The sequence below is a fragment of the Acinetobacter sp. TUM15064 genome, assembly GCF_008980265.1.
Classification (GTDB): domain Bacteria; phylum Pseudomonadota; class Gammaproteobacteria; order Pseudomonadales; family Moraxellaceae; genus Acinetobacter.
Window position 1 is genome coordinate 1 of record NZ_BKFU01000020.1, and the last position, 51,131, is coordinate 51,131.

Consider the following 51,131-nt stretch of genomic DNA (forward strand, 5'->3'; position numbering starts at 1 on the left):
GAGAAATTTATACATGGGTCAAGTTACAAAGCCAAAAAAAGCTAAATTTTAGATTAATTGTTTTTTTTCTAAGCAGATTGATAGGCTTATCTGCATTTTTAGGCAAAAGAGAAGGCGCTGATGTTTGAAAAAGTTGATCTATAAAAAAAGCCCAAGTCATTATGCTTGGGCTTTTTAGAATCTTGGCTCTTCCACCTGGGCTCGAACCAGGGACCTGCGGATTAACAGTCCGTCGCTCTACCGACTGAGCTATGGAAGAATAGTGGCTCTCCAACCTGGGCTCGAACCAGGGACCTGCGGATTAACAGTCCGTCGCTCTACCGACTGAGCTATTGGAGAATCTGATGCGCATTTTAGGGAGGAAAGGGAAATGGGTCAAGTAAATAATATAAAGAAATGAATTGTTTGCTTTATAAATATGCGTTTAGGCATCAAAAACAAAAAACCGCTCAAAAAGAGCGGTTTTTTCAAATAAGACGAATCTTATTTTTCAACGCCAGCAGCTTGACCTGCATATTTCGCGTTTGCATAATCCCAGTTTACAAGGCTTTCAAGGAAAGTTTTGATGTAAACAGGACGTGCATTACGGAAGTCAATGTAGTAAGCATGTTCCCAAACGTCAATGGTTAACACTGCAACTTTACCGTGTGCAAGTGGAGTGTCTGCATTTGAAGTTTTAAGGATAGAAAGGTTGCCATTTACTTCGTCAGCAACTAACCAAGCCCAACCTGAACCAAATTGAGTTGTAGCAGCAGCAGCAAATTCTTCAGCGAATTTTTCGTAAGAACCGAATGCTTCATCAATTTTAGCAGCTAAAGCACCTGTTGCTTTACCACCACCGTTTTTAGCCATACAGTTCCAGTAGAATGTGTGGTTCCAAACTTGCGCTGCATTGTTGAAGATACCTGCTTTAGATGCATCGCTAGCAGAAGCTGTGATGATTTCTTCTAAAGTTTTACCTTCAAGGTCAGTACCCTTGATTAGGTTGTTTAGGTTAACAACGTAAGTATTGTGGTGTTTGTCGTGGTGGAATTCTAAAGTTTCTTTGCTGATGTGCGGAGCAAGATCTTCGTAGCCATATGGAAGTGCAGGTAAAGTAATGGTTGTCATGTTTCATTCCTTGCAAATTTGCTGGGTTTTACTTTAAGTGCATTTATTGTAAATGATTCTAGAGACAATAGGGCAGTCTTTTAATACACAAAATATGCAAAAATTTTCGCAAGGAGACATATCGGATACACAAGATGTAGTTAGAGCCTTTTGCACGAAATATGTGCATTTGAGCAGGCTCTAAGTTACTTTAATGGGTTTACTGATCTGAATAGACTGCGATCAATAACTAATCTTTAGATTGTAGAGCCATATCATAACGACGATTAACTTCATCCCAATCGACCACATTATAAAAGGCATTGATATATTCAGGACGACGGTTCTGATATTTCAGATAATAGGCATGTTCCCATACATCTAAACCGAGAATGGGGGTATGCCCCCACATAATCGGGGAGTCCTGATTTGCACTACTTTCAACAATGAGTTTGTTTGTAGGGGTCACGCTCAGCCATGCCCAGCCACTGCCAAAACGGCTAATCGCTGCTTTGGTAAATGCATCTTTAAACGCATCAAAACCATCGAGTTGCTCATCAATAGCCGTTGCCACAGCTCCTGTAGGTTGTCCACCGCCTTGTGGACTCATGACGGTCCAAAACAGTGAGTGGTTGGCATGACCACCTGCATTATTGATCACCATATTTTTAAGATCAGTAGGAACATCATTCACTTTTGCAACCAGTTCCTCTACTGAAAGTTTCTCCCATTCTGTGCCGGCAATCGCGCCATTAATGTTATTGATATAAGTTTGGTGGTGTTTACTGTGGTGAATTTCCATCGTTTTTGTATCAATATTAGGTTCGAGCGCATCGTATGCATAAGGAAGAGTGGGTAAAGAATATGCCATGTGTTTGATTCCTTTAATCATTCAAAATTGTTTATGGATGTTTTTCAAAGCAGTTTTATTATCTGCTTAAAAGTAAATGAGAATCAATATGTTTATTATTTACAATTTTATGGTATGAATTGAAATAAATTTTATGATTCATATTCGTTTGAATCTTAAGCGTATATGAAACAATGATTTTTTGAGTTGATGCTATGCTCTGATACAAGAATAAAAATATTGAAAATAGTATTTTAAATTAATGGCTTGTTTAAATTATGGTTTGGGCTGATATGGTCAGTAAAAGCTTATGGGAGAGCGGGATGAAAAGAGCTTCATCCCAGTGATTGCTTAAATCAGGTTATTTAATTCGAAATAAACATACTCAACATCAAATTGTGCTGCAAGGGCTTGACCTAATCGTTGCACGCCATAGCGCTCAGTTGCATGGTGTCCGCAAGCAAAATAATGCACATCGAGTTCTTTGGCTTCATAGAAAGTACGTTCACTGACTTCACCTGAAATATAGGCATCACAGCCTTGTTCAGCGGCTTTGACAATAAAATCTTGCGCACCACCAGTACAAAAACCGACTTTTTTGATCATGGTCTTGTCTGCAGGAAGATGGGTCACATCAAACTTTAATTTTTCAGAAATGAATTGTTTAAAGTCTTCCACAGGCATCGGTTGTTTTAAATAACCGATATTGCCAATAGGATGACGTTCAGAGGGGTCAAGCGCTTCAATCTGTTCTAGATCGAGCAAATCAGCAATCGCTGCATTGTTTCCAAGACTTGGATGGCTATCGAGTGGAAGGTGATACGCAACTAAAGAAAGATCATGCTGAATGAGACTCTTAATACGTTTACCGCGCATCCCTGTGATAGGGTAAGCTTCACCTTTCCAAAAATAGCCATGGTGCACTAGTAAGAGGTCCACATTTTCTCGAACCGCAGCATCAATCGCATCTTGTGATGCTGTCACCGCAGCTAAAATTTTACGCACTTCAGCCTTACCCTCAATCTGCAGACCATTGGGTGCATAGTCCTTAAATTCGGGAGATTTTAGGGTTTGGTCACACCATTGGATAATGTCTTTTAATTTTGCCATATCGACTTAAAAACTCATTTAAATTGATTAGATCGGAACTTATTGTTTATTGTAACTAAAGCATGACAAAACTCTTGCTTATTTTTGTGCTAGAGGTTGAATTTCGCTTTACAATAGGCATAAATTACTTAGTCATCAATGAATTAAAACATTTTAGAGGGTGAAATCGTGCGCAGGACTTTTTCCTGGTTACCTTGGGTATTACTCATTTTAGTCATTGCTGGATTTTTTGCGTGGCAGCAGTATCAAAAACCAAAAGCGCCTGTAGCTTCGGACGGTATCAAAATGCCTGCTGAAAAGGTCGAACCTTTAATTAATACGACGCGTACGGGTGGGGTGGTTTCTTATAGTGCTGCGGTGAAAGTGGCTGCGCCAGCAGTGGTGAATATTTTTACTACACAGAAAGTTAAACAACTCGATCATCCTCTACTTAATGATCCTGCATTCCGTGAGTTTTTTGGTAATCAAATTCCAGATCAGTTTAGTCAAAATAAAAATGAAAACAGTTTGGGGTCTGGAGTAATTGTTCGCCCAGATGGTTATATTTTGACAAATAACCATGTGATTGCTCAAGCAGATCAAATTGTGGTCGCACTGAATGATGGCCGCCGTGCAGTGGCAAAGGTGATTGGTACAGATCCTGATACGGATTTGGCTGTGATTAAAATAGAACTATCCGATTTGCCTGTCTTACCATTTAAGTTGAGTGGTAATGAAGTCGGTGATGTTGTATTGGCGATTGGTAATCCCTTTGGTGTGGGTCAAACAGTAACTCAGGGGATTGTGTCGGCAACTGGGCGCTCTGATTTAGGCATTAATACCTATGAAGATTTTATTCAAACCGATGCTGCGATTAACCCAGGTAACTCAGGTGGCGCGCTGATTGATGTTGCAGGGAATTTAATCGGGGTCAATACCGCAATTTTCTCGCAATCTGGTGGTTCTTTAGGCATTGGTTTTGCGATTCCTGCAAAAATTTGTCAACAGGTACTAAATTCTATTCTCAAAGATGGTCGTGTTGTTCGTGGCTGGTTAGGTATTAGCTTACTTCCTGTCGAGCAAGTGAATATTTTAGAGCCGAAAGGGCTAGGTGTGGTTGTAGCGGACGTATTGAAAAATGGCCCAGCTGCAAATGCTGGTTTAAAGAAAGGCGATAAAATTATTAAAGTAAATGAAGAGGTGATTACTTCAACTTCACATTTAATTAACTTTGTTGCGTTACAAGCTCCCAATAGCACCATTCAAATCTCGATTGAGCGTGATGGAAAACCAATGAACGTTGCTGTGGTCGTGGGGGAGAGAAAAGAGCAAAGTCAAGATTCACAGTTTATACCCTTACCTGAATAATACTGTAAACCATAAAACTAGAATGCCTCTGTACTCAGAGGCATTTTTTATGGATGCTATGAATCAATGTAATTAAAGTTGCGGGTGGGTACAGGTTCTGGGCTTAAGAATCATTTGGTTATTTAGAGTTAAGGAATCGAAGACACTTACTGACTTTTTATCTCATTGTGTATGAGTTGTCCTTAAAAAGATCGAGATGCTTTGGATACTTTCTGCAATTTATCATTAGCTCTATTGAATTTAGCTGAAATTTGAACAACTTATCATGATGATGAATCATCTTCGCCATACGGTAAGGCTAAAACTATACTTGAGCATAAACGAATCCCTTTGTGTGTCTTGAGCTACGCTACAGTTTGGTGATATTTAGGTTACATATGCCTTTTCTAAATATATTCTTCATCGAATTCAGTTTGTTAGTACAGCGGATGGTTTCCGTTATAGGCAATTATGGCTCGATTTTTAGATAGAACAGTCTCTGGAGAATTGCTATTTATGAGGTGTTTTATATAAGTGAAGTTGGAGGGTGTTTTGAATCGACAAGCCTGTTTTAGAGATACGATGCGTAAAAAAATAGCGACCGAAGTCGCTATTTTTGTATTTAAAAATTAAGCTTCTTGTTGGATACCTGCAACTAACCAGTCTTGGCTAGAACCCGCAGGTTTTACAAAATGCCAAACTTCAGTAAACGGCTGAGGTAAGCTGTTAAGATCTTCACTTACTGTACCCGTAAAACGTACACTTACTACGTATTGACCATTTTCAGTTGCAGAATCTGCAACCATCGCATTCAGGTTTGAAAATTCAGCTACATCTTGATCTTGATTTGCCATGATATCTTGATACATAGACTGATAAAGATCTGGTGTTAAATAACGCTGAATCTCAGAAATGTTACTTGCTGTATTCATAGATTGAATATGGTTAAAACGTTGACGCGCAATACGTAAGAACGCAGCGGGCTCTGTACCATCAGGAAGCTGACTGCCACTGTTGGTATATGCTGCGCCAAAAGGTGCATTGTTCTGCGGAGCAGCAGTTGAGCCACCTACGGATTGACCAAAGATGTTGGTACTGTCGTTAGATGTACGTGGTGCAGCTTGTTGGCCAAACGGTGATTGATTAGAACCACTGTTTGGCGCATAAGGATTAGCCGCTACTTTTTTTTTTGCGCCCATTTTACGGAAAATGAAGAAAGCAACAGCAGCGGCAAGTAAAATCCAAATCCAACTTGGAATGCCACCTTTTTCTTCCTGTGCTTGCGCTTGAGAAGCAGAATTGTCATCTGCCAATGCATTTGCAGCAACAGCACCAATTGCAGCACCCGCTACACCTGCTGCAACCATACCCCCTACGCCTGGGCCAGATTTAGCTGGAGCCGTTGCAGGCGCAGTAGGTTGTTGAGCTGGAGTTGCTTGACGAGGTTGTTGATAAGACTGAGTTGGTGCAGCTTGACGGCTCATGCCGTGGCTTTTACCACCACCTGCACGTTTAGCTTCTGCAGCTAAAGGTGCAACTAAAAGAGCCGCTGTTAATAAACCAGCAATCAAGCCACGCTGTCGAACTTCCATCAAATTTTCCTACTCTATAAAAAATAAATATTGACTCTACCTTTATGCAGTCTTTTATACTAAATTTCAATAAAAAACGTGTATATTTTAGTTGAGTTCATCACTTAAGCTCATTGCTTCGGTTAAAGCTTCATGTAAGCGTGCAACTGAAATGACGGTAACACCTGCAATATCTTTTTGTGGTGCATTACCACGAGGCAGAATAATGTACTTAAATCCATGTTTAATGGCTTCTTTTAAACGTTCTTGACCATTAGGAACAGGGCGAATTTCACCTGAGAGTCCGACTTCACCAAAAACAGCTAACTGTTGTGGCAAGGCTTTCGCTCGAAGACTAGAGGCACAGGCCAATAAGACGGCTAAATCAGAGCCTGTTTCGGTGATCTTTAACCCTCCAACCACGTTCACGTAAACATCTTGTCCAGATGTTTGCACGCCACCATGACGATGCATGACTGCCAAAAGCATATTTAAACGGTTTTGTTCTAAGCCTAAAGCGACCCGACGTGGTTGACCATGCGCATCATCCACCAAAGCTTGCACTTCGACCAAGAGTGGGCGAGTACCTTCACGGCTAATCATCACGATTGAACCGGGAATCGCCTCATCATAACGGCTTAAAAAAATTGCCGATGGATTCGCTACTTCTCTTAAGCCTTTATCTGTCATGCCAAAAACACCGAGTTCATTGACTGCGCCAAAACGGTTTTTAACAGCACGAATCATTCGGTAACGTGAGTCGGATTGACCTTCAAAATACAACACGCAGTCCACCATATGCTCAAGTACACGGGGCCCTGCCAGTGAACCTTCTTTGGTGACGTGTCCCACAATAAACAGTGCGGTTCCACTATTTTTAGCAAAACGTGTCAGTAAGGCTGCAGATTCACGAATTTGAGATACACCGCCTGGTGCAGATTGGAGTGTCTCGGTATACAGTGTTTGGATCGAATCCAAAATAGCCACAGCAGGGCGTTCATGTGCAAGCACTTCACAAATACGCTCAACACAGGTTTCTGCCATAACTTTGAGTTTATCTGTTGGTAGGTCGAGGCGGCTTGCACGTAAAGCAACTTGAGAGAGTGATTCTTCACCAGTGACATACAAGGCTGCGCTATTGGCTGCCGCCATATGGGTTGCTGTTTGCAGTAAAATGGTCGATTTACCAATACCAGGATCCCCCCCGATTAGGACGACAGAACCTGTAACTAAGCCCCCCCCTAACACCCGATCAAATTCGCCTATCCCTGTTGCTAGGCGTGTTTCATGCGAAACTGAAATTTGGTTTAATGTGGTAATTGCTGCGGCTTGACCTGCATACCCCCCGCCCATTTTAGGTTGTGCGCGATGGCTGATAGCAGGGGCAATACTGACTTCATTTAAGCTGTTCCATTCACCACACTCTGAACATTGGCCTGCCCATTTTGGGTGATCTGCGCCACATTGTTCGCAACGATATACACTTTTTACTTTTGCCATGCTCGATTGGGTGCACTATTTTAAGATTAGACTACTTCACAGCATACAGAGGATTGGATTTGAAATGAATGCTCAAAATCAAAAAGCCACCCGAAGGTGGCTTTGATATACAGACTTGCAAAGGAATTTTCAAAGAGACTTAATACAACTCACCTGATTTTCGTTTTTCGATAAAATCACGTGACTCTTTCACAATGACTGTTGAGAGTAATAGCAAAGCAATTAAGTTTGGAACGGCCATTAAACCATTAAAGGTGTCTGCAAATAACCATACGAGATCAAGAGATGCAACGCAGCCAATGAAAACGGATGCGATGTAAATAATGCGGTACAAGAGGACATACTTTTCGCCCAGTAAATAAGTACAGCATTTTTCACCGTAGTAGCACCAACCTAAAATGGTCGAATAAGCAAAGAACACAATACCAAAAGTCACGATCCAACCACCGACTCCAGGAAGTAACTTATCGAAAACATGGGTTGTTAAAACTGCGCCTGTTTCGCCTCCAAAGCTATTGCCAGCCATGATAAAGCCCATGACCAATACAATCCCCGTAATACTACAAACAATAATAGTGTCAATGAAGGTGCCTGTCATAGAGACCAAACCTTGACGTGCAGGGTGATCTGTTTTTGCAGCAGCGGCGGCAATTGGTGCCGAGCCCATACCTGCTTCATTTGAGAAGACGCCACGTGCAACACCATAACGAATCACCGCACCAATCGCACCACCCGCTACTGCTTCACCAGTAAAGGCATCCCGGAAAATTAGCTCAAGTGCAGGCATAACCAATTCAAGATGGTTAAAGATAATGATCAGACCGCCGAGGACATAGCCGATAGCCATGATGGGAACAATGAAAGAAGCTGCTTTAGAAATAGACTTAATTCCACCCAAAATCACTAAGGCAGAAAATACAGTAATGACGATGCCTGTGATCCATGTTGCAACTCCTGTGCTGTTTTCTATAGCTAGGGCAACGGTGTTGGACTGTACGGAACTACCAATACCAAATGAAGCCAACGTGCCAAAAAGGGCGAAAATTAGTGCCAACCATTTCCATTTTAAGCCACGTTCAATGTAGTACATTGGGCCACCCGACATTTCGCCTTTTTCATTTTTGATGCGGTATTTTACGGCCAGTACACCTTCACCATATTTGGTGGCCATACCGAACAGCGCAGTCATCCACATCCAAAACACAGCCCCTGGACCACCTAAAACACAGGCTGTTGCCACACCTGCAATATTACCTGTACCAATAGTCGCTGATAGCGCGGTCATCAATGACGCAAAATGAGAAATGTCTCCTGCATGTGATTTGGCATCCTCGTGTTTTCCAAAAACTTGTTTAAATGCCAAAGGCAACATGCGAATTTGCCAAAAAAATAAACGTAGGGTGAGAAATATACCTGTCCCAACAATGAGGACCAGCATGTAGGGCCCCCAGACCCAGCCACTGATCATTTCCATAAATGTTTGTAAATTTTCTGTATTCATTTTTCTTTTGATCCTCTATGTTTTAAAACTTGAAATTTCTATAAAAAATTTGAGTTTTATTAAGCAATTGATATGCCATAGTCATGCATCCTGCACGATTTCTTGTCTTTTTTAGTCTTGGTCTATTTGTTGCATGGAATTTATTTTTTGACAAGCATTTTGAGATTTTTTTCTGAACAGCCTTTGGAGCATGATTTATTCCAAGGGAAATATAAGAAAAATTAATTAACTTTTCAAAATATGTTGAAAAAATAGATTAATGCAATTTTGTTTTTATTTTTGTGTTTTTTTCGGGTAATTTTGGCGGTTGGATATATAAGATGACATCAAGAATGAGTTTAGAAAATACAGAATCGACCTCTGAACAAGGCGATTTAAAACGGAGTTTGTCCAATAGGCATTTACAATTAATTGCGATTGGCGGTGCAATTGGTACAGGTCTCTTTATGGGGTCGGGGAAGACCATTAGCCTTGCTGGGCCGTCTATTCTCATCATCTACATGATTATTGGTTTTATGGTGTTTTTGGTCATGCGTGCGCTTGGCGAATTATTGCTATCGAACTTGAAATATAAGTCATTTATTGACTTTTCAACGGATTTGATTGGGCCGTGGGCAGGTTATTTTGTCGGTTGGACATACTGGTTATGTTGGATCACCATTGGTATTGCTGACTTATCAGCCATTATTTATTACCTGCAGTTCTTTAATGGAGGCTTGCCTTTCACTCCGGGTGAAGGGGTGATGATCAGTATTGCCGCCATAGTCTTTATCATGGGTTTAAACCTGGTGACGGTGAAGTTGTTTGGTGAGCTTGAGTTTTGGTTTGCACTGATCAAAATTATTGCAATTGTTGTGCTCATCGCTGTGGGTTTGTGGATGATCTTCACAGGGTTTACCTCAACAGCAGGTCAGGTCGCATCCTTTACGCATCTTTGGTCACATGGTGGAATTTTCCCTACAGGCGTGACAGGCTTCCTTGCTGGTTTCCAAATCGCTATTTTTGCCTTTGTTGGGGTAGAATTGGTAGGTACGACTGCTGCTGAAACCAAAGATCCTGAAAAGAATTTGCCTAAAGCAGTCAACTCGATTCCAATCCGTATCATCATTTTCTATGTGTTGGCTTTAGTGATTGTGATGTCTGTGACGCCATGGAACACAATTGACCCTACAGTTTCGCCCTTTGTGAACTTGTTTAGCCAAGCGGGGATTGCTGCTGCTGCCATCATCATGAATTTGGTGGTGCTGTCTTCTGTGATGTCATCCATGAACAGTGGCGTGTTTTCAACTTCGCGCATGTTGTTTGGTTTGTCACGTGAAGAGCAAGGTCCAAAAGCATTTGGTCATTTAAACAAACGTGCTGTTCCTGCCAATGCACTGTATTTTTCTGCAGTGTGTTTGTTGTTGGGCGCAGCGCTTCAATATTTTGTTCCAAATACAGTTGAAGCCTTTACTTTGGCAACCACACTTTCGACGATTTTGTTTATCTGTGTTTGGATTATGATTATCTGGAGCTACATTGTTTACTATAAAACTCGTCCAGAATTACATGCAAAATCAACCTTTAAACTACCAGGCGGTTTATTTACCTGTTGGTTTGTGATTATTTTCTTCATTGGTGTGATTTATGTGCTGTCTTTAGAAGCCGACACCATGAAAGCTTTAATGGTGAGCCCAATTTGGTTCATTATTTTAATTATTGGTTATTTTGGTTTTTACAAACCGAAAAATAAATAATCACTGTGATTGAGAAAAACACCAGTCTTTAACTGGTGTTTTTTTTTCACACACTATAATCTTTAGCGCTTAGTGGTTTGGTCATGTCTCTTGATCAGGTTATACTTCTTCAAAATATTAAATAGGTGGTCAGATGCGTTCTGTCATTTGCTGCATCAGTGTCTTGGTGATGAGTACTGCATTCATTGGTTGTGGTCAATCTGGTGCATTACATATGCCAAATGATCCAAACTACGACAAACGGGCAAAATATTTGCTTTATAAAGATGCCGCTGAAAAACCAGTTGCACAAAAGGAAGACTCAACATCCGTTAAGCAAGAGTTTGCTGCACCTTTAGTTGAAACCAATCAACCTTAATCCCTTAAACGCTTCATAGAAAGGATACATTCATGAGTTTTACCCGCAATCATGGGGTTTTGCAGGCCGAGCAATGCTCACTGCAACAGCTTGCGCAGCAATTTGGTACGCCACTGTATGTTTATTCAAAGGCCACTTTTGAAAAGCATTACACAGAAATGGATCGTGCTTTTGATTTTATTGATCATCAAATTTGCTTTGCGGTCAAGTCGAACTCAAACATTGCAGTATTGAATGTTCTTGCGAAGCTGGGTGCTGGTTTTGACATTGTGACGGGTGGGGAACTGGCTCGAGTGCTAAAAGCTGGTGGTGATGCTTCTAAAATCGTATTTTCGGGTTTAGGTAAAACTGAAGCAGACGTTCAAAAAGCCTTAGAAGTGGGTATTGCATGCTTCAATGTCGAGTCTTATGCAGAGTTGGATCGGATTCAAAAAGTTGCAGCCAAGCTCGGCAAAAAAGCACCGATTTCACTGCGCGTCAATCCAGATGTAGATGCGAAAACGCATCCTTATATTTCAACAGGCTTGAAAGAAAATAAATTTGGGATTCCGTCTGATGCGGTCTTTGAAACCTATGCCTATGCTGCAACCCTACCGAATTTAGAGATTATTGGGATTGACTGCCATATTGGTTCACAGTTGACTGAGACACAACCTTTTGTTGATGCCTTAGATCGTATGATTTTGATGATCAATCAACTGAAAGCGATGGACATTCAGTTGAAACATATCGACATTGGTGGTGGTTTAGGCGTGACTTATAAAGATGAAGTCCCACCAACTGTGTTTGAATATGCCAATGCAATGAAGCCTGCTTTAGAAAAATTAGGTTTGAAAGTGTATATGGAGCCAGGACGTAGTATTTCTGCAAATGCAGGTGTGTTACTGACCAAAGTTGATTTATTGAAGCCGACTGTGCATCGTAACTTTGCCATTATTGATGCCGCTATGAATGACTTGATTCGTCCTGCGTTGTATGAGGCGTGGATGGATATTCAGCCCGTTACACCTCGTTCGGATGTTGAGGAACAAGCGTGGGATGTGGTTGGGGCGATTTGTGAAACGGGTGACTTCTTAGGTAAAGAGCGCATGCTTGCACTGAAAGAAAATGACCTGCTTGCTGTATTGGGTGCTGGAGCCTATGGTTTTGCCATGAGCTCAAACTATAACAGTCGTGGCAGAGCTGCTGAGGTGATGGTGGATGGTGATCAAGCGCATTTGATTCGTGAGCGTGAAACCATTGAGTCACTTTGGGATAAAGAACGTTTATTGCCTGAAGGATAATGCAGATGTTTTTAGAATTTACCAAAATGCATGGTCTAGGCAATGACTTTATGGTGGTTGACCTCATTAGCCAAAGAGCTTTTTTGGATACGGTAACGATTCAACGTTTGGCTGACCGTCATTTTGGCATCGGGTTTGATCAGCTTTTGATTGTTGAGCCACCTGACTTACCCAATGTTGACTTCAAATATCGTATTTTTAATGCCGATGGTTCTGAAGTTGAACAGTGTGGTAACGGGGTTCGCTGTTTTGCCCGCTTTGTGCATGAGCGTCAATTGACCACGAAAACCAAGATTAAAGTACAAACCAAAGCAGGAATTGTGGAACCTGAACTCGGCCAAAATGGCTGGGTGCGGGTGAACATGGGCTATCCAAAATTTTTGCCGCAGGAAATTCCATTTATTGCGGATGCGCCTGAAGCTTTGTATGACATTGCTTTGGCAAATGATGAACAGCTTACAATTGATGTGGTCAACATGGGTAATCCGCATGCAGTCACTATTGTTCCTGATGTGATTAGAGCTGATGTTGCAAGGATTGGTCCTCAGGTGGAGTCACATGAGCGTTTTCCACAACGTGTCAATGCTGGTTTTATGCAGATTATTGATGAAAAACATGCGCGTTTGCGTGTGTTCGAGCGTGGTGTAGGCGAAACACTTGCATGTGGTACAGGGGCATGCGCCGCTGCAGTTTCTGGTATGCGCCGTGGCTTACTGGCACCATCAGTTGAGATCGAGCTAGCTGGTGGTAAGTTACATATCGAATGGCGTGACGGTGATGTGGTTTGGATGACAGGTCCAACCGCAAATGTCTACGAAGGACGTATTGATCTGAGTTATTACCAAAACTAATTGAGACTCACATAAGAAGCACTGATTCGTCAGTGCTTTTTTTATGCAAAATGAAAGACACATCTAAAAAGCTTAGACAGTGTTACTATGCAAAATATAAGCATTCTTTATTTGACTGAACAATAGAGGCGATTTGTGACCTTTGAGCCCATGCAACTGCTCGCGATGTGGTTAAAACAACGAGAAATACAAAACCAGTCTGCGCATACTTTGCAGGCTTATGAGCGTGATGTGTCTGATTTTTTACTGTTCTGTGAGCAGAAAAAACTTCAACTTAATGATGTTGAAGCAACCGATTTGCGTGAATATGTGGCACAAAAAGTTGAACATCAACAACTTAGTTCTAGCAGTTTACAGCGGATGTTGTCTGCGATTCGTCAATTTATGAAATGGGCTGAGCAAGGGCAATATTTGGCTTTTAATCCTAGCGATGACTTTCAGCTTAAACGTAAACCACGTCCTTTACCGGGCTTGGTCGATATTGAAACCATCAATCAAATTTTGGATCAGGCTTTACCTGAAAAAGAAGTCGAACAGCAAATGTGGTACCGCGACAAAGCATTGCTTGAGTTGCTCTATGCCAGTGGATTACGCCTAGCAGAAGTACAAGGCTTAAGAATTAAAGATATTGATTTCAATCGACAGTTACTACGTATTACAGGTAAAGGGAATAAAACTAGAGTAGTGCCATTTGGTTCTAAAGCCAAAGAGGCAGTGATGAAATGGCTAAGCATTTATCCACTGTGGAATGGGGACTTTGTTCCTGATGCACAAGTTTTTATTACACAAAAGGGCAATCCTTTGGGGATGCGCCAGATTGAAAATCGGGTCAAGTTTCAAGCACAGCGTGCAGGGGTAAATATTGATCTGCATCCGCACTTACTCAGGCACTGTTTTGCCAGTCACATGCTGTCAAATAGTGGTGACTTACGCGCGGTGCAGGAAATGTTAGGGCATAGTAATTTAAGTACTACACAAATTTATACGCATGTTGATTTTGACCGCCTAGCGCAGGTGTATGACCAGACGCATCCCAGAGCACAGCAGAAATCTAAAAATTAGTGCATTGGTTTTTTAAAAATACAGTCACAAAAGTTTGGTAATATTTCGTTGAATGTTTTCAGCCAAAAGTTGATTTAAGTGAGCTAAGAATAAAGTGGATACAAAAAAAGCAGAATATTAATAAAAAATTCGGCATTATTTTTGCTTTGTAATCATTGAAATAAACCCATTTGGTGACTGCGCTTAACTCGAAAAAACACTATTATGAACTTTTGTAGAATAATCATTTAGCAAAAATTAGAGTATAAACTTAAAAATAGGATTGGCTTGTTGTTCCCTGTTCAGAAAAATGGTGACTTTAAGCTTATATTGAAAATGACAAGTGTGAATATAGGTCAGTAGATGATTTCAGATATACAAGCAAAGTATGATCAACTTAGTTCAGCGCAAAAAGATATTTTTGCGGGTTATGGACTACGTCAAGTTAAACACTTTGTTGAAATTAGTTTAGCCAATATTGAGCCAGTACTGCCTGAAAATGCATTTGTTCAAGGGGTTAATGCTGCGGGTAAAGTTCAGGCGTTCAATCCAGAAACTGGACAATATTATCTTTGGATTTCTGACTTACAGTGGCAAGCAACAACTCAGCCATCAAATAGCATTGATTTGAAAGAGGACTTTCTTGAAGTCTGGAAAATTTTTAATCTTGAACAATATGAATTGATTGATTTAAGTCATATTCATCGTGATTTTTTAGAAAGTCAGTTGGCTTAATGCTATAGAGTGTATGCTCAAATAGCGGGCTGTTTTGATCGAGTTTTGGATGATTAAAATAGCCACGATGTTGCATGGCCAGACGTTTCATCATGGCTTCAGAAGCTATGTCCTGAACTGCGGTAAAGGCAACGATTTCATTTAATTTTAAAATAGAAAAAGCAAAAAATAAGCAAGCCTGTGCCGCTTCAGTTGCATAACCTTGATGCCAAAACTTTGGATCAAATCGTCAACTGATTTTAATACAAGGTGAAAAATCAAAGCGTTCAGGTTGAATATGTAAACCTGTATATCCAATAAACTTTCGCTTGTACTTCAATTCAACCGCTCAAAAGCCCAACCATTTTGATTGATGAATTGTTGAAATGTTGGCGCAAGGGCATCGTTTTCTGTTTGCGTGAGCGGACTTGGAAAATAACCTATCACTTGGGCATCGGCATTTAACTTTGCAAACGCATCAAAATCATTTGCATGCCATGATCTTCAGCGTAAACGCTGAGTTTCAATGCTAAAAGGTTTTGACCTGGTCATCAAATTTCATCAAGCGGGAGTTGAAAACTTTGCTTAATAATTTGGCTAGGCAGGTCTGTTTTGACACTGGTAATGCCATTCTTTTTAGTTAAATGTGTCGATTGAAACTTGCGATAGCTTTCTAAATCAGGTACCACGACTTTCAGCATTGCATCGCATTCTCCTAAAATAATGTAGCATTCCATAACTTGAGGGAGTTCTTTCATTGCCTCAATAAAAGTATCAATGGTTTCCGCATCCTGTCCCACCAACCAAATACGTGAAAACAGAATCAATTGCAGACCAATTTTTTGCGGGTCGACCACAGTTGTATAGTTTTGAATGACACCTGCTTCTTCTAAAAGTTTGACACGTCTTAAACACGACGAGGGTGAAAGGCCAATTTCACGGGCTAGGTCATTATTTTGAATACGGCCATTGTCTTGCAAATAGCGAATGATATTTTTATCAATACGATCAAGTTTTATACGCACAGACTTTGGTGATTGTTTCATATCTTAGAATATAATTTGAAAAATACGTTTTATTATAGAATAAATTGAAAGCCAATTTTGTAATATTTCGCACATACTAATTTTCACTTTCTAAAACATGAAAGGGGAAAGGAAATGTCTGTATATGTACTCTTTGCACTCACAGTGCTACCGCTGATTTTTACACCTGGGCCAGATATGTTATTTATTCTGTCTCAAGTCATGGGCAAAGATGCAAAAGCAGGCATGATGGCAACAGTTGGTGTGTGTACAGGCTACTTACTCCATTCCATTTTAGTGGCTTTGGGTATTGCAGCCATTATTGTATCGTTTCCTGTTTTGTTTGAAACTATTCGTTGGTTAGGAATTGGCTATTTATTGTATTTGGCCTTTGGTTTATTAAAGTCAGTGTTTAGTAGCAAAAAACTGCAACTGGAACGTCAAGTGGAACGTACTCCAATCAAAAAAGGCTTTTTTACCGCGCTATTAAACCCTAAGGGAATGTTGATTTACTTTGCAATTTTACCGCAATTTATAGATAAGTCAGGTGATACAGTTAGCCAAGGCCTGATCCTTTCTTTGCTGTTTATTGCTATGATTTTTGTGGTGTACTGTAGTTTGAGCTTTGTTTTTGCAAAAATCACACAGAAGTCTCAAATAGATGCGCGTAAACAAAAATGGATTGATGGCACTTCTGGAAGTTTGTTGGCTTTGGCTGCAACATGGCTCATTGTGAACTAAGCTGAGATCAACAGCATGTCTGAATGACATGCTTTTTTTTAATTGCGCTTTCAATAAAGCGTCATAAATAGCTTATATGATGTGATGTGGAAATGCAGGGAGTATGACTTTAATTTACTCGAAAGCATTTCTATCTTAAATGACAAATTTCAACACCAAGACAAAGATGTGAACAGACAGTCAATAACTCGTAGTTGAAGCAAATTCGCAGAAAAGAAATCAGATCTGCCAATAATACAAATCAAATAAAAACATAATAAAAATCAATCCTTAATATATGTATGATTTTGTGCAAATAAACTGCGTATAAAAAAGTATGAACGCGACGTTCAGCTAAAATTACGCATTTTTACAGCTCTTTGATGAATTGTGACTTGACCGAAATGCCGTACACATTGCAAGATAGGGCACCTAAAAAAATTTAAGTGAAGAGTTAAACTAACTTTTCTCAACATTTACATTTGCTAAAACAGCCGAGGATTACATGAAGGCTCTTGTTGCTGTAAAACGTGTGGTTGATGCCAACGTTAAAGTTCGCGTTAAGCCGGACAACAGTGGTGTTGACTTAACAAACGTTAAAATGTCAATTAACCCATTCTGTGAAATCGCAGTGGAAGAAGCGGTTCGCTTAAAAGAAAAAGGAACTGTTTCAGAAATCGTTGTTGTTTCTATTGGTCCTAAAGAAGCGCAAGAACAGATTCGTTCTGCAATGGCGCTTGGTGCTGACCGTGGTATCTTGGTTGAAGCTGATGACAGCCAACTGGGTGCTTTAGAAATTGCGAAAGTGTTGAAAGGCGTTGTTGACGCTGAACAACCTCAGTTGATTCTTCTTGGTAAGCAAGCAATTGATGATGACTCTAACCAAGTTGGTCAAATGCTTGGCGCACTTCTAGGTGCAGGTCAAGGTACTTTTGCTTCTGAAGTTAAAGTTGATGGCGATAAAGTACAAGTAACGCGTGAAATCGACGGTGGTTTACAAACTGTTGAGCTTGCACTTCCAGCAATCATCACGACTGACTTACGTTTGAACGAGCCACGCTATGCTGCTCTTCCAAACATCATGAAAGCGCGTAAAAAACCGCTTGATACAAAGTCGCCTGCTGATTTTGGTGTTACGACAACAACTAAACTGAAAACAGTTAAAGTTGAAGCACCTGCTGAACGTAAAGCTGGTGTACAAGTGAAGTCTGTAGACGAGCTTGTAGAAAAACTAAAAAATGAAGCGAAAGTGATCTAATACAGAAGGATAAAATCATGAGTATTTTAGTTATCGCTGAGCACGACAACAAAGCACTAAATGGTGCAACTTTAAACGTTGTTGCTGCAGCTCAAAAAATCGGTGGTGATATCACTGTATTAGTTGCAGGTTCTGGCGCACAAGCAGTTGCTGATGCTGCTGCAAAAGTTGCGGGTGTAAGCAAAGTATTACTTGCTGACAATGCAGTTTATGCAAACCAATTGGCTGAAAACGTTGCTGCTTTGGTTGCAGACATTGCGAAAGGCGGTTACAAACACGTATTGGCTGCATCAACTACAACAGGTAAGAATATTCTTCCACGTGTAGCTGCACTTCTTGACGTAAGCATGATCACAGACATCATCGCTGTTGAATCTGCAAACACGTTCAAACGTCCAATCTACGCAGGTAATGCGATTGCAACAGTTCAGTCTGATGAAGCAATCATTGTTGGTACTGTACGTGGTACAGCATTTGACCCTGTCGCTGCTGAAGGTGGTTCTGCTGCGGTTGAAGCTGTAAGTGATGCAAAAGATGCAGCTATCTCTAAGTTTGTTGCTGAAGAGATCGTGAAATCTGAACGCCCAGAATTAACTGCTGCGCGTATCGTGGTTTCAGGTGGTCGTGGTGTGGGTTCAGGTGAGAACTACCATACTGTTCTTGATCCATTGGCTGACAAATTGGGTGCTGCTCAAGGTGCGTCACGTGCTGCGGTTGACGCTGGTTTCGTTCCAAACGACATGCAAGTGGGTCAAACAGGTAAAATCGTTGCACCTGATCTGTATATCGCTGTAGGTATTTCTGGTGCGATTCAGCACTTGGCAGGTATGAAAGATTCTAAAGTGATCGTTGCGATCAACAAAGATGAAGAAGCACCAATCAATGCAGTAGCAGATTACTGGTTGGTAGGTGATTTGAATACCGTTGTTCCTGAGTTAGTTTCTAAAATCTAATCACGAATAACCGTTTCAAAGAAGTGCCCCTGTGTAGGCAGTTAAAATAAAATTTAACTGCATTCACAGGGGCATTTTCTATTTGTCATTTTATGGATTGAGTTGTATTTTTTCAGGTGAAAAGACCTGATGTTCCTCATTTAAGTTTGTCGTTTTAAACCATTGTATTCTGTAAAATGTGATCAAAATTAAGAATTCTTTAAGATTGGTGTGTTAGCTCATTTTTGTATTTGTGATATTATTTGCCATCTATTTTTAAGCTTAACTTATACAAAAACTCTTTTGTTAAGTTGGGGGTCACTGTTTTGCTCATTGATACTCGGGTGTCTTGGCCTGTTCTGATCATCACTCTTTTGTGTTTACTTTTTCCCTTTCTCGCAGACTTTCAGTTTCCACTCATTGGTGGTGCTGTTGTTCGTGCTGTAGAAAATATTCAGGCTATACTCTTGTTGACGTTTGCAGCAATTAGTTATTTCTATATGCAACCGATGAAACTGCCTGAGACTAAAAAATACTTTTGGCTATGGTCTGTGCTGTGGTGGTTACTTTTATTCGGTCGTAGTATTAGTTGGGGGCGTGATTACTTTCCAGATGTGCCTAAAATGTATTTTCGAGGTATCTCGATTATTCTAATCGGCTCTGTTGTGTTTATGTTGTTTGCAAAGCCGTTACGAAAAGAGATTGCGTTTAAAATGAAGCATGTGGCTATTCCAGCATGGGCTATGTTAATGACTCTAATGGGGCTAATTATTTCAGATGGGATTGAGCATAGTCGTATTTATGGTGGGATCTTCTTACATTATGTTGCTTATAAAGACCTCATGGAAGAGCTGTATGAGTTTCCTTTGATTATTGGTCTATTTATGATGGCTTTCAATATTATGCAGCAAGATAAGCAAGTATTAAAATAATAGCTTTTATCAACATGTATGATCTAAAGCCCTCAAAAATGAGGGCTTTTTTACTTTTTATATGATGCCAAAAGACAATAGAGGTAAGCGTGAAAATGAGATCCTATACATGTGTAAAAAATAACCCCTAAATTAAAGAAAATTAACGAGATTAACGACGACTAAGCGACACAAAAATCAGAGTATTTATGCTATAATTTACGGCTATATTTTAGTTTTTAGTTCAGTCTTTTGAATTAATAATTTTGCAAGTTTTACGACATATAAATGCAAGCGGCTTTACGTTTGTAGAATAAGGAGTATGCATGAGCGTATCGGAAATCAGACCGATTGCGATTGAGGATGAACTCAAGAACTCGTATCTTGACTATGCAATGAGCGTGATTGTTTCTCGTGCTTTGCCCGATGTTCGAGATGGTCTAAAGCCTGTTCATCGTCGTGTGCTTTATGCAATGCACGAATTGGGCAATGACTACAACAAAGCTTATAAAAAGTCTGCCCGTGTGGTTGGTGATGTAATCGGTAAATATCACCCGCATGGTGATTCTGCTGTGTATGAAACCATCGTTCGTATGGCTCAAGACTTTAGCTTGCGTTATCAATTAGTTGATGGTCAGGGGAACTTTGGTTCGGTCGATGGTGATAGCGCAGCTGCGATGCGTTATACCGAAGTGCGTATGCGGAAGTTGACTCATGAAATCTTGGCCGATCTTGAAAAAGATACGGTGGATTGGGAAGACAACTACGACGGTTCTGAGCGTATTCCTCAAGTCATGCCGACGCGTATTCCAAATTTATTAATTAATGGGACGACAGGTATTGCTGTGGGTATGGCGACCAATATGGCGCCACACAACATGACTGAAGTGGTGAACGCTTGTTTGGCTTATGCTGAAAACCCAAATATTTCAATCGAAGGGTTGATGGAATATATTTCGGGCCCAGATTTTCCTACAGGTGGCATTATTTACGGTAAAGCGGGTATTGTAGATGCTTACCGTACGGGTAAAGGTCGTTTGCACATTCGTGGTAAATACCATTTTGAGGAAGACCCAAAAACAGGTCGTACCACGATCGTGTTTACCGAGATTCCGTATCAAGTCAACAAAGCGAAAACCATTGAGCGTATTGCTGAACTGGTAAAAGAGAAAAAACTTGAAGGTATTTCAGAGCTACGTGACGAATCTGATAAAGAGGGTATGCGTATTGCCATTGACTTGAAGCGTGGTGAAAACGCTGAGGTTGTGGTGAATAATCTGTTCCAAAATACACAGCTTGAAAACTCATTCAGCATTAACATGGTCTGCCTAGATAATGGTCAGCCAAAGTTAATGAATTTGAAAGACATTGTTGCGGCATTTATTCGTCACCGCCAAGAAGTGGTGACACGTCGTACGATGTATGAGTTACGCAAAGCACGTGAACGTGGTCATATCTTAGAAGGTTTGACTGTTGCACTTGCAAATATTGATGCAATCATCGAAACTATCAAGACATCAGCAAATCCATCTGAAGCACGTGAGCGTTTGCAAGCAGGTGAATGGGCAGCAGGCAATGTAATTGCATTGCTTGAAAAAGCAGGTTCAGTTTCTGTACGTCCAGATGAAATTGAAGGTGAGGATCCAAGTCGTCCGTTTGGTTTGGACGGCCAGATTTATCGTTTGTCACCTGCACAAGTGGGTGCGATTCTTGAACTTCGTTTACACCGTTTAACTGGTTTGGAACAAGACAAGTTACAAGCTGAATATACTGAAATTTTAGGTCAGATTGCTGAACTTACAGCGATTCTCAATGACTTTAATTTATTGATGGGCGTGATTAAAGAAGAGTTAGCTTTAATTTTGCAACAATATGGCGATGCGCGTCGTACCGCAATTGTTGAGTCGCGTATTGACTTCTCTCGTGAAGATTTAATCCCTGAGGAACAAGTCGTATTGACTGTTTCTAAAACAGGTTATGCAAAAACTCAACCGCTGTCAGATTATGCTGCGCAGCGTCGTGGTGGTCGTGGTAAGTCTGCGACATCAATGAAAGAAGATGATTACATTCAACACCTGATTGTGACATCGAACCACGCAACTGTGCTGTGTTTCACCGATGTAGGTAAAGTTTACCGTCTGAAAGTGTTTGAGGTGCCACAAGCGTCACGTGGTTCAAAAGGTCGCCCAATGGTGAACTTACTTCCATTGGATGCAGATGAAACGATTACAGCGATTCTTCCTGTGATTGATGCACCGAAGAAATTTAAAGAGCGCTTAGCTGACTTTAAAAACTTTGTTCGTAGCAATGTGGCGACATTACGTGAAAACAGTGTTTTTGAAGCGCACTATGAAGCACTGAAAGCGTCATTTGATGAATTGGCAGAAGATGCGGATGAACTATCTGATGCACTGCGTAAGCAATTGAAAGAGTTAGGTGTTGAGCTTTCAACATCGGATTTGGACAATGAAACGTTGGTGGAATTTGCTGATCTAGCAGAGAAAATGCGTAAGAATTTCTTTGTATTTATGGCAACGGCATCTGGTACAGTAAAACGTGTTGAACTTGAACAGTTTAGTAATGTTCGTTCAAATGGTTTACGCGCAATAGAGCTCAATGAAGAAGATACTTTAATTGGTGTAGCTATTACCGATGGCGAGCAACAAATCATGTTGTTCTCGAACGAAGGTAAAGCTATCCGTTTTGCTGAAACTGATGTTCGTGCAATGGGGCGTTCTGCTAAAGGTGTCCGTGGTATGCGAGTGACCATTGGTTCTGCTCAAGCGGATGAAGTGGAAGAGTCTGATTCGGAAGAAGATGATTCAGATGCAAACTTTATTAGTCGTATTGTTTCATTAGTGGTTGTGCCTGAAACTGGAGAAGTTTTATGTGCTTCTGCCAATGGCTATGGTAAACGTACACCAGTAGATGATTTCCCAACCAAGAAACGTGGTGGTAAGGGCGTAATCGCCATTAAGACCTCTGAGCGTAATGGCGAGCTTGTGGGTGCAGTAGCGATTGATGAAACCAAAGAATTGATGCTGATTTCTGATGGTGGCACTTTAGTACGTACCCGTGCTTCTGAAGTTGCGCAGACCGGTCGTAACGCTCAAGGTGTTCGTCTCATTCGTTTAGGTGAAAATGAAACCCTGGTAGGTGTTGAGGCGATTGAAGCAGTTGAAGATGAAGAGGAAATTTTAGACGAGTCCTTAGATACTGTTGAAGAAATGGTGGCTGATGACACAAATCTAGAAGTACCTGAGAATTCAAGTGATTTGAATACACCAAATGAAGAATAAGTGAATGAAAATGAAAAGGGCGCTTCGGCGTCCTTTTTTATACAAACAATACAGCGATTGTTGGGAAAGATTATGAAGCTAAAATTATTGATACTAGGCTGTGCATTGGCTTTAACAGCTTGTGATAAATTGGGACAAAAAGCATTAGACTCAATTCCAAATCCGAGTCCTGTACAGGAAAAAGTGGCTCAAGACGCCTATCAAGCTTTTACTCGAGGTGATTTTCCACAGCTCTATACTTATTTTGAGCCAGAGTTACAGCGTGAATTTAAAACTCATGAAAAAGACATGCGTAAGTTCGCAAAAACCATTCCTAAACAAGCTATTACGACTCAAAAAATTGTATCGAAACACATTGAGAAATCTACAGAAAAACCGAGCTTATATGCTGTAACGTATGAATATGCTTATAGCAATAAAAACCTAGTTCAGTATGATGTTGGTTTTGACAAAGCAGGCGGAAGTACAAAAATTCGTAGTTTTGATGTGAAACTTTATGGGGCTTCAACGGATTAACAACTGAGACTAGAGTATTTGAGGCATCGGTGTTTAGCGGTGTCTTAGACGCCAATAGGCAAGACCTGAACATACCAGACCAAACACAAATAGGTATAGGAGTTTGGGGAGAACAAGAGCAGTTGGTACACCCATTTGGTTGAGTTGGATAAACATTTGAATCCCTTGGGTGGAAGGTAAAATGTGACCTAAATATTGTATCCATGTTGGCATTGCAGCATGTGGCCATGCTGTACCTGAGAGTAGAAATAGCGGAATAGACGTAAATACAATGACATGTCCTGCACGCTCAGGCATATCGAAAAATGTTGAAATCAACATGCCTAAAGCCACGATACAGCCTATAAAAATCGGTACAGCCAGTAGCATGCCGCTAAAATTCCCTCCATGTGGGTAGTCATTGATCCAGTAAACAAAACCGAATAGATATAAACAACCGAGCATACCAATGGTCAAAATGGCTGAAAAAATAGCAAAAAACTCAGTTGTCGTTGGTCGCCATTTTTGTTCGCGATATCCAGCCAATAACATGCCTAAACCAAGCACGATGGTTTGATGAATAATCAACGGGGCTATCGCTGGAAAAATATAGCTGCCGTAGCCCGACATGGTGTTAAACAGCGGTGTTTGATGAATAGAAATAGCGGGTGAGAAGTGCGCGATATTACCAAATTTTTCCACATGCTCGCGTACAGCATTTTCAATTGAGGTCGCGAGCCCTAATCCAATTTGCTTGGTTTTTAAAAAATTTGCTGCACTGAGATATAGTCCAATTCCACCGACTTCTCCATGCCGAAGACTATTGGAAAGATTCTCAGGTAAAAGCAAAATGCCATCGGCTTGCTGCTGTTTAATCATGTTCTCAGCTTCAAGGAAATTGCCTGTGACAGCTTTAACTTCAACATTTGGACTGAGCGAAACCTGTTGAATAATGTTATTTGTCACAATACTTTGCTCTTCATCCACAATTATAATGGGCAAAGCTTCTGCTTGTTGTGCTTTGTAGGCAGTTGGATAGAAAACACTATAAAAAATCACTGAGAGGATGAGTGTGGTTAGAATCGACTGATTGGCAATGATGTCTTTAAATGTCTTGAGGTAATAGTGCAAAAATAACTTCATGACGCTACTCCTTTGATCCGTTTTTTGAGCAGTAGGACAGAGGTCACAGCGTAAAAGACCACATAAAGGATCAGAATGAATAAAGGCAACAGTGATGAGCTGATTGGGCTACCAATGACCCATTGTTCGGTTTGTAGTTTGGCATAGGGTGTATAAGGGATAATATTGGCCCAGAATTTGGTAAACAGTGGAGCGTTATTTAAGGGGAGGGTCACTCCTGCAAAACTGAGTGATGAGCCTCCATAGACTGCAATTAAACCAAAGGTTTTAGATAAATTATTGGTGGCTAAAACAATGCTGCTACTGATTAAGGCATAGGCACTATAAAATAAAAGCTGTGCCAGCATGATCAACCAAAGTTGACCTGCAACAAACCAACCACGAATTTCGATTAACCAAAACATCCAAGCCCATGTCCAAAGACTAAAAATGAGTACATAGGTCAGGTTTTTAGAGAGAATAGCTGTAAAAGCCGATTGTTTGTTTAGCCAATTTTGTGCTGTCTGGAACTTAAATTCCTGACCAACTGAGAATGCGACACAGCAACAGAGCAGTAAATGCAAAATCGCAGGAATCATAAAAGGTTCTAAATAGAACTCATAACTCAAGTTTGGGTTATATAAGGTCGAGACTTTAACGTGGGGTGTCGGTATATCTAAGTAAGGAGTGATATTTTCTAAATAACTTTCACCAGCATAGTCTGCCATGGCTTCAACTGTGCTGACTAACATGGCTGATGAAATGGTGTTACCCACACTAAAGTAACTTTGGTTATAGGCAATGCTTATTTCAGCATCTTTAGCTTGCACAAAACGTTGTTCGGCACCATTGGGGATACTGACATAGCCCCAAATTTTGGTTTGGTTCAGTAACTTTTCGACTTCTGTGTTTTGATCGCTGATGATGACTACATCTAAAGTATGGTTGAGTCTTAAGTAGCGTTGTATATTTTGGCTTAGCTCACTTTGGTCTTGGTCAATAATTGCAATAGGCAAATGTTCAGGCTTGCCTTGGGCAAACATGCTGGAAAACAACACGATAATAAACAGTGGGGCAAGCGTAACTAAACATAAATCCCACTTATGTTTAAGTAAATAATTCAGTTCCCGCAGTAGCCCAATTAGCATTATTTGCTCTCTTTGACTTTAAACAGCACACTCATGCCGACTTTTAAGTCAGGAATGTCTTGGGCAGGGGTTAAATGAAGTTTAAAACTGCGAATGTCGTAGCCCCCTGTTTGACGGGTGGTTTTAATGGTTGCAAATTCACCTTCGGCATCAATACTTTTAATATCAAAGTTGGCGTTTAGGTTTAAGGCTGGAATAAAGCCTTGAATTTGTTTTGCTTGGTAAATGTTGGCATATTGGTCTTCACGAACGTTGAGTGACACCCAAAGCTCGCGATCTTGAATAATACTCACAATCGGCACACCCATTGCTACTAGCTCGGAAGGCTTACCATAAGTTTTAGATACGGTGCCATTAATTGGCGAGAGTAGTTTGGTTTCGGCTTCAAGCGCATTCGCTTCTGCAACTGCTGCTTTTGCAATTTGAACTTGTGCATCGGCTGAGCTTTTCTGTTGTGGTGTACTGCCACGCTGTGCACGTTCATATTGTTGATATGCCGCTTCTGTCATTTGAGTCGCAGACTGAGCAGCAGCATGCATTTCATCACGACGTTGGCGTGAAATAACACCTTGTTGGTATAAGTTAGCCCCACGTTGATAGGTGGTTTTCGCTAAGTTTTGCTGTGCTTTGAGCGCTTGCCAGTTGGCATACAAACTGGCAATATTTTCTTCCTGAGAACCACGGTCAGCGGTGGATTGTAGTGCTAAAGCGGCTTGTAAACTGGCAAGAGCTTGTTGTTTTTTTGCATCAACTTCTGGGCTGTACAGTCGAACGAGTTCTTGGTTTTTAGTGACCTTTTGTCCATCATGCACATAAATTTCTTCGATTCGGCTTGGTACTTTGGTGCTTATATGAAGCGTTTCAGCTTCAACACGGCCTTGAATATCAACAGTTTTAGGTTGTTGATAGGCTTTCCAAAGACCAAAAGCAATTACGCCCAAAACTAGGATGAGTGCTACTGTGCCGACGACTTTAATTCTTTTTGACTTTTGATGTGTGTCGGTCGTATCTGATGATGAATTATCCTGATTTATTTTAGTCTGGGCTTGGTCTTCTCGTTGCTCTGTTGTTAACTCATCTTGTGAGGGCGCTATTTGATCTTCTACTGTTTCAGGTTTTTGTGGATCGGGCTGATTTTGATCTTGATTCATTAAATGGCTCTCATCAAAGAATTAACGAATAAATCGTGTATTGGGTTGTAGAAGATAGGTTTGAAATTGATCAATCGAACCGTGGCTCTGTAATAATGTTGCCAGTGACATGACATATTTATAGGCGTTGAGTGCAGTTTCTGCTTTTAGAGCACTCAGCATGTTTTGTGCATCAATCACCTGAGTGGCGGTACCCATATCTTCTTTAAAGGACAGTTCTTGTATACGTAAATTTTCTTGCGCTGCTTTTATATTTTGCTGCAATAGCTGATCACTTTGCTGCGCTGTGGTGGCTTCGCTATACGATTTATAAATTACATTTTCAATTTCTTGCTTGGTTCGTGCTGTCATCAATTCAGAAGCATAGCGTTGTAACTCTGCTGCTTGGACATTTTTATTTTTATCAATGCCTGAGAACAGATTGTACTGTGCGGCTAAACCAATAATCCAGTTGTTTTTATCATCTAAACTATATTCACCGAAGGCAAAAATATGCGGTTTTTTGGCGGCATTTTGTACCTTAACATTGGCTTGAGCCAGTTGCGTATCCATTTGCATTTTCTGTACTAAAGCAGAGTGATCTGTATACGATTTGAGTAGTGCATTCAAATCTTGATTTTGTGTACTGTTAATGAACAATGGTGTGGTTAATTCTGTAATTTGGCTGCTTTGTAAGAGATTATTCAGTTGAAATAAACTGGCTTTTAAATTGGATTGGCTCGCTTGTTCACTCCGCTGGGCATTGTTTTTTGCCACTTCAAACTGCATGCGTTGACCTTTACTGATAAAACCTTGTTGTTCAAGCTTGAGTGCATTGTTGTAATGTTTTTGCATGGACAGCAAATTATATTGACTAGAGCTCAATAGTTGCTGTTGCAGTTGAACATTGAAATAGGCTTGAATCAATTCAAAGCGTTGTAGGTCTTGCTGTTGTTTTGTATTGAGTTCGCTACGTTTGGCCTTAATGTTGGCGACTTGTTTTGCACTTGAGGTTAATCCACCTGTATAAAGTGGCATCATTGCTGAAATGCTCGGGCGAATGACTTGATCTTCTAAAGTGACCTGTGAACTGTCTGGAATCAGTCCTACGCCTTGATGGATGGTCTGATCAATACCTTGTTGTAGACCGCTTAAATCGCCTAAATTAGGGTTTGAATTTTGCCATTGATCAATTTGTGTGGCTACACCATCAGACAGTGTTTGTTCTAAATTATTTTTGAGTGCTCCAAGCGGTATATCAAGCTCATTATGAAAGGCATAAGCACGTACGTTCAGATCGACACGAGGTAACCCCAAGCCTTTCACTGCTTCGGCTTCAAGTTTTGACGCTTGCTGTAAGGCTTGAGTGGCTTGTGTGCTATAAGAATCTTGTAACACATTTTGTTCAGCTTGCTGGTAGCTGATGGACGCTGCAAAAGCAGTAGAGTTAGTGCCAAAACTAAAAGCTAACATGCTGAATGATAAGATTGATGGCAGTGATATACGCAATGAGAATTTGTTGGTCGGTGTGTTAAGCATGTTGGATAGTCTTTGTGGCATGGACACGACTCTTTTCTATGTTTTGCACATTATACGCATAATCTAGTTATGCTGAATGTTGACTCAGTTATTGAATTGTTTAATTTGCAAATGTATATCAATAGATTAGCGATATTTTTACACAAAATAAATGCATTTGCCTTGGCGTAGATAAATGGCTGATACCTTTCTGTAGGGGATGTGGCTTATGGTTCGTTAAAATTGGAGTGTTGATCTCGATTGAATTTTTGACTGTAAAGGTGAGACAACATTGAAATTTTTCCGTTGAATTTACTGCAAGCCCCGTCTATCTGTGGTTAAATGCCATCATTTTATTGTGTTTCACTTTGAAAGGAAAAATCATGCGCGCGTACAACTTCTGTGCTGGTCCTGCTGCATTACCTACTGCCGTTTTAGAAAAAGCTCAAGCTGAAATTCTTGATTGGCAAGGCAAGGGTCTTTCCATCATGGAAATGAGTCACCGTAGTAAAGACTATGTTGCAGTTGCGGAAAAAGCAGAGGCAGACTTACGCAAACTCATGAACATTCCAGAAAATTACAAGGTATTGTTCCTTCAAGGGGGAGCATCACTTCAGTTTTCTGCGATTCCTTTAAACTTGTTGGGTAAAAACAGCAAAGCGGATTATATTCATACGGGAATTTGGTCTGAAAAAGCGTTGAAAGAAGCGCAGCGCTATGGTGATATCAATGTCGTTGAAGCGGGCACGCAGATTGATGGAAAACTAGCGATTGCAGACGCAAGCACTTGGAACTTGTCCCAAGATGCGGCTTATGTGCACTATGTAGACAATGAAACCATTGGCGGTCTTCAGTTTGCGAGTGTTCCAAAAGCTAATGCTCCACTGGTTTCAGATTTCTCTTCAAGTATTTTGTCTGCACCAGTTGATGTTACTCAATTTGGGATGATTTATGCAGGTGCGCAGAAGAACATTGGCCCTGCGGGTTTAACCTTAGTGATTGTTCGTGAAGATCTGCTAGATCAAGCTAAACCTGAAATTCCAAGTATTTTGAAATATTCTTCACAAGCGAAGAATGATTCAATGGTAAATACACCATCAACTTATGCATGGTATTTATCTGGTTTGGTGTTTGAGTGGTTGCTTGAACAAGGTGGTGTCGAAGCAATTCATAAAGTGAACCTTGCAAAAGCAAATCTGCTGTATGGTTATATTGACTCAAGCGATTTCTATGCAAATCCAATTGCTGTGCAAAACCGTTCGATTATGAACGTACCATTTACTTTGGCGAATCCTGATCTAGAGAAGTTATTCCTTAAAGAAGCTGAAGAAAACCATTTGTTGAATCTTGCAGGTCACCGCTCAGTTGGTGGGATGCGCGCAAGTATTTATAACGCGGTTCCATTAGAAGGCGTTCAAGCACTTGTGAACTTTATGGATGACTTTGCGAAACGCAATGCTTAAGTCATAGAGCCATAAAAGCCAACTTAAAAGTTGTAATGCCAGTCAGTTCAGAAACTGATTGGCATTTTCTTTTAGACTTTATCAGATACGCGGAAGCGTCATCTGCAACCTGCCTAACTTTTGGCTTGGGCTGTTTTTTTAACAAAAGTTGTTCAAACGACGCAAGTGAACAGGTTTTGCGGATGACAAATGTTTTCCTTGCGAAGCTTCGCTTCTCATTTGGCTAAACAAAAGAACAGAACGAACTCCAAAAATTGATTTAGAACAGTAAGACTCCGTTGAGAATAGCCCAACAGTAAATGCATTTACTGATCAGCCGTACATCGCTTGATGGGCTTTTTTTATTGGTTTTTTCACACATTATCTAAAAGAATCGTGACATTTTAGTGTCATGCCAATGAATGATTCCTTTTAGGTATTGCCTAGTACGGACGTCCACCAGCAAGACTAATCCGTTTCAGTAAGCGACGTTGATCGACGGGAAAGGGGCGGCGTGAGTGCAAAGTCACTTGATTATCCCAAAAAACAATATCACCTGTTTCCCAATGATGCTCATAACGAAACTCTGGTTTCAATATGTGCGCACGAAGTTCAGCAATCAATTCACTGCCTGTCGTATCATTGACATTGACCAATTCAACTTCCGAACGCGTATTTAACCAAAGTGCTTTTCGCCCAGATTCTGGATGTGTGCGGACTAAAGGATGTGGATAGGCATGCCCTAAAATCGGTTGATCTTTAAAACGATAATAAGGTGAGTCTGCATAACCCGAATTGCCTGTATTGCTCTGCGCACGGACGAATGGGTTATAAGTAATCAGCTGTAGCTGGTCGATTTGTTTTTTGACATCATCGGAAAGCGCATCATAGGCTTTGATGGTATTGAACCATGATGTTTGTCCGCCATCTCGAGGAAGCTCAAGGGCGTAGAGCAGAGAGCCAAAAGAGGGAAGAGGTGTCCACTGGTGATCCGCATGTGGGGTGAGTTCGCCGTGACCTGTGTAGTCGCCTTGCCCAACTGCATTAGAGACAGGAACCACATCGGGGGGGACGCCTGTGTCGGACTGGCTGGCGAGTACCGGATTGTCTGCACTTGGGCGAAAAATAGAGCCAAAATAACTGGCAAAGGCTAAATATTGTAGATCATCCAGAGTTTGATTTTTAAAAATTAAAATCAGGTGTTCAGCCAAAGCTTGTTTTAAGCGATAGATGGTTTCTCCTGCTTGGGCTTTACGGGCATCTAAACCCAAAACCACCGCGCCTAAGGCTTCTTTCGCAAGTGGGATAATGTGTATTTCTTCTGGGTTTTGAAATTGTTCAGGTTGATGCCAACGTGGGGCATCATGAATTGCTTGTGAAAGTTGGGTTAATGCGGTCATGTTGATTATTTTCTCTAGATATGGGGTCTAGAGAAAATGTAGTCAATATATGTACAAGCTTAAAATTAAAAGAAATTCTAAGCTTATGAGAAAAATGCTAAAGCAATGATTATTTTACTTTTTATTTAAAACGAAATATGTAGTTCAAAATGTGCAGATTTAATGTGCGCAAAATGCCTGATTAAAATACTCAAACAGGTCTGGCGTATTGAACCAAAGAGCAATGGATAAGCCGAATAGTGCAACCATTGCAAGACCAATACTACACTTCAGCCATAAAAATGAATTAGTCATGGACAACTGCCTTTTCATCGACAAAGAAATGTACCAGTACACCCAACACACTCAGGGCGATAGAGAACAACCAAATCAAGTCGTAATTACCTGTAACGTCATGATTCACACCACCTAGCCAGCCACCGAAAAATGAACCGACTTGATGGGTAAAGAACACAATACCACTCAACATGCTCAGGTACTTAATACCAAACATATTGGCCACAATACCGTTAGTTAAAGGTACGGTAGATAACCATAATAAACCCATCACGACGCCAAAGCTATAGATGGTGAGTGTGCTCAGCGGTAGCAACAAGAAGGCAATAATCGCAATGCCACGGAGCCCATATAAACCCATGAGTAACTTCGGTTTGGAATATTTACCGCCTAGCCAACCTGCGGTATATGTGCCGACAATATTGAATAAACCGACCAATGCCAAGAACACTGTTCCTGTGGTGGCATTAAAACCATGATCAATCAAATACCCAGGTAAATGGATACCAATAAACACAACTTGGAAACCACATACTAAAAAACCGAGTGCTAAAAACCAAAACGGTTTATGGTTTTTAGCAATGATGAGGATATCTTTAAAGCTGAGTTGAACTTGGTTGGTTGGTGCATTGGCTACAACAAAAGCAGGGGCTTTGAGCATCCAGGCTAAGGGCACAATAAATGCGATCAAAATGGCACTCACGACCAATGCCGCCGACCAGCCATAGTTTTGTAGTAGAAGCAGAGTGGAGGGCAGCATAATGAACTGACCAAACGAACCTGCTGCACTGGCAATCCCCATAGCAAGGCTACGTTTTTCAGGTGGTGCAGCACGCCCCACCGCAGACAAGAGTACCGAAAAAGAGGTGGCAGATAATGCTAAACCTAAAATAAGGCCGACACTTAGGTTGAGTAGCCAACCTGTGGAGCTGATCGCCATCAGGAGTAATCCGATGGTATACAGAACACCACCAATAGCTACGACAATTTTAGACCCGTACTTATCAGCTAAGGCTCCTGTAAAGGGTTGTGCAGCGCCCCAAATCAGGTTTTGCATGGCAATAGCCAAACTAAAAACATTATGTCCCCAACCAAATTCATTGCTCATAGGAACAAGGTAGAGTCCAAAACCATGCCGAACACCGAGTGAAAGTGCCAAAATCATGGCACTGCCAATGAGCATATAAATCAAAGGTTTGGAAAATTGACTCTGAGACATACGTTAGATGCGCAATGAAGATAAGAATAGTCGCTATTGTACGTAATATATCGAAGTAATTCGATATTTGAATGAATTATTTGAAAAGTGTTATAAAAAATTTGGGTCATTAGGTAGAAGTTGCCCTGACCTGAATGTATCAATTAGCCTGCTTCCAAAGGGAAAAGATGCTTACATATCTCATTTGTAAACTGAGCTAGACAGAACTGTGGTGCATCTAAAGGAAAATGAGATGTGTAGTGCATGTTTAAACAGAGACTTTGCCTACTTTGGGCTAAACAAAAGTAGGCAAAGGATTAAATTGAATGAGAACTCGATATTCAGATGAAATTAGTATTTATAATCGAGTTGTAACCAGAATTTATCGGTATTTACGCCATAGTCTTCAGCTTGATAGCTTGAAAATTTGCCGAGTGCGGACAAACCTTTGAGTGGAAGAGGGTGGGTAAATGACACAGCAAACTCTTGTCCATAATCCATATTTTTTTCATCGCTACGATAATGGTGATATTCCGTACCTAGCTTGCCTTGCTTTAAAATATTAAGGTTTGAGCTGAGGTACAAATCAGTTAGACCATTTGCAGGTGTATTGAGAAAAACATCTGTCCAACCATTAAATTTATGTTTCGTTGCTAAAGGGGTTTGAAAGCCAATTTTTCCGTCATCACTTCCGAGGACTTCGTAGCCAATTGCAATTTCACCTAATGGTTTAGCTGCACCTACGTTATAGCCAAGTTCGAAGGTATAATAGTCTGCATCATAAGATGTTGGTTGGTCAGCATATTCAGATTGTTTGGCATATTCAGCCACATAACGTAAATTTTTATTTTTGCCTGTTAAACGTAGACCATAGGTTTGATTTGACCACGCTGGTAAGTCTTCAAAATCCATGAAATAACCATAAGCTGTAGCATTCAATAGTGGATTGTAATTAAATTTGGCTTGAATTAAGTGAATTTCACTGTCTTGTTCGCCATCTTGAGCGGCTACATATTTGGGCTTTGGCTCTTCACTTCCAAAAATGGTATTGACCTGATCTATGTATGCATAATACAAGCCCAACTGTTGTGTTGGCTTAATATTTAAACTGACTGCATCGAAAGTTTGGTCGTTTTGACGCCATGCAACAGAACCCACAAAACGTTGATTATCTAGATTAATTACTTGACGACCAACCGTTAAATCGGCCTTAGGACTATAAACGTACTTTAAATAAAGCTGATTTAATTGTAGGTTTTCAGGGTCAGGTACACTGCTATAACCTGTTTCAGCATTACGTGTACTGTTAAAATGATCATTAAGTTCAAGTGTTCCTTCACCTTGCACAAAGCCGCTTAATCCATGCCAACTGCCTGTTTGTAGTGCAGGACGAATGCGGAGAGTAAAAGCTTCTGCGTTATCAAGTTTATTATCTTGATCTACCATTTCATAGCGTAAGCGCGTGTCTAGTGAAAACTTGGTTTGTGATAAAAAGTTATCGGCTGCATAGGATGTCGTTGCTGAAATGCAGGCAAGTGAAAGCGCAGAGAGAGTACGTAATTTCATAGAAATTCCCCTGATTTTTTTTAAAGATAAGTTTAGAAAGTTAGGGTGATGGTGTGTCTTCACCATCACCCTAGAAAAGGCATGAAAGTTTAAGAGGCGAGGCTATTGCGTTCTAAGACAGCTTGTTCAAATAATTGTTTTTCTTTTGCTTTATGTTCAACTGAGAAGCGAATTAGAATTACGCTAAATGCAGCTACAGTGACCAAACCACCTAAAATAAACAGGCAAGTCTGAACATCTAATACACCTTTAAGTAAGAAGCCTGCAGCAACAGCACCCACGTTACCACCAGCACCAATAATGCCTGCTACACCACCTAGAGCATCACGATCAATGAAAGGAACCAGAGCGTAGGTTGCACCACATGCCATGTGGGTAAACAGGGCGAAAACGGTCATGCTAATAATGGCAAGCATTGCTGTATTCATCTGTGAGAATACGATTAAGAATAAGCCTTCAAGTAAAACCAATAAGAATAGTACTTTAGTGCGACCATCTAGACCTTTAGAGATAGCAACTTTGTCAGATACGATACCCCCTAAAGCGCGTGCAAATAATGCAAGTAAACCAAAGATACCAGCAGCTAAGCCTGCTTCTTTTAAGCCCATGTTAAAGTGATCGGTATAGTACATTGCTGCAATATTGTGGATGAAAATCTCAATACCGAAACATGCTCCATACGATACAAATAGGATCCATACACGGTAGTTACGAGCAGCTTGAAGTAAAATTGCTGTTCCACCTTTTTTACCGCTACCCACTTCAATTCCTTGAGCGCGAAGTTCTTTAAAGTTCCCTTGTGGACAGTCTTGAGTAAATTTCCAATACAGCATCCCAACGATCACCATCATGATCCCTGGTACAAGGAGGGCAATACGCCAGCCCATTGCTTGTTCAACACCAAACATTAGGATTGCACCCAGAATAAGTGGCATTAATGCTTGAGTTGCGCCTCCACCTGCATTGCCCCAGCCAGCAGCCGCAGCATTTGCAGTACCTACTACGTTGGGTGCAAACATCACACTAGTATGGTATTGGGTAATAACAAAACTTGCTCCAATTGCACCAATCAGCAAGCGGAAGAATAAAAATGATTCATAGGTATTGGCAGAAGCAACACCAAACACAGGAATGCTGCCTAATATTAGAAGTGCTGTATACGTTTTTCTAGGGCCATATTTATCACATAATGGACCAACAATAAGACGGATTAGAATGGTAATGGCAACCGCAGCAATATTAATATTCGCGATTTGGTCTTTGGTTAAATTAAATTCGCCTTTAATCACAGGCATCAGCGGTGCACAGGCAAACCATGCGAAGAAACAAACAAAGAATGCAAGCCAAGTCATATGGAAAGCGCGCATTGCTGGCGTGGAGAAACTAAAGAGTTTTATTTGTGTTGCTTTTTTTGCTTCGCGATTAATTGTTGAAGACATAAGCCATCCCCTGAACTGAACGTAAAAGTGATTGCAAATAAAAGATAATTTGCAAACCGATCAGAACGGACATCTTTGGCCGTCTATATAGTTGAGGAATCTACGTTGATTTCTCATGTTGTCTAAAAAGCAAACAGTATGCCAACACATAAAATAAATGAAAAAAATCGGCTTTATTGGCGATAGAACGCGTTTTTAGTGGGATGTTTAAACATTTTCGTTGGGGGGAGGGAGTGTCTTAATCACAGTTTGTGGATGTGATTTAATGATCAAAAATAATTCGTATGAAAAAATGGTCAATAAAAATGCATCATAAAAATGCATATTCTAAAATAATTTGATGATGTGCATCTTCATAACACTCCATGATTCATCATAATCCTCATGGAGTATTTGAGGTTCAAATATGTAAGCTTAGAAGCGATAACCTAGGCCTGCATAGGCAAGAATCGGGTTAATTTCGATATCTGCTTTTGATTTAATCAACTCGCCATGCGTGGCATCTTTTACTGTAATAGTCGTTTCATTTTTAAGATGGGCATAAGATACAGAACCCACTGCAAACCATTTATCATTAAAGTCATAAGTGAAACCAACGGTTGCAATGGGAGCAAAAGCATCGGTTGCTTCCAACTCCACTTTAGGGTCCGCTGAACTGGTTTTACCCTCAAGTGATGCGCCTGCATTACCTTCTTTAATATTGGCAATCATATGACCTGCTGCAATGAGATCTTTCTCTGTTTGCGGGTTAATTTCCAACTCATTAAAGTAAGCGTACATCAACCCAACACCAACATAGGGGCGGAATTTATTTACCCCCGTTTTACCAAAGTGATATTGGAACTCGAAAGCAGGTGTCCATGCACGTGCTGATGCTGCTGGACCATTTGCTTCTAAGTCAGTAATGAAAATATCATTTTCAAGTTCTAGGTTTCCAAACACTCCGCCTAAGGGTTTCGCTATCGCAGAAAAAGGTGCATAAATTTTCCCTTTACCTTGTAAGTCAACTTTAGGTGGAATCCCAGCTTTCATTTCAAAAGAAATATTATCGGTAAAGAAGTAGTTGGTCATGATGCCAAGCGTTGTAACATCATCAGCTTCTAAACCAGTACCCGGATTATCCCAACTTTCTAGGCCGTGAATTTCGGCTGTGCCACTCAAGGCACTTGGAATGGTATCTAAAGTATTCAGAGCGACTTGTAAGACTGGTGAGGGGGTAAAGCCCTCTTTTAAATTGTCTTTTACCGTTTGGGATTGGACATCTCCGACTGTTGCTGTCTCACCTTCTTTAACGGCTGTATTGACACGGAAGGGTTGGGCTTTACCTTGTGGCATAACATGTAAAGCACCGACAGATACAGAGAAACGTTTAAATCCATCACCATCTTGTAGACTAAAATAAGGTGAATCTGCATGCGTGAGTATAGGTAAGGTAGCAATAGACGTTGCTACGCAAAGCAATGTTTTTTTCATTTTGGGACTCCATGTCCAATGAGCTATTCGTTTTTATAGAGCGTATTATTAAGCTTGCAATTAGAATAAAGCTGTTGTTTTTAAAGGATATGTGTTTTTGACATTTGTGAATGTCAAAATGAGATTTGTGTGATCGTGTTACTTAGTTGCACGCTTTGTTACAGAAAACTGATCCTGTTTGAACATGGATATTCAGGTGTTACAGCAACTAGTTAGCTGTAAATTAAGAAATAAATGTAAAGTAAAATGTTTAACCCGCCATAAAAAAGACCACCATGTGGTGGTCTTTTTGACAGTCGGCATTGTATTTCATGCCAATGACAGCATTTAAGCTTGAAAACGAGATAAATCTTCTTCAGGACGCGCTGTTAAGATTTCAGCGCCTGTTTTAGTCACTAAAATGGTATGCTCGTATTGTGCTGACAAACTATGATCTTTGGTGACGACTGTCCATTTATCGCCCAATAGTTTGGTTTTCCAGTCACCACCATTGACCATAGGTTCAATGGTAAAGGTCATGCCTTCTTCTAAAATCATGCCTGAGTTGGGTTGACCATAGTGTAAGACTTGAGGTTCGTCATGGAACACAGTCCCAATACCGTGACCACAGTATTCACGCACCACGCCAAAACGCTCTGATTCGACATATTGTTGAATGGCATGACCAATATCCCCAATGGTCGAACCTGGCTTCACTGTCGCTATTCCACGGTACATCGCTTCTTGTGCTACTTTACATAACCGATTCGCAAGAATAGAGGTTTCACCACCCACGATGTACATCATGTTGGTATCGCCGTGGAAACCATCTTTAATAACCGTCACATCAATATTTAAAATATCGCCTTTTTTCAACACTTTTGCATCTGACGGAATGCCGTGACAGACCACATGGTTTACTGAAGTACAAATCACATGTTGGAACGCAGGGCGACCCGGCGCTGCGCCGTAACCTAAACATGCTGGAATAGCGTCTTGTTTATTGACAATATAATCGTGACAAATCGTATCTAACTCAAGTGTAGTTACACCTGGTTTAATATGTGGCTTGATCATATCCAAGACTTCAGCCGCCAGTCGTCCAGCGACACGCATCTTTTCGATGTCTTCAGCGCTTTTGATGAGTCGACGGGGTGCTTCGTAAGTACTGTTCATGATCTCTAAAAACTTTTGGAAATTTGTGTGTGACTATGGTATAAATAGCCGCCCATTTTATCAAATGCTTTTTCGTGAATATATTTATGTCAAAGTGATGAATGGGCTTTAAAAATCCGCACATATATCGACACATTTCTCTGGGTGCCCTTTGGGGTGGAGGATGCGGATATATGGAGGCCTAACCCAAACTTTAAGGTAAAGAAAATGGCAGATTACAACGTAAGCATGCGCGACCTTCTTCAAGCAGGCGCACACTTCGGTCACCAAACACGTTTCTGGAATCCAAAGATGCGTCAATACATCTTTGGTGCGCGTAACAAAATTCACATCATCAACCTTGAGCACACTGTTCCTGCGTTAAATGATGCTTTGAACTTTGTTAACAACCTTGCTAGCAAAAAGAATAAAGTATTGTTTGTTGGTACTAAACGTGCTGCTTCTAACATCATCCGTGAACAAGCACAACGTGCTGGTCAACCTTATGTTGATCACCGTTGGTTAGGTGGTATGTTGACGAACTGGAAAACACTTCGCCAATCTATCAACCGTCTTAAAGACCTTCAAACTCAATCTCAAGATGGTACTTTCGCTAAGCTTACTAAACGTGAAGCTTTAGAGCGTACTCGTGAGATGGAAAAACTTGAACGCGCTTTAGGCGGTGTTAAGAACATGGGTGGTTTACCTGACGCATTATTCGTAATCGACGTTGATCACGAAGCTATTGCAATCAAAGAAGCTAAAAACCTTGGTATTCCTGTAATCGGTATCGTTGATACAAACTCTAACCCAGACAACGTAGACTACGTTATTCCGGGTAACGACGATGCGATCCGTGCAGTTACTCTTTATGCTTCTGCTATGGCTGATGCGATTCTTGCTGGTAAAGAATATGCTCAATCACAAGCAAATGCACAAGCTAAAGGCGAAGAAGCACCTGCTTCTGAGGCTTAATGCGTTTGACGTAAGCTTGTCATTTTTGCGACATGTGATGGTGGCAAAGTAAGCGTCATGTATGCAGACGGCCCAAGAGATAGCTCTGGGCCGTTTCTGTTCTAAAAAGAATTCATTTTCTACCGTATTTTAGGAGATTGACATGACTGCAGTTACAGCAAGCATGGTTAAAGAATTGCGCGATCGTACTGGTCTTGCAATGATGGAATGTAAAAAAGCATTAACAGAAGCGAATGGTGACATCGAGCTAGCGATTGATAACCTTCGTAAATCTGGTCAAGCTAAAGCGGCTAAAAAAGCAGGTAACATTGCAGCTGACGGTGCAATCACAATTGCTCAAGAAGGCAATAAAGCAATCCTTTTGGAAGTAAACTGTCAAACTGACTTCGTTGCTAAAGACGAAAACTTTGCTGGTTTCTCTGCTCAAGTTGCTGCTGCTGCGTTAGCTGCTGGTGAAACTGATGCTGCTAAAATTGCTGAATTGAAACTTGCAGATGGCGTAACTGTAGAAGAAGCGCGTATCGCTCTTGTTCAAAAAATCGGTGAAAACATCCAAGTTCGTCGTGCAACAATCGTTGAAGGCGACAACCTTGCAGTATACAAACACGGTCTAAGAATCGGTGTTGTTGTATCTTACGCAGGTGATGCTGCAACTGGTAAAGGTATTGCAATGCACGTTGCTGCATTCAACCCAGTGGCTGTAACAGAAGCTGACGTATCTGCTGAGCTTATTGCTAAAGAAAAAGAAATTGCTGAAGCAAAAGCAATTGAATCTGGTAAGCCTGCAAACATCGTTGAGAAAATGGTCACTGGTTCAGTTCAAAAGTACTTAAATGAAGTTGTACTTGAGAACCAAATGTACGTTATCGACAACGACAAAAAAGTTTCTGATGTGCTTAAGTCAACTGGTACTACAGTTGCTCAATTCGTTCGCTTTGAAGTGGGTGAAGGTATTGAGAAGAAAGCTGAACTTTCTTTCGCTGAAGAAGTTGCTGCTGCTCAAGCTGCTGCAAAATAATTGAAAAATTATTTTGAGTAAAAAAAGCCCCATTGGGGCTTTTTTTATACAATAAAAACGAAATAAAGGAAAAATACATGGCAAATAAAACAAATCTAGGTATTGGTGCAGTGATCGTGGTTTTGGTTGCTGCATATTTTGGGATTGATCTTCAAGAAAAACAGCTTAATACTTCAACTTCATCATCCAATCTAGAAAGATCGGCTACACATCGGGAAGTGCAAAACTCTGGGTCTGATGATGCTGCAAAAATTGCTCAAGCCTTTCAAAACCAAAAAAGTAATGTTCAAGTTCAATCTCAAGGGCGAGTGGTGGCTGTACTGAAAGATGACAATGATGGCTCTCGTCATCAAAAGTTTATTTTAGCGTTGCCGAATTATATGACAGTTTTAGTTGCGCATAATATTGATCTAGCTCCAAGAATTGATCGTTTGCAAAAAGGGGATACGGTCAGTTTTAATGGGGAATATGAATATACTGAAAAAGGTGGGGTCATTCACTGGACGCATCGGGATCCACAGCAACGTCATGTGGATGGCTGGTTAAAGCATCAAGGAAAAACCTATCAGTAATAGAGCAATTTTGTTCTATACGTTTTACTGAATCACAGTATGCTGAGTGGTTCAGGAGAAGCTAACTCATGCACAAAATCAGATCCAGTGAATTTGTAAATTATCATCATGTTCAAGAACTTGGTGGTCTTGAGATGTTAAAAGCCTCCTATCAACATACTCAGTTTTCAAAACACACGCACGAAGGCTACTGCATTGGTTTGATTGATGAAGGTGCGCAATCTTTTTTACGCACAGGAAATCAGCATATTGCACCGCAAGGCGATATTATTTTAGTCAATGCGGATGAGGTGCATACGGGTTCATCTGCTGTTGAAACAGGTTGGTGTTATCGAGCAATTTATCCGACCCCTGAAATGATTCAAGATATTAGTCAGGATTTCTTTCATGAAACTGGTACTATGCCGTGGTTTCCACAAGCTGTGGTGCATGATGAGGGACTGGCAGAGCAGTTGAATTTACTGTTTGATTTGTTATTGCAGCCTAAAAATATACTGTTCAAGCAGAGTTTGTATATTTCAACTTTAGCATATTTATTAAGTCGTTATAGCCAGTCTAGGAAAACATTAAAAGATTTACCTGAAGCGCAGCGTAAGATCGTGCTGATTCAGGAGTTACTCGAAGCCGAACCAGAAAAAGAGCACCAACTTACTGAGTTGGCGGCTGTGGTGGGGATGAGCCCTTGGCATTTACTACGTCAATTTAAAAAGTTTACTGGACTTCCACCTCACGCATGGTTGATACAGTTTCGTTTACGTAAATCATTATCTTTGCTAAAACAAGGTTGTGAGATTGCGACAGTAGCACAATTGTGTGGCTTCTCCGATCAGAGTCATTACACACGTCATTTTAAAAAGGCATTGGGCTGTACACCAGCACAATATATGGCACATAAAATCTAAAATAACAGCAATTTCATACAAGAAAGTCATTTCCTCAATCTTGCATATTAATTCCTATGGATAGAAATCATAGGGTTTTTCATGCAACAACAAGCGATACAACCACAAAGTCTAAGTTTTCTTCGGGGCGTACAGGACATGCTACCTCTGTCTGTTGCTGTGATTCCATGGGGAATATTGGCTGGCTCAGCTGCGATTAATGCGGGATTGAGTGTGATGCAAGCTGTGGGAATGTCAGCTTTGGTATTTGCTGGTGCTGCTCAATTGGTCAGCTTGAGTATGCTGATGACAGGTGCATCTTTGCTGAGCATTATTTTGACGGTATTTTTTCTGACTAGTCAGCATTTTATTTATGCGTTGAGTTTAAGAGAAGAGGTGAAGCCATGGTCATTAAGCCGGAGACTCAGTATTGGTTTTTTGCTGACCGATGAACTCTACGCCACCGCAATGCTAAAACAAAAGCCATCTTATGCTTATATGTTGGGGGCAGGATTCAGTTTTTATGTCTGTTGGGTAGGGTTTAGTTTAGTCGGCATACTGCTTGCAAATACAGTGCCTGATCTTTCAAATCTACATTTGGAGTTTTCAATAGTGGTGGTGTTCTTGGTGATGGCGGTAATGCTGATCCGAAATAGAGCTGCAATTTACGGTGTCATTGCATCATCACTCTCTGTTTTGCTGTTGAGTTGGTTGGGTGTGAAATCAGCCATCTTGTTAGCCGGTTTTACAGGTATGTGGGTTGCTGCGATGTTTGATCGTTCGGAGTGCTGAAGATGACTTGGTTATTTGTTTTTAGCTTAACTTGTGTGACTTTTTTTAATCGGTATTTATTTTTAGAGCCTAAAACTCAAATTCGACTGCCTAAATTTGCGACACACATGCTGAAATATGCAGCGCCTTGTCTCATGGTTTCGATTTGTTTGCCACTGGTTTTTTTTGAGGGTTCACAGTGGAAAGGGATATTTCAAAATAGCTATTTTTATGGGGCAATTTTTACCTTGTTGATCACCCTTTTGAGCAGAAAGTTATTGCTCAGTATTATGCTGAGTTTGGGGTTTTTTTATGGTCTGAATCTGTTATTCGATTTTTAGTCATTCATGCGTAAATCGACCCATAAAAGACCGAAAAAAGGATGAAAAAGTGCAAGAGTTTGATCTTTTTCATCGCTTTTAAATTTGTATTGCTCTAAATGCGCACTGTTTGCGATTTTTACACTGTTTAGCAATTTGACGTAGCTTTGATTGGGAATATGAAAATATTGAAAATTGAGCAAATGAGGGGTTGTTTGAGAACTTTGAAGAAAGAACAGCATTTTCTTTAGCGTTTGTGAGCATAAAATGCTTCTATTTATACAAAAATCAGTAGAGCTATAACACCTGCCATATCGTAAAAAAGAAGCTGAATTCACATGCGAATTTGTTAAATAGCTCTGAATTAGAGAATAGATAAAATCACGCTTCAAAGTGGATGAAAAATAGCTTTGAATATACAAATAATGAATTAAGAACACATTAGCTCGGCTAAACCTACAAAGTTACCAAGATTGTGAGCACAGCCAACTCAAAAACTGGAGTGATTGGATTTTTTTATTCGATGTAAACATGGTTTTGAGCGATGTTAAAGCATCAAGCTAGAACAGCTAAGGATCATCTGCAGTTATTTGTATAAAGACTAGGTATTAAAAAAGCCACATTACTGTGGCTTTACTGTCAAATACGTGTTGTAGGTCTGAATCTTAAGAGTTTGGTCCATCAATACGTTCAATGCTAACTTTCGCAGTACCTGAATTAGTAATACCCAATTGTTTTGCTGCGCCGTAAGATAAATCAAGTACACGGTTACCGTGGAAAGGACCGCGGTCGTTAACTTTAACCACAACGCTCTTACCATTGGTTTTATTCGTTACGCGGATATAGCAGTTTAGTGGCAGGCTACGGTGTGCAGCAGTTAATGCATTCATATCGAATGTCTCACCACTTGCAGTTTTACGACCATGGAACTGACGACCATACCAAGAGGCCATACCGGTTTGGCTAAACTTACGTACTGTATTTGATGCAACAGTATTTAACTTTTCAATCACTGAAGGCTCTTCTTCAGGGATTTCAATTTTTGCAGCGATTGTTTCGCGGCGAATTTTATCGCCTGAACGTTCAGTGATTGAAAGGCTATTTAAATTTGAGAAGTGTGAGTTGAAGCCTTGAGCATCTTTATTTAAGACACGTGCAGCTAGACGAGAGTTATCATTATCATTGGTAAATGATGACTGAACCATCTCTGCTTGCGATTGGCTCAGCACGATGGTCGAGGCAATGGCCAGTATATATTTAAGTGATGACTGCATTTATAAACTCCAAAAGACAACGCTTTTTTCTTTAAACTAAGTGGCTGAAAGATAAAAAAACTTGCCTGTTAATTCACTTTTGCAACAGCATTTGACGAAATGGATAATATTCATGCAGTCATAAGCATGTCTAGTGTTTAATTAAAATAATGATAAAAACTACATAAACTGAACGTTTTTTGATTAAAAAATAATCAACATTGTAACATGATATTAAAAATGCCGAATTTTACATCATTTTTAAATATTTTTTTGTTGACATTTTAATCTTGAGTAAAAAGCTAGCCTTATCGGCTAGCAATTTCAGCCCCTAACTGCCACACCGCAGTCGCATACATACGACTCTTATTGTAGGTTGTGATCACCTGAAAATTAGGGTAGGTAATGTAATAACTTTGCCCATAGTTTTCCTGTAGTTGGATCACATTCACCATATCTAAATCATCAATTTTCACAATCGGATTGGTGGGTTGAATGCCCTGATTTTTCAGCACACCATAAGGCGTCGGTAAAGTTAAATCTTTGGCAATCACAGATTCAGGATTAGAACCACTATAGCGAGCTGGGAATCCAATTGGCTGATTTCGTTGCCAGCCATGATTTGCTAAATAGTTGGCAATCGAGCCGATAGCATCCACTGCTGAATTTCGTAAATCGACATGACCGTTACCGTCATAATCCACCCCAAACTTTGGAATGTTGCTTGGCATAAATTGTGGGTAGCCCACCGCACCCGCGTATGAACCAACGACCGAGTTGGTTGGTACGCCATCTTTATAGCTCCACGCGATTAATGCACTGAGTTCATCTTGGAAATATTGCTTACGGCGTTCGTAACCAAATCCTAAAGTCGCTAAGGCATCACGAGTCACAAAATTACCTTTATTGCTCCCAAAACCTGTTTCTACCCCTAAAATGCCGAGAATGACGGACTGGGGTACACCAAATTGTTGTTCGGCACGGTTTAAGGTATCCGCATATTGTTCTTTAAAGCGGACACCACGTTGAATGGTGCTTTCAGCCATAAAGTTGGTTTTATATTCGTACCACGGTTTGCTTTCACCTGGACGATTCATAATGTTAATAATATTGGGCAAGTTTTTAGAGCCATTCATGGCCCAATCGACTTGTTCAGCAGACAGTCCATAGTTTTGCATGGCTTTTTGCTTGAAGCTGATATAGTCAGGATGAGAAGCGAAATCGTTGGCTTGGCAAAAGCTGGTGATTGACAAAGCGCCAATCAATAAAGGTAAACGTTTAACTTTGTTATAAAAGTTTAAATTTAACATAGAAGTCTAATTTCCAGAGTCATGATGGGCCGTGGACCAAAGCGAATAGAGCGAAGCTCTAAACTACGCATTTATATTATGTCGAAATTTTTGTGAACAGAGTCTAGTTTGGACAGGCTTTAAGATAACACTGTCTGTACTAAAGCGGGCAAATAGGGATACAAAAAAAGACAAACACAGGCTATATATAAGGCAGATCAAGGAAAACAGGATAGAGCTTCATAGATTTTTTAGTGTGACGGTATAAGTCAAGTTTTACTCATTGATATAAAAAGCTCGGTATCTACATTTAAGCCCATTTTTTATTGAAGACTTTATGGCAAAAGTATGCATTTATACAAAACGTAAGGAATTACAGCTTAGAAACAAAAATGACCCTATATAAATAGAGTCATTTGATCTGAAAAGTCGCGAAAGGCTTTTAGTCTTTAAGCATGAAATAAAGTGTCGTGATACTCAGCTAAAGCTAAAAGTTCATCTTTGGTTAAATTTGGGATGATTTTATTCGCTGCAATATGAACCGCTTTAATGACAGCCGCAGAACCGATATCGGCTGCTTTACGCTTGATCATGCCCAAATCGAGGGTTTTATTAAAGTCATTCATAAAGTGGCGTACAGTCGCTTCAGCAAACTGTTTATAGAGTTCGGTTAACGCAGCTTTATCTACTTCATTGCCTGCTTTAATTTCAGCAAAGTTATATTTGAGGCTGGTCACTAAGCTTGCATCTAAAGCTTCACCCACACGGAACTGACCTTCAGCATCTTTAAACAAGCTTTTTTCAGAAAACTGAATTGAAGCTTGCACTACGTCGTTTGATGCTTTGCCTAAGAGTTGCTTCAACAAAACCGCAACTGTTGACTTAATATAGCCAGCCAGTTTTTCCGCTGTATCTCGTTTATCACTCGGTGGAAAACGGCGTACTAACTCAGTTAAAATGGCATCAATAATTTCATCATTGATCAGTAGTGCTGTTTTGTCTCGAAGTGGATATAAAGGTTCACTTGAGTCTTTCTTCTGCTGAGCAGTTTGAATAGTCTGTAAAAGTTCAGTCGATGGAATAAAACCAAAAAATGGCATCGTGTATTAACCTCAATGTTCTTTATTTTATTGTCGCGCCAATCGAATTGGGCGGGGCATCCATGACACATCAGACACACGACACGGGTTGATATCTAAACCACCACGGCGTGTATAAGCTGCGTACACCATCAGCTTTTCAGGTTTCAAATTTTGCCAAATATCGGCAAATATTTGTTCCACACATTGTTCGTGGAAGCCGTTGTGCTGACGGTAAGAGATAATATAAGCCAGTATGCTGTTATAACAAGGCTTTTTACCTTTATATCTGATAAATACCGTACCCCAATCTGGTTGTCCAGTGACTGGGCAGTTACTTCTGAGTAAATGCGAGTAAATCTGTACTTCAACATCTTCAGCAGCGCTATCCAATGCCAACAGATTTGCATTGGGATGATTTTCCAGTTGGGTTGGAATCAGTTCATCAATACAGATGCCTTCAGGCTGACTAACTTGCACATCATCAACATGAAACAACTCAATACTCACATCTGCACCAGCCGCCGCCGATAAATCCTGTTCAACCGTTGCTTTAAATGCAGCTTTAGACTCAAACTGAGTAAAGTTCATGCTATTAAAGTAGAGTTTTAATGACTTTGACTCAATGAGATTGGGCGAGGTGGCAGGCAGACTGATGCGACCAATAGCAACTTGCGGAATACCGTGGTGATTTAGCCAAGAAATTTCAAAAACATGCCACCAGTCTTTACCTTGTTGAATACCTTCAACATGCGCATAGTGCTCACGTGCAGTGGCACGGGCAATAGGAAAAAGAATGTCGGGTTGATAAGTTGTTGGGTAATTGGTGTCTTTACCCAAAAGAGAATGTTCTACACTCATTATTCACGCATTCCTGAACCACGAGAAAGTAAATAGTAAGCAATGCCATAAAGCACTGCACAACATATAGTCATAACGGATAGGGAGACGACGACGTTAACATCGCTATGACCTAAAATACCGAAACGAAAAGCATTGACCATATATACAATCGGATTGATCAACGATAAATTTTGCCAAAAAGGGCTGAGTGCTGAAATGGCATAAAATACGCCGCCTAAATAAGTTAAAGGCGTCAGCACAAAGGTTGGGATGATGGAGATGTCATCAAAAGATTTAGCATACACAGCATTGATAAAACCACCCAGTGAAAATAAGAACGAGGTGACCAAGACGGTGTAAATGGTAACAAACCAATTGGTAATATACAGGTCAGTAAAAAATAAACTCATAGCTGTTACTATAATACCGACCAAGACTCCGCGACAGACACCACCTAAGACAAAGCCCCATAAAATGGCATGCAAAGGTACAGGACTCATGATCAGCTCTTCAATACTTTTTTGAAATTTGGCACTAAAAAAGCTCGAAGAAACGTTAGCATAACTGTTGGTAATCACCGCCATCATAATCAGCCCAGGCACGATGAACTGCATATAGCTAAAACCGCCCATCTCACCAATACGAGAACCGACCAAATTACCAAATATCACAAAGTACAAACTCATGGTAATGGCAGGTGGAAGCAAGGTTTGTGGCCAGATGCGCATAAAGCGACGAATTTCTTTATGCACCAGAGTATATAAAGCTACGCTAAGTTGATTTAAGTTCATGGCGTAGTTCCTTCGAGATTTTTTTCGACCATCTTCACAAACAGTTCTTCTAAACGGTTGGATTTGTTCCGCATACTACGAACTTGGATTCCTTGCGATTCGAGCAATTGAAATAAGTCATTGAGAGTATGTGCTCTATCCATAGTTACTTCTAAAGTCACGGCGTCGACTAAATGGAAACGAACCCCAATAATGTCGATATGAATTGGCTCAATCGGTGTGGCCAAATCAAAAATAAAGGTTTCTTCATTCAGTTGATTGAGGAAGTTTTTCATGCTGGTGTCTTCTTTAATCACACCACGGTCAATAATGGCAATTCGACGACATAGCATTTCCGCTTCTTCTAAATAGTGCGTTGTTAAAATGATCGAGGTACCTTTACTGTTCATTTCTGTGAGGAAGTCCCACATCGAACGACGCAGTTCAATGTCAACCCCTGCTGTGGGTTCATCTAAAATAAGCAGTTTCGGTTCATGCATCATGGCACGGGCAATCATCAGGCGACGTTTCATACCACCTGAAAGCATACGGGCTTGAACACCGCGTTTTTCCCATAAGCCGAGTTTTTCTAAATATTCTTCGGCACGAACTTCTGCAATTTTTTTAGGAATACCATAATAGCCCGCTTGTGTGACTAAGATATCGAAGGTTTTTTCAAACTGACCGAAGTTAAACTCTTGATGTACAACCCCTAAGCACTGTTTGGCTTGAGAAGGGTGCGTGTCGAGATTATGTCCAAAAATTTCGACAGTACCTGCGGTTTTCTTGGTCAATGAGCTGATAATACCAATCGTTGTAGATTTGCCTGCACCATTTGGTCCAAGAAGGGCATAGAACTCACCTTCAGGAACAGTTAGATTGATGCCTTTTAAGGCCTGAAACCCATTTTTATAGGTTTTGGACAAATCTCTTAACGTCAATGCATCAGTCATGAAATTCTCGAATGATTAATAGTGGCACTATTGTGAGCGATTATGCCTAATAAACCAAGTAATCTACTCGCAATTCTGTGTTGCAGATATGGAACATTGTATAAAGCATAAGCAGGAAAATCACTCTAAGCTATATAGATGCTTTACCTTGTGATTTTTTTTGATATGATGTGCTCGCGCGCTCATAGCTCAACTGGATAGAGTACAGGTCTCCGAAGCCTGTGGCGTGGGTTCGAGTCCCGCTGAGCGCACCAATTTATTGTTATTTATCAATAGTTTGCATTTTTTCACACGTGTATTTAAATGGGTTTTCGAGGGTAATCATTCCCTTAAAAATTAAAAGCAGTATGAAAAATATACAAAAGTCTAAATTTGAAAATATCAGTGACTAACTTTTGCGCTTTCTAAAAGCATAAAACACATTTTTAATAGATTTTATCTTAGAGTCATGTTTTAAAGACAATAGTCTATTTTTAAAACCATTCTCAATATTTGGCTAACTCAGCTTAACGAATACTTTGGTTTAGCATCTCATTATATAAATGAACCCTTGATACGACTAAAACTGGAACATGAATAGATATTTACCATGCTCCTGAGCAGTTGGACATGGAATTTCCTTGCAAGCATCCATATACATCATAAAAATGATTTCAATACTTTCTAAGGCTTCAGCCAATGCTTTATCCAAAAAATACCTACGCTATTTAATTTTGCCAGATCACGAGCACTTGCAATAAATGCATCACTTTCTTGCATAATTTTCACTGAATATTTCATAGTTATATACATGAGACTAATATGACGAGTTCACTAAGCTGCTAAAAAGGTTAGGGCTATAGCTTCAGATCCTTTTATCTGCAATTTTTTTGCTATTTCGTTTTTGGATAGTTTGGTAAAACAATTTTTTACTGATTAACTCAATAATCATGTATGAATCCTTTCCTTAAGCAACAGAACAACCCTTTATGCTAGACGTGTCATTTTATGTTGTTGTAATTGATAGCGGTTCTTTGTAAAACGATAACTGATAATAAGATATTTCTTCTTGGAGCTCGGCTCTCAAGTCTTCTAAAAGAGCTGCGAGAATGTTAGCTCTAAGTTTGTCTGTCTGTGTTAATCATTACTTAAGTTTGCTTGTATGCTAAACAATTTGTACTGTTGAGAGGATTGAGTACAGCTTCAAATGTCTAATCATGATATTCCATAGACGTAGAAGAATGTATTTATTTACTGGCGCTTTAAATAGAGGAGATACGAGTACAATTACGTCCATCATTTTTTGCTTCATATAGTTTTTGGTCTGCAAGCTTAATCACGTCATCGACACTTTCTGCATCTCGTGGCCAAGATGCAATGCCAATTGAAACGGTAATATGTCCCACTGGATCAAGATAGCTTTGTGCAACAGCTTCTCGAAGTCGTTCAGCTGCTGTATATGCAACTTTGGGATCTTCATGCACGACAAATACAGTAAACTCTTCTCCGCCAACACGACAGCAAATATCATGCTTACGGAAATTGTTCATCATGTGAGATGCTAGTTTCTTTAATACATGATCTCCTTGATCATGGCCATAGCTATCATTAATTGCTTTGAAGTGATCAATATCTATGTTGAGTACTGAAAAAGGAGTGTTTGTTGCTTTTAATTCATTTAAAAATAATTTCATGCCTCGGCGGTTATATAGTTCTGTAAGCGGGTCTGTATTTACGTGCTGTTTAAGTTCTGCAATTTCATCTTTAAAGTGTTTAGAACTCAAAAGCAATGAAGTGCGAAAACGCAATGCTTCAAAATACCAAGGATCTATTTTCTTGATATCTTGATCAATATTGGGGCGTGTGAGCATGCTTGCCATTTGAGCAAGTTTATTGAGCGGAGAAGAGATTAAGTAGGATAGTTTCCAAACAAAAATAAAGAGTACAAGATAGAAAATCAGCATACCCAAGGTCACTTTGACAATAATAGCGTTCGCTTGGCTGAGCAATTC

At 40.3% G+C, this 51,131-nt stretch carries 45 protein-coding genes, 3 tRNA genes and 1 pseudogene; 21 read left to right on the forward strand and 28 right to left on the reverse strand.

Features of this window, described 5'->3' with window-relative positions; translation table 11 throughout:
- Window positions 1-183: 183 nt before the first annotated feature.
- The 5 genes from GBI16_RS08105 to GBI16_RS08125 form a co-directional block, all read right to left on the reverse strand.
- Window positions 184-259, reverse strand: a tRNA-Asn gene (locus tag GBI16_RS08105).
- Window positions 260-263: 4 nt separating this feature from the next.
- Window positions 264-339, reverse strand: a tRNA-Asn gene (locus GBI16_RS08110).
- Between the two features lie 144 nt (window positions 340-483).
- A complete protein-coding gene (locus GBI16_RS08115; RefSeq protein ID WP_086208000.1) occupies window positions 484-1,110 on the reverse strand; it encodes a superoxide dismutase in 627 nt (208 codons plus the stop codon).
- A 229-nt stretch (window positions 1,111-1,339) separates the two neighbouring features.
- On the reverse strand, window positions 1,340-1,960 hold the full coding sequence (locus GBI16_RS08120) for a superoxide dismutase (RefSeq protein WP_086207999.1): 621 nt from the start codon (window positions 1,958-1,960) through the stop codon (window positions 1,340-1,342).
- A gap of 330 nt (window positions 1,961-2,290) precedes the next feature.
- A complete protein-coding gene (locus GBI16_RS08125; RefSeq protein WP_151706884.1) occupies window positions 2,291-3,049 on the reverse strand; it encodes a Nif3-like dinuclear metal center hexameric protein in 759 nt (252 codons plus the stop codon).
- Between the two features lie 168 nt (window positions 3,050-3,217).
- Between GBI16_RS08125 and GBI16_RS08130 the strand changes: the two genes are divergently transcribed.
- Window positions 3,218-4,396 (forward strand): S1C family serine protease, encoded by a 1,179-nt coding sequence (locus tag GBI16_RS08130; protein ID WP_151706885.1) that lies wholly within the window; start codon window positions 3,218-3,220, stop codon window positions 4,394-4,396.
- A 608-nt stretch (window positions 4,397-5,004) separates the two neighbouring features.
- Here the strand turns inward: GBI16_RS08130 and GBI16_RS08135 are convergent.
- The 3 genes from GBI16_RS08135 to GBI16_RS08145 all read right to left on the reverse strand — a co-directional run bounded on the left by GBI16_RS08135 (window position 5,005) and on the right by GBI16_RS08145 (window position 8,947).
- Window positions 5,005-5,967, reverse strand: a complete 963-nt coding sequence (locus GBI16_RS08135; RefSeq protein WP_086207996.1) for a Tim44 domain-containing protein — start codon at window positions 5,965-5,967, stop codon at window positions 5,005-5,007.
- An 87-nt stretch (window positions 5,968-6,054) separates the two neighbouring features.
- Window positions 6,055-7,446: a DNA repair protein RadA gene (gene radA / locus GBI16_RS08140; RefSeq protein ID WP_119063110.1), complete on the reverse strand. Its 1,392-nt coding sequence runs from the start codon at window positions 7,444-7,446 to the stop codon at window positions 6,055-6,057.
- 139 nt (window positions 7,447-7,585) lie between these two features.
- The gene (locus GBI16_RS08145; protein ID WP_086207994.1) at window positions 7,586-8,947 is read right to left on the reverse strand and encodes a sodium:alanine symporter family protein; all 1,362 of its coding nucleotides are present in this window, start codon (window positions 8,945-8,947) and stop codon (window positions 7,586-7,588) included.
- A gap of 332 nt (window positions 8,948-9,279) precedes the next feature.
- Here GBI16_RS08145 and GBI16_RS08150 point away from each other — a divergent pair, with 332 nt between their 5' ends.
- The 6 genes from GBI16_RS08150 to GBI16_RS08175 all read left to right on the forward strand — a co-directional run bounded on the left by GBI16_RS08150 (window position 9,280) and on the right by GBI16_RS08175 (window position 14,951).
- The gene (locus GBI16_RS08150; RefSeq protein ID WP_119063109.1) at window positions 9,280-10,683 is read left to right on the forward strand and encodes an amino acid permease; all 1,404 of its coding nucleotides are present in this window, start codon (window positions 9,280-9,282) and stop codon (window positions 10,681-10,683) included.
- 133 nt (window positions 10,684-10,816) lie between these two features.
- A complete protein-coding gene (locus GBI16_RS08155; RefSeq protein WP_086207992.1) occupies window positions 10,817-11,041 on the forward strand; it encodes an LPS translocon maturation chaperone LptM in 225 nt (74 codons plus the stop codon).
- Between the two features lie 32 nt (window positions 11,042-11,073).
- The gene (gene lysA, locus GBI16_RS08160; protein ID WP_119063107.1) at window positions 11,074-12,324 is read left to right on the forward strand and encodes a diaminopimelate decarboxylase; all 1,251 of its coding nucleotides are present in this window, start codon (window positions 11,074-11,076) and stop codon (window positions 12,322-12,324) included.
- A gap of 5 nt (window positions 12,325-12,329) precedes the next feature.
- Window positions 12,330-13,175 (forward strand): diaminopimelate epimerase, encoded by an 846-nt coding sequence (gene dapF / locus GBI16_RS08165; protein ID WP_086208247.1) that lies wholly within the window; start codon window positions 12,330-12,332, stop codon window positions 13,173-13,175.
- Between the two features lie 150 nt (window positions 13,176-13,325).
- On the forward strand, window positions 13,326-14,237 hold the full coding sequence (locus GBI16_RS08170) for a tyrosine recombinase XerC (RefSeq protein WP_151706902.1): 912 nt from the start codon (window positions 13,326-13,328) through the stop codon (window positions 14,235-14,237).
- 342 nt (window positions 14,238-14,579) lie between these two features.
- Window positions 14,580-14,951, forward strand: coding sequence for a hypothetical protein (locus GBI16_RS08175; protein WP_086207989.1), 372 nt, complete (start codon window positions 14,580-14,582; stop codon window positions 14,949-14,951).
- On the opposite strand, the pseudogene GBI16_RS08180 reads toward GBI16_RS08175, so the two are convergent.
- Window positions 14,878-15,482: pseudogene (locus GBI16_RS08180) on the reverse strand (GNAT family N-acetyltransferase). The gene GBI16_RS08175 and the pseudogene GBI16_RS08180 overlap by 74 nt on opposite strands.
- Window positions 15,482-15,976, reverse strand: coding sequence for an Lrp/AsnC family transcriptional regulator (locus GBI16_RS08185; RefSeq protein ID WP_086207988.1), 495 nt, complete (start codon window positions 15,974-15,976; stop codon window positions 15,482-15,484). The pseudogene GBI16_RS08180 and the gene GBI16_RS08185 overlap by 1 nt, the downstream one beginning before the upstream one ends.
- A gap of 114 nt (window positions 15,977-16,090) precedes the next feature.
- Between GBI16_RS08185 and GBI16_RS08190 the strand changes: the two genes are divergently transcribed.
- From GBI16_RS08190 to GBI16_RS08215, 6 genes are all read left to right on the forward strand, one after another.
- The gene (locus tag GBI16_RS08190) at window positions 16,091-16,696 is read left to right on the forward strand and encodes a LysE family translocator (protein ID WP_151706886.1); all 606 of its coding nucleotides are present in this window, start codon (window positions 16,091-16,093) and stop codon (window positions 16,694-16,696) included.
- A gap of 484 nt (window positions 16,697-17,180) precedes the next feature.
- Window positions 17,181-17,933 (forward strand): electron transfer flavoprotein subunit beta/FixA family protein, encoded by a 753-nt coding sequence (locus tag GBI16_RS08195; protein ID WP_110974507.1) that lies wholly within the window; start codon window positions 17,181-17,183, stop codon window positions 17,931-17,933.
- Between the two features lie 17 nt (window positions 17,934-17,950).
- Window positions 17,951-18,886 carry an FAD-binding protein gene (locus GBI16_RS08200; RefSeq protein WP_086207985.1) on the forward strand — a complete coding sequence of 312 codons (936 nt, stop codon included), beginning with the start codon at window positions 17,951-17,953 and terminating at the stop codon, window positions 18,884-18,886.
- A 305-nt stretch (window positions 18,887-19,191) separates the two neighbouring features.
- Entirely contained in the window at window positions 19,192-19,797 is a 606-nt protein-coding gene (locus GBI16_RS08205; RefSeq protein ID WP_151706887.1) for a hypothetical protein, read from the forward strand.
- A gap of 305 nt (window positions 19,798-20,102) precedes the next feature.
- Window positions 20,103-23,075 carry a DNA gyrase subunit A gene (gyrA, locus tag GBI16_RS08210; protein ID WP_151706888.1) on the forward strand — a complete coding sequence of 991 codons (2,973 nt, stop codon included), beginning with the start codon at window positions 20,103-20,105 and terminating at the stop codon, window positions 23,073-23,075.
- Between the two features lie 72 nt (window positions 23,076-23,147).
- Window positions 23,148-23,591, forward strand: a complete 444-nt coding sequence (locus tag GBI16_RS08215; protein ID WP_119063211.1) for a DUF3887 domain-containing protein — start codon at window positions 23,148-23,150, stop codon at window positions 23,589-23,591.
- Window positions 23,592-23,624: 33 nt separating this feature from the next.
- Here the strand turns inward: GBI16_RS08215 and GBI16_RS08220 are convergent, their stop codons facing one another.
- Genes GBI16_RS08220 through GBI16_RS08235 form a run of 4 tightly spaced genes read right to left on the reverse strand, consistent with a single transcriptional unit; the run spans window position 23,625 to window position 28,443 of the window.
- Window positions 23,625-24,713 carry an ABC transporter permease gene (locus tag GBI16_RS08220; protein ID WP_151706889.1) on the reverse strand — a complete coding sequence of 363 codons (1,089 nt, stop codon included), beginning with the start codon at window positions 24,711-24,713 and terminating at the stop codon, window positions 23,625-23,627.
- Window positions 24,710-25,840 carry an ABC transporter permease gene (locus GBI16_RS08225; protein WP_086207981.1) on the reverse strand — a complete coding sequence of 377 codons (1,131 nt, stop codon included), beginning with the start codon at window positions 25,838-25,840 and terminating at the stop codon, window positions 24,710-24,712. The genes GBI16_RS08220 and GBI16_RS08225 overlap by 4 nt, the downstream gene beginning before the upstream one ends.
- Window positions 25,840-26,991 (reverse strand): HlyD family secretion protein, encoded by a 1,152-nt coding sequence (locus tag GBI16_RS08230; RefSeq protein WP_151706890.1) that lies wholly within the window; start codon window positions 26,989-26,991, stop codon window positions 25,840-25,842. Before GBI16_RS08230 ends, GBI16_RS08225 begins: the two co-directional genes overlap by 1 nt.
- A 21-nt stretch (window positions 26,992-27,012) precedes the next feature.
- Window positions 27,013-28,443, reverse strand: coding sequence for a TolC family protein (locus GBI16_RS08235; protein WP_228267825.1), 1,431 nt, complete (start codon window positions 28,441-28,443; stop codon window positions 27,013-27,015).
- A gap of 428 nt (window positions 28,444-28,871) precedes the next feature.
- On the opposite strand from GBI16_RS08235, the gene serC reads away from it, so the two are divergent.
- Complete coding sequence (serC, locus tag GBI16_RS08240; protein ID WP_086207978.1) at window positions 28,872-29,951, forward strand: 3-phosphoserine/phosphohydroxythreonine transaminase; 1,080 nt, start codon at window positions 28,872-28,874, stop codon at window positions 29,949-29,951.
- A 422-nt stretch (window positions 29,952-30,373) separates the two neighbouring features.
- On the opposite strand, the gene GBI16_RS08245 is transcribed toward serC, so the two are convergent.
- From GBI16_RS08245 to map, 7 genes are all read right to left on the reverse strand, one after another.
- Window positions 30,374-31,330 (reverse strand): TauD/TfdA family dioxygenase, encoded by a 957-nt coding sequence (locus tag GBI16_RS08245; RefSeq protein WP_151706892.1) that lies wholly within the window; start codon window positions 31,328-31,330, stop codon window positions 30,374-30,376.
- A 159-nt stretch (window positions 31,331-31,489) separates the two neighbouring features.
- The gene (locus GBI16_RS19040; protein ID WP_265735888.1) at window positions 31,490-31,624 is read right to left on the reverse strand and encodes a hypothetical protein; all 135 of its coding nucleotides are present in this window, start codon (window positions 31,622-31,624) and stop codon (window positions 31,490-31,492) included.
- Window positions 31,617-32,825 carry an MFS transporter gene (locus GBI16_RS08250; RefSeq protein ID WP_151706893.1) on the reverse strand — a complete coding sequence of 403 codons (1,209 nt, stop codon included), beginning with the start codon at window positions 32,823-32,825 and terminating at the stop codon, window positions 31,617-31,619. The genes GBI16_RS19040 and GBI16_RS08250 overlap by 8 nt, the downstream gene beginning before the upstream one ends.
- Before the next feature lie 330 nt (window positions 32,826-33,155).
- Entirely contained in the window at window positions 33,156-34,370 is a 1,215-nt protein-coding gene (locus GBI16_RS08255; RefSeq protein ID WP_086207975.1) for an alginate export family protein, read from the reverse strand.
- 89 nt (window positions 34,371-34,459) lie between these two features.
- Window positions 34,460-35,809, reverse strand: a complete 1,350-nt coding sequence (locus GBI16_RS08260; RefSeq protein WP_086207974.1) for an MFS transporter — start codon at window positions 35,807-35,809, stop codon at window positions 34,460-34,462.
- Between the two features lie 414 nt (window positions 35,810-36,223).
- On the reverse strand, window positions 36,224-37,282 hold the full coding sequence (locus tag GBI16_RS08265; protein WP_110974517.1) for an OmpW family protein: 1,059 nt from the start codon (window positions 37,280-37,282) through the stop codon (window positions 36,224-36,226).
- A gap of 327 nt (window positions 37,283-37,609) precedes the next feature.
- Window positions 37,610-38,437, reverse strand: a complete 828-nt coding sequence (gene map, locus GBI16_RS08270) for a type I methionyl aminopeptidase (protein ID WP_086207972.1) — start codon at window positions 38,435-38,437, stop codon at window positions 37,610-37,612.
- 207 nt (window positions 38,438-38,644) lie between these two features.
- On the opposite strand from map, the gene rpsB reads away from it, so the two are divergent.
- From rpsB to GBI16_RS08300, 6 genes are all read left to right on the forward strand, one after another.
- Window positions 38,645-39,391: a 30S ribosomal protein S2 gene (gene rpsB, locus GBI16_RS08275; RefSeq protein ID WP_086207971.1), complete on the forward strand. Its 747-nt coding sequence runs from the start codon at window positions 38,645-38,647 to the stop codon at window positions 39,389-39,391.
- A gap of 142 nt (window positions 39,392-39,533) precedes the next feature.
- The gene (gene tsf, locus GBI16_RS08280; protein WP_086207970.1) at window positions 39,534-40,409 is read left to right on the forward strand and encodes a translation elongation factor Ts; all 876 of its coding nucleotides are present in this window, start codon (window positions 39,534-39,536) and stop codon (window positions 40,407-40,409) included.
- 77 nt (window positions 40,410-40,486) lie between these two features.
- Window positions 40,487-40,981, forward strand: coding sequence for a DUF3465 domain-containing protein (locus GBI16_RS08285; protein ID WP_151706894.1), 495 nt, complete (start codon window positions 40,487-40,489; stop codon window positions 40,979-40,981).
- A 68-nt stretch (window positions 40,982-41,049) separates the two neighbouring features.
- Entirely contained in the window at window positions 41,050-41,883 is an 834-nt protein-coding gene (locus tag GBI16_RS08290; RefSeq protein ID WP_151706895.1) for an AraC family transcriptional regulator, read from the forward strand.
- Window positions 41,884-41,964: 81 nt separating this feature from the next.
- The gene (locus tag GBI16_RS08295; RefSeq protein ID WP_171494549.1) at window positions 41,965-42,654 is read left to right on the forward strand and encodes an AzlC family ABC transporter permease; all 690 of its coding nucleotides are present in this window, start codon (window positions 41,965-41,967) and stop codon (window positions 42,652-42,654) included.
- A 2-nt stretch (window positions 42,655-42,656) separates the two neighbouring features.
- Window positions 42,657-42,974, forward strand: a complete 318-nt coding sequence (locus tag GBI16_RS08300) for an AzlD domain-containing protein (protein WP_151706897.1) — start codon at window positions 42,657-42,659, stop codon at window positions 42,972-42,974.
- 644 nt (window positions 42,975-43,618) lie between these two features.
- Here the strand turns inward: GBI16_RS08300 and GBI16_RS08305 are convergent.
- The 6 genes from GBI16_RS08305 to GBI16_RS08330 all read right to left on the reverse strand — a co-directional run bounded on the left by GBI16_RS08305 (window position 43,619) and on the right by GBI16_RS08330 (window position 49,140).
- Window positions 43,619-44,227, reverse strand: coding sequence for a septal ring lytic transglycosylase RlpA family protein (locus GBI16_RS08305; protein ID WP_086207964.1), 609 nt, complete (start codon window positions 44,225-44,227; stop codon window positions 43,619-43,621).
- A gap of 287 nt (window positions 44,228-44,514) precedes the next feature.
- Entirely contained in the window at window positions 44,515-45,516 is a 1,002-nt protein-coding gene (gene mltB / locus GBI16_RS08310; protein ID WP_151706898.1) for a lytic murein transglycosylase B, read from the reverse strand.
- A 428-nt stretch (window positions 45,517-45,944) separates the two neighbouring features.
- Window positions 45,945-46,595, reverse strand: coding sequence for a hypothetical protein (locus GBI16_RS08315; RefSeq protein ID WP_086207962.1), 651 nt, complete (start codon window positions 46,593-46,595; stop codon window positions 45,945-45,947).
- 27 nt (window positions 46,596-46,622) lie between these two features.
- Window positions 46,623-47,435 (reverse strand): NADPH-dependent 7-cyano-7-deazaguanine reductase QueF, encoded by an 813-nt coding sequence (gene queF, locus GBI16_RS08320; protein WP_151706899.1) that lies wholly within the window; start codon window positions 47,433-47,435, stop codon window positions 46,623-46,625.
- The gene (locus tag GBI16_RS08325) at window positions 47,435-48,208 is read right to left on the reverse strand and encodes an ABC transporter permease (RefSeq protein ID WP_004982514.1); all 774 of its coding nucleotides are present in this window, start codon (window positions 48,206-48,208) and stop codon (window positions 47,435-47,437) included. Before GBI16_RS08325 ends, queF begins: the two co-directional genes overlap by 1 nt.
- Entirely contained in the window at window positions 48,205-49,140 is a 936-nt protein-coding gene (locus GBI16_RS08330; protein WP_151706900.1) for an ABC transporter ATP-binding protein, read from the reverse strand. Before GBI16_RS08330 ends, GBI16_RS08325 begins: the two co-directional genes overlap by 4 nt.
- A 178-nt stretch (window positions 49,141-49,318) precedes the next feature.
- Here GBI16_RS08330 and GBI16_RS08335 point away from each other — a divergent pair.
- Window positions 49,319-49,394, forward strand: a tRNA-Arg gene (locus tag GBI16_RS08335).
- A gap of 987 nt (window positions 49,395-50,381) precedes the next feature.
- Here the strand turns inward: GBI16_RS08335 and GBI16_RS08345 are convergent.
- The coding region (locus GBI16_RS08345; protein ID WP_151706901.1) for a GGDEF domain-containing protein at window positions 50,382-51,131 on the reverse strand (750 nt) is incomplete at its 5' end.

Bases quoted from the DNA above. Each gene is read 5' to 3' on its own strand.
- GBI16_RS08115 (WP_086208000.1), bottom strand. From the start codon at position 1,110: ATGACAACCATTACTTTACCTGCACTTCCATATGGCTACGAAGATCTT.
- GBI16_RS08120 (WP_086207999.1), bottom strand. From the start codon at position 1,960: ATGGCATATTCTTTACCCACTCTTCCTTATGCATACGATGCGCTCGAA.
- GBI16_RS08125 (WP_151706884.1), bottom strand. From the start codon at position 3,049: ATGGCAAAATTAAAAGACATTATCCAATGGTGTGACCAAACCCTAAAA.
- GBI16_RS08135 (WP_086207996.1), bottom strand. From the start codon at position 5,967: ATGGAAGTTCGACAGCGTGGCTTGATTGCTGGTTTATTAACAGCGGCT.
- radA (WP_119063110.1), bottom strand. From the start codon at position 7,446: ATGGCAAAAGTAAAAAGTGTATATCGTTGCGAACAATGTGGCGCAGAT.
- GBI16_RS08145 (WP_086207994.1), bottom strand. From the start codon at position 8,947: ATGAATACAGAAAATTTACAAACATTTATGGAAATGATCAGTGGCTGG.
- GBI16_RS08150 (WP_119063109.1), top strand. From the start codon at position 9,280: ATGAGTTTAGAAAATACAGAATCGACCTCTGAACAAGGCGATTTAAAA.
- GBI16_RS08155 (WP_086207992.1), top strand. From the start codon at position 10,817: ATGCGTTCTGTCATTTGCTGCATCAGTGTCTTGGTGATGAGTACTGCA.
- lysA (WP_119063107.1), top strand. From the start codon at position 11,074: ATGAGTTTTACCCGCAATCATGGGGTTTTGCAGGCCGAGCAATGCTCA.
- dapF (WP_086208247.1), top strand. From the start codon at position 12,330: ATGTTTTTAGAATTTACCAAAATGCATGGTCTAGGCAATGACTTTATG.
- GBI16_RS08170 (WP_151706902.1), top strand. From the start codon at position 13,326: ATGCAACTGCTCGCGATGTGGTTAAAACAACGAGAAATACAAAACCAG.
- GBI16_RS08175 (WP_086207989.1), top strand. From the start codon at position 14,580: ATGATTTCAGATATACAAGCAAAGTATGATCAACTTAGTTCAGCGCAA.
- GBI16_RS08185 (WP_086207988.1), bottom strand. From the start codon at position 15,976: ATGAAACAATCACCAAAGTCTGTGCGTATAAAACTTGATCGTATTGAT.
- GBI16_RS08190 (WP_151706886.1), top strand. From the start codon at position 16,091: ATGTCTGTATATGTACTCTTTGCACTCACAGTGCTACCGCTGATTTTT.
- GBI16_RS08195 (WP_110974507.1), top strand. From the start codon at position 17,181: ATGAAGGCTCTTGTTGCTGTAAAACGTGTGGTTGATGCCAACGTTAAA.
- GBI16_RS08200 (WP_086207985.1), top strand. From the start codon at position 17,951: ATGAGTATTTTAGTTATCGCTGAGCACGACAACAAAGCACTAAATGGT.
- gyrA (WP_151706888.1), top strand. From the start codon at position 20,103: ATGAGCGTATCGGAAATCAGACCGATTGCGATTGAGGATGAACTCAAG.
- GBI16_RS08215 (WP_119063211.1), top strand. From the start codon at position 23,148: ATGAAGCTAAAATTATTGATACTAGGCTGTGCATTGGCTTTAACAGCT.
- GBI16_RS08220 (WP_151706889.1), bottom strand. From the start codon at position 24,713: ATGAAGTTATTTTTGCACTATTACCTCAAGACATTTAAAGACATCATT.
- GBI16_RS08225 (WP_086207981.1), bottom strand. From the start codon at position 25,840: ATGCTAATTGGGCTACTGCGGGAACTGAATTATTTACTTAAACATAAG.
- GBI16_RS08230 (WP_151706890.1), bottom strand. From the start codon at position 26,991: ATGAATCAAGATCAAAATCAGCCCGATCCACAAAAACCTGAAACAGTA.
- GBI16_RS08235 (WP_228267825.1), bottom strand. From the start codon at position 28,443: ATGTTAGCTTTTAGTTTTGGCACTAACTCTACTGCTTTTGCAGCGTCC.
- serC (WP_086207978.1), top strand. From the start codon at position 28,872: ATGCGCGCGTACAACTTCTGTGCTGGTCCTGCTGCATTACCTACTGCC.
- GBI16_RS08245 (WP_151706892.1), bottom strand. From the start codon at position 31,330: ATGACCGCATTAACCCAACTTTCACAAGCAATTCATGATGCCCCACGT.
- GBI16_RS19040 (WP_265735888.1), bottom strand. From the start codon at position 31,624: ATGACTAATTCATTTTTATGGCTGAAGTGTAGTATTGGTCTTGCAATG.
- GBI16_RS08250 (WP_151706893.1), bottom strand. From the start codon at position 32,825: ATGTCTCAGAGTCAATTTTCCAAACCTTTGATTTATATGCTCATTGGC.
- GBI16_RS08255 (WP_086207975.1), bottom strand. From the start codon at position 34,370: ATGAAATTACGTACTCTCTCTGCGCTTTCACTTGCCTGCATTTCAGCA.
- GBI16_RS08260 (WP_086207974.1), bottom strand. From the start codon at position 35,809: ATGTCTTCAACAATTAATCGCGAAGCAAAAAAAGCAACACAAATAAAA.
- GBI16_RS08265 (WP_110974517.1), bottom strand. From the start codon at position 37,282: ATGAAAAAAACATTGCTTTGCGTAGCAACGTCTATTGCTACCTTACCT.
- map (WP_086207972.1), bottom strand. From the start codon at position 38,437: ATGAACAGTACTTACGAAGCACCCCGTCGACTCATCAAAAGCGCTGAA.
- rpsB (WP_086207971.1), top strand. From the start codon at position 38,645: ATGGCAGATTACAACGTAAGCATGCGCGACCTTCTTCAAGCAGGCGCA.
- tsf (WP_086207970.1), top strand. From the start codon at position 39,534: ATGACTGCAGTTACAGCAAGCATGGTTAAAGAATTGCGCGATCGTACT.
- GBI16_RS08285 (WP_151706894.1), top strand. From the start codon at position 40,487: ATGGCAAATAAAACAAATCTAGGTATTGGTGCAGTGATCGTGGTTTTG.
- GBI16_RS08290 (WP_151706895.1), top strand. From the start codon at position 41,050: ATGCACAAAATCAGATCCAGTGAATTTGTAAATTATCATCATGTTCAA.
- GBI16_RS08295 (WP_171494549.1), top strand. From the start codon at position 41,965: ATGCAACAACAAGCGATACAACCACAAAGTCTAAGTTTTCTTCGGGGC.
- GBI16_RS08300 (WP_151706897.1), top strand. From the start codon at position 42,657: ATGACTTGGTTATTTGTTTTTAGCTTAACTTGTGTGACTTTTTTTAAT.
- GBI16_RS08305 (WP_086207964.1), bottom strand. From the start codon at position 44,227: ATGCAGTCATCACTTAAATATATACTGGCCATTGCCTCGACCATCGTG.
- mltB (WP_151706898.1), bottom strand. From the start codon at position 45,516: ATGTTAAATTTAAACTTTTATAACAAAGTTAAACGTTTACCTTTATTG.
- GBI16_RS08315 (WP_086207962.1), bottom strand. From the start codon at position 46,595: ATGCCATTTTTTGGTTTTATTCCATCGACTGAACTTTTACAGACTATT.
- queF (WP_151706899.1), bottom strand. From the start codon at position 47,435: ATGAGTGTAGAACATTCTCTTTTGGGTAAAGACACCAATTACCCAACA.
- GBI16_RS08325 (WP_004982514.1), bottom strand. From the start codon at position 48,208: ATGAACTTAAATCAACTTAGCGTAGCTTTATATACTCTGGTGCATAAA.
- GBI16_RS08330 (WP_151706900.1), bottom strand. From the start codon at position 49,140: ATGACTGATGCATTGACGTTAAGAGATTTGTCCAAAACCTATAAAAAT.